The organism is Nonomuraea sp. NEAU-A123, from assembly GCF_018603905.1.
GTDB lineage: Bacteria > Actinomycetota > Actinomycetes > Streptosporangiales > Streptosporangiaceae > Nonomuraea.
This window is the reverse complement of the sequence record NZ_JAHFZZ010000026.1, coordinates 54,622-112,016: the sequence shown is the minus strand read 5'-3', so window position 1 is coordinate 112,016 and position 57,395 is coordinate 54,622. Positions and strand designations below refer to the sequence as shown.

General features: G+C 70.9%; 51 protein-coding genes (2 of these 51 only partly in view). 18 read left to right on the top strand and 33 right to left on the bottom strand.

What is annotated here, in order from left to right; translation table 11 throughout:
- A protein-coding gene (locus tag KLK06_RS49210; protein ID WP_214642674.1) for an AAA family ATPase crosses the window boundary here: on the bottom strand, positions 1–3,228 show its 5' portion. The gene continues 726 nt to the left of window position 1, outside the view; the window shows 3,228 of its 3,954 coding nt (coding positions 1–3,228); it begins with the start codon at positions 3,226–3,228; the stop codon falls past the left edge of the window.
- Entirely contained in the window at positions 3,229–4,338 is a 1,110-nt protein-coding gene (locus KLK06_RS49205; protein WP_214642673.1) for an exonuclease SbcCD subunit D, read from the bottom strand.
- Positions 4,339–4,444: 106 nt separating this feature from the next.
- Between KLK06_RS49205 and KLK06_RS49200 the strand changes: the two genes are divergently transcribed.
- A complete protein-coding gene (locus tag KLK06_RS49200; protein WP_214642672.1) occupies positions 4,445–5,938 on the top strand; it encodes a S9 family peptidase in 1,494 nt (497 codons plus the stop codon).
- On the opposite strand, the gene KLK06_RS49195 is transcribed toward KLK06_RS49200, so the two are convergent.
- Both KLK06_RS49195 and KLK06_RS49190 read right to left on the bottom strand, forming a co-directional pair.
- Positions 5,911–6,834, bottom strand: a complete 924-nt coding sequence (locus tag KLK06_RS49195) for an alpha/beta hydrolase (RefSeq protein WP_250907230.1) — start codon at positions 6,832–6,834, stop codon at positions 5,911–5,913. The genes KLK06_RS49200 and KLK06_RS49195 overlap by 28 nt on opposite strands.
- 1 nt (position 6,835) lies before the next feature.
- Positions 6,836–7,708 carry a crotonase/enoyl-CoA hydratase family protein gene (locus KLK06_RS49190; protein WP_214642670.1) on the bottom strand — a complete coding sequence of 291 codons (873 nt, stop codon included), beginning with the start codon at positions 7,706–7,708 and terminating at the stop codon, positions 6,836–6,838.
- A 120-nt stretch (positions 7,709–7,828) separates the two neighbouring features.
- Here KLK06_RS49190 and KLK06_RS49185 point away from each other — a divergent pair, with 120 nt between their 5' ends.
- Entirely contained in the window at positions 7,829–9,286 is a 1,458-nt protein-coding gene (locus tag KLK06_RS49185; protein WP_308168788.1) for an LCP family protein, read from the top strand.
- On the opposite strand, the gene KLK06_RS49180 is transcribed toward KLK06_RS49185, so the two are convergent.
- From KLK06_RS49180 to KLK06_RS49165, 4 genes are read right to left on the bottom strand one after another with little or no spacing between them, the layout of a single operon-like run.
- Entirely contained in the window at positions 9,261–10,217 is a 957-nt protein-coding gene (locus KLK06_RS49180) for an asparaginase (protein ID WP_214642669.1), read from the bottom strand. The two genes, KLK06_RS49185 and KLK06_RS49180, sit on opposite strands and share 26 nt — an antisense overlap.
- A complete protein-coding gene (locus KLK06_RS49175) occupies positions 10,210–11,037 on the bottom strand; it encodes an amino acid ABC transporter permease (protein WP_214642668.1) in 828 nt (275 codons plus the stop codon). The genes KLK06_RS49180 and KLK06_RS49175 overlap by 8 nt, the downstream gene beginning before the upstream one ends.
- A complete protein-coding gene (locus tag KLK06_RS49170; RefSeq protein ID WP_214642667.1) occupies positions 11,034–11,678 on the bottom strand; it encodes an amino acid ABC transporter permease in 645 nt (214 codons plus the stop codon). The genes KLK06_RS49175 and KLK06_RS49170 overlap by 4 nt, the downstream gene beginning before the upstream one ends.
- Positions 11,678–12,595, bottom strand: coding sequence for a glutamate ABC transporter substrate-binding protein (locus tag KLK06_RS49165; protein WP_250907229.1), 918 nt, complete (start codon positions 12,593–12,595; stop codon positions 11,678–11,680). The genes KLK06_RS49170 and KLK06_RS49165 overlap by 1 nt, the downstream gene beginning before the upstream one ends.
- Before the next feature lie 106 nt (positions 12,596–12,701).
- Between KLK06_RS49165 and KLK06_RS49160 the strand changes: the two genes are divergently transcribed.
- Positions 12,702–13,838, top strand: coding sequence for an ROK family protein (locus tag KLK06_RS49160; protein ID WP_250907228.1), 1,137 nt, complete (start codon positions 12,702–12,704; stop codon positions 13,836–13,838).
- Positions 13,839–13,925: 87 nt separating this feature from the next.
- Positions 13,926–14,744, top strand: coding sequence for a hypothetical protein (locus KLK06_RS49155; protein ID WP_214642665.1), 819 nt, complete (start codon positions 13,926–13,928; stop codon positions 14,742–14,744).
- Between the two features lie 15 nt (positions 14,745–14,759).
- Here KLK06_RS49155 and KLK06_RS49150 read toward each other — a convergent pair whose 3' ends face one another.
- The 7 genes from KLK06_RS49150 to KLK06_RS49120 all read right to left on the bottom strand — a co-directional run bounded on the left by KLK06_RS49150 (position 14,760) and on the right by KLK06_RS49120 (position 21,003).
- Positions 14,760–15,650: an SDR family NAD(P)-dependent oxidoreductase gene (locus tag KLK06_RS49150; protein WP_214642664.1), complete on the bottom strand. Its 891-nt coding sequence runs from the start codon at positions 15,648–15,650 to the stop codon at positions 14,760–14,762.
- Between the two features lie 5 nt (positions 15,651–15,655).
- The gene (locus KLK06_RS49145; protein WP_250907227.1) at positions 15,656–17,197 is read right to left on the bottom strand and encodes an AMP-binding protein; all 1,542 of its coding nucleotides are present in this window, start codon (positions 17,195–17,197) and stop codon (positions 15,656–15,658) included.
- Between the two features lie 104 nt (positions 17,198–17,301).
- Positions 17,302–17,937, bottom strand: a complete 636-nt coding sequence (locus KLK06_RS49140) for a TetR/AcrR family transcriptional regulator (RefSeq protein ID WP_214642663.1) — start codon at positions 17,935–17,937, stop codon at positions 17,302–17,304.
- A gap of 26 nt (positions 17,938–17,963) precedes the next feature.
- Positions 17,964–19,124: a thiolase gene (locus KLK06_RS49135; protein WP_308168787.1), complete on the bottom strand. Its 1,161-nt coding sequence runs from the start codon at positions 19,122–19,124 to the stop codon at positions 17,964–17,966.
- Positions 19,121–19,519, bottom strand: coding sequence for an OB-fold domain-containing protein (locus KLK06_RS49130; protein ID WP_308168786.1), 399 nt, complete (start codon positions 19,517–19,519; stop codon positions 19,121–19,123). Before KLK06_RS49130 ends, KLK06_RS49135 begins: the two co-directional genes overlap by 4 nt.
- On the bottom strand, positions 19,516–20,364 hold the full coding sequence (locus KLK06_RS49125; protein ID WP_214642662.1) for a MaoC/PaaZ C-terminal domain-containing protein: 849 nt from the start codon (positions 20,362–20,364) through the stop codon (positions 19,516–19,518). The genes KLK06_RS49130 and KLK06_RS49125 overlap by 4 nt, the downstream gene beginning before the upstream one ends.
- 54 nt (positions 20,365–20,418) lie before the next feature.
- Entirely contained in the window at positions 20,419–21,003 is a 585-nt protein-coding gene (locus KLK06_RS49120; protein ID WP_214642661.1) for a cysteine hydrolase family protein, read from the bottom strand.
- A 146-nt stretch (positions 21,004–21,149) separates the two neighbouring features.
- On the opposite strand from KLK06_RS49120, the gene KLK06_RS49115 reads away from it, so the two are divergent.
- Positions 21,150–21,776 (top strand): TetR/AcrR family transcriptional regulator, encoded by a 627-nt coding sequence (locus tag KLK06_RS49115; RefSeq protein ID WP_214642660.1) that lies wholly within the window; start codon positions 21,150–21,152, stop codon positions 21,774–21,776.
- A gap of 212 nt (positions 21,777–21,988) precedes the next feature.
- Here the strand turns inward: KLK06_RS49115 and KLK06_RS62735 are convergent, their stop codons facing one another.
- The 4 genes from KLK06_RS62735 to KLK06_RS49095 form a co-directional block, all read right to left on the bottom strand.
- Positions 21,989–23,998 (bottom strand): methyltransferase domain-containing protein, encoded by a 2,010-nt coding sequence (locus KLK06_RS62735; protein WP_214642659.1) that lies wholly within the window; start codon positions 23,996–23,998, stop codon positions 21,989–21,991.
- A 114-nt stretch (positions 23,999–24,112) separates the two neighbouring features.
- Positions 24,113–25,117 carry an enolase C-terminal domain-like protein gene (locus tag KLK06_RS49105; RefSeq protein ID WP_214642658.1) on the bottom strand — a complete coding sequence of 335 codons (1,005 nt, stop codon included), beginning with the start codon at positions 25,115–25,117 and terminating at the stop codon, positions 24,113–24,115.
- A 21-nt stretch (positions 25,118–25,138) separates the two neighbouring features.
- Complete coding sequence (locus KLK06_RS49100) at positions 25,139–26,512, bottom strand: MFS transporter (RefSeq protein ID WP_250907226.1); 1,374 nt, start codon at positions 26,510–26,512, stop codon at positions 25,139–25,141.
- A gap of 63 nt (positions 26,513–26,575) precedes the next feature.
- Entirely contained in the window at positions 26,576–27,298 is a 723-nt protein-coding gene (locus KLK06_RS49095) for a TetR/AcrR family transcriptional regulator (RefSeq protein ID WP_214642657.1), read from the bottom strand.
- Between the two features lie 100 nt (positions 27,299–27,398).
- On the opposite strand from KLK06_RS49095, the gene KLK06_RS49090 reads away from it, so the two are divergent.
- On the top strand, positions 27,399–28,844 hold the full coding sequence (locus KLK06_RS49090; RefSeq protein ID WP_214642656.1) for an MFS transporter: 1,446 nt from the start codon (positions 27,399–27,401) through the stop codon (positions 28,842–28,844).
- A 56-nt stretch (positions 28,845–28,900) separates the two neighbouring features.
- Here the strand turns inward: KLK06_RS49090 and KLK06_RS49085 are convergent, their stop codons facing one another.
- From KLK06_RS49085 to KLK06_RS60865, 5 genes are read right to left on the bottom strand one after another with little or no spacing between them, the layout of a single operon-like run.
- Positions 28,901–30,052: a VWA domain-containing protein gene (locus tag KLK06_RS49085; protein ID WP_250907225.1), complete on the bottom strand. Its 1,152-nt coding sequence runs from the start codon at positions 30,050–30,052 to the stop codon at positions 28,901–28,903.
- A complete protein-coding gene (locus KLK06_RS49080) occupies positions 30,045–32,570 on the bottom strand; it encodes a DUF5682 family protein (RefSeq protein ID WP_214642655.1) in 2,526 nt (841 codons plus the stop codon). Before KLK06_RS49080 ends, KLK06_RS49085 begins: the two co-directional genes overlap by 8 nt.
- 46 nt (positions 32,571–32,616) lie before the next feature.
- On the bottom strand, positions 32,617–33,681 hold the full coding sequence (locus KLK06_RS49075; protein WP_214642654.1) for an AAA family ATPase: 1,065 nt from the start codon (positions 33,679–33,681) through the stop codon (positions 32,617–32,619).
- Positions 33,678–35,015: a DUF5691 domain-containing protein gene (locus KLK06_RS49070; protein WP_308168785.1), complete on the bottom strand. Its 1,338-nt coding sequence runs from the start codon at positions 35,013–35,015 to the stop codon at positions 33,678–33,680. Before KLK06_RS49070 ends, KLK06_RS49075 begins: the two co-directional genes overlap by 4 nt.
- Positions 35,012–36,652 (bottom strand): SWIM zinc finger family protein, encoded by a 1,641-nt coding sequence (locus KLK06_RS60865; protein WP_308168784.1) that lies wholly within the window; start codon positions 36,650–36,652, stop codon positions 35,012–35,014. The genes KLK06_RS49070 and KLK06_RS60865 overlap by 4 nt, the downstream gene beginning before the upstream one ends.
- Before the next feature lie 140 nt (positions 36,653–36,792).
- Here KLK06_RS60865 and KLK06_RS49060 point away from each other — a divergent pair, with 140 nt between their 5' ends.
- The 3 genes from KLK06_RS49060 to KLK06_RS49050 all read left to right on the top strand — a co-directional run bounded on the left by KLK06_RS49060 (position 36,793) and on the right by KLK06_RS49050 (position 38,735).
- Entirely contained in the window at positions 36,793–37,347 is a 555-nt protein-coding gene (locus KLK06_RS49060; RefSeq protein ID WP_308168783.1) for a cupin domain-containing protein, read from the top strand.
- A gap of 5 nt (positions 37,348–37,352) precedes the next feature.
- The gene (locus tag KLK06_RS49055) at positions 37,353–37,910 is read left to right on the top strand and encodes an NUDIX hydrolase (protein ID WP_214642653.1); all 558 of its coding nucleotides are present in this window, start codon (positions 37,353–37,355) and stop codon (positions 37,908–37,910) included.
- A 174-nt stretch (positions 37,911–38,084) separates the two neighbouring features.
- A complete protein-coding gene (locus tag KLK06_RS49050; protein ID WP_214642652.1) occupies positions 38,085–38,735 on the top strand; it encodes a response regulator transcription factor in 651 nt (216 codons plus the stop codon).
- Here the strand turns inward: KLK06_RS49050 and KLK06_RS49045 are convergent.
- From KLK06_RS49045 to KLK06_RS49025, 5 genes are all read right to left on the bottom strand, one after another.
- Positions 38,727–39,866 (bottom strand): MFS transporter, encoded by a 1,140-nt coding sequence (locus KLK06_RS49045; RefSeq protein ID WP_214642651.1) that lies wholly within the window; start codon positions 39,864–39,866, stop codon positions 38,727–38,729. The two genes, KLK06_RS49050 and KLK06_RS49045, sit on opposite strands and share 9 nt — an antisense overlap.
- On the bottom strand, positions 39,863–40,627 hold the full coding sequence (locus tag KLK06_RS49040) for an SDR family NAD(P)-dependent oxidoreductase (RefSeq protein WP_214642650.1): 765 nt from the start codon (positions 40,625–40,627) through the stop codon (positions 39,863–39,865). Before KLK06_RS49040 ends, KLK06_RS49045 begins: the two co-directional genes overlap by 4 nt.
- A 13-nt stretch (positions 40,628–40,640) precedes the next feature.
- Complete coding sequence (locus tag KLK06_RS49035) at positions 40,641–41,438, bottom strand: family 3 encapsulin nanocompartment shell protein (RefSeq protein WP_214642649.1); 798 nt, start codon at positions 41,436–41,438, stop codon at positions 40,641–40,643.
- A gap of 27 nt (positions 41,439–41,465) precedes the next feature.
- A complete protein-coding gene (locus tag KLK06_RS49030; protein WP_214642648.1) occupies positions 41,466–43,250 on the bottom strand; it encodes a carbamoyltransferase C-terminal domain-containing protein in 1,785 nt (594 codons plus the stop codon).
- Positions 43,251–43,367: 117 nt separating this feature from the next.
- The gene (locus tag KLK06_RS49025; RefSeq protein ID WP_214642647.1) at positions 43,368–44,723 is read right to left on the bottom strand and encodes an FAD-binding oxidoreductase; all 1,356 of its coding nucleotides are present in this window, start codon (positions 44,721–44,723) and stop codon (positions 43,368–43,370) included.
- Positions 44,724–44,882: 159 nt separating this feature from the next.
- Here KLK06_RS49025 and KLK06_RS49020 point away from each other — a divergent pair, with 159 nt between their 5' ends.
- The 4 genes from KLK06_RS49020 to KLK06_RS49005 are packed head-to-tail and all read left to right on the top strand — an operon-like array spanning position 44,883 to position 49,805.
- A complete protein-coding gene (locus KLK06_RS49020) occupies positions 44,883–46,187 on the top strand; it encodes a DegT/DnrJ/EryC1/StrS aminotransferase family protein (RefSeq protein ID WP_214642646.1) in 1,305 nt (434 codons plus the stop codon).
- 8 nt (positions 46,188–46,195) lie between these two features.
- A complete protein-coding gene (locus KLK06_RS49015; protein ID WP_308168782.1) occupies positions 46,196–47,092 on the top strand; it encodes a sulfotransferase in 897 nt (298 codons plus the stop codon).
- 8 nt (positions 47,093–47,100) lie between these two features.
- On the top strand, positions 47,101–48,663 hold the full coding sequence (locus tag KLK06_RS49010; RefSeq protein WP_214642644.1) for an AMP-binding protein: 1,563 nt from the start codon (positions 47,101–47,103) through the stop codon (positions 48,661–48,663).
- A 2-nt stretch (positions 48,664–48,665) separates the two neighbouring features.
- Positions 48,666–49,805 (top strand): acyl-CoA dehydrogenase family protein, encoded by a 1,140-nt coding sequence (locus KLK06_RS49005; protein WP_214642643.1) that lies wholly within the window; start codon positions 48,666–48,668, stop codon positions 49,803–49,805.
- On the opposite strand, the gene KLK06_RS49000 is transcribed toward KLK06_RS49005, so the two are convergent.
- Positions 49,779–50,471 (bottom strand): nucleoside monophosphate kinase, encoded by a 693-nt coding sequence (locus KLK06_RS49000; RefSeq protein ID WP_214642642.1) that lies wholly within the window; start codon positions 50,469–50,471, stop codon positions 49,779–49,781. The genes KLK06_RS49005 and KLK06_RS49000 overlap by 27 nt on opposite strands.
- Positions 50,472–50,474: 3 nt before the next feature.
- Complete coding sequence (locus KLK06_RS48995; protein ID WP_214642641.1) at positions 50,475–51,719, bottom strand: ROK family protein; 1,245 nt, start codon at positions 51,717–51,719, stop codon at positions 50,475–50,477.
- 131 nt (positions 51,720–51,850) lie between these two features.
- Between KLK06_RS48995 and KLK06_RS48990 the strand changes: the two genes are divergently transcribed.
- Genes KLK06_RS48990 through KLK06_RS48970 form a run of 5 tightly spaced genes read left to right on the top strand, consistent with a single transcriptional unit; the run spans position 51,851 to position 56,193 of the window.
- Positions 51,851–52,897 (top strand): substrate-binding domain-containing protein, encoded by a 1,047-nt coding sequence (locus KLK06_RS48990; protein WP_214642640.1) that lies wholly within the window; start codon positions 51,851–51,853, stop codon positions 52,895–52,897.
- 8 nt (positions 52,898–52,905) lie between these two features.
- Complete coding sequence (locus KLK06_RS48985) at positions 52,906–53,880, top strand: ABC transporter permease (RefSeq protein WP_214642639.1); 975 nt, start codon at positions 52,906–52,908, stop codon at positions 53,878–53,880.
- A complete protein-coding gene (locus KLK06_RS48980) occupies positions 53,877–54,623 on the top strand; it encodes an ATP-binding cassette domain-containing protein (RefSeq protein WP_214642638.1) in 747 nt (248 codons plus the stop codon). Before KLK06_RS48985 ends, KLK06_RS48980 begins: the two co-directional genes overlap by 4 nt.
- A gap of 32 nt (positions 54,624–54,655) precedes the next feature.
- On the top strand, positions 54,656–55,540 hold the full coding sequence (locus KLK06_RS48975; RefSeq protein WP_214642637.1) for a sugar phosphate isomerase/epimerase: 885 nt from the start codon (positions 54,656–54,658) through the stop codon (positions 55,538–55,540).
- The gene (locus tag KLK06_RS48970; protein WP_214642636.1) at positions 55,537–56,193 is read left to right on the top strand and encodes a nucleoside/nucleotide kinase family protein; all 657 of its coding nucleotides are present in this window, start codon (positions 55,537–55,539) and stop codon (positions 56,191–56,193) included. The genes KLK06_RS48975 and KLK06_RS48970 overlap by 4 nt, the downstream gene beginning before the upstream one ends.
- On the opposite strand, the gene KLK06_RS48965 is transcribed toward KLK06_RS48970, so the two are convergent.
- Positions 56,190–57,182: a phosphotransferase gene (locus KLK06_RS48965; RefSeq protein ID WP_214642635.1), complete on the bottom strand. Its 993-nt coding sequence runs from the start codon at positions 57,180–57,182 to the stop codon at positions 56,190–56,192. The genes KLK06_RS48970 and KLK06_RS48965 overlap by 4 nt on opposite strands.
- Positions 57,183–57,219: 37 nt before the next feature.
- Positions 57,220–57,395: the 3' portion of a DinB family protein gene (locus tag KLK06_RS48960; RefSeq protein WP_250907223.1), read on the bottom strand. Its footprint extends 310 nt past the window's final position; the window shows 176 of its 486 coding nt (coding positions 311–486); the start codon falls outside the window, past its right edge; its stop codon occupies positions 57,220–57,222.

Below are 57,395 nucleotides of genomic sequence, written 5' to 3'. Positions count from 1 at the left end.
TATGTCCTGCTGCGCGGCGGCGACCAGCTCGGGATCGGCCAGCGTGCTGGTCACGGCCGCGTGCTGCGCGTCGAGCCGCCGCAGCAGCTCCGCCTTGCCCTCCCGCTCGTACTCGCTCCTGGCGGCGGCCTCCACGTCGGCGACGTCGTCGAACCCCGCCTCCAGAGCCGCCCGCCCGGCCGCCTCCACCGCCCTGACCCGCTCAGCCTCGGCGGCGACGGCCGCCAGCGTGGCTTCAAGGGCCTCCCGCAGCAGCTCGGCCTCGTCGTTCAGCCTGGACAGGCGGGCTGTGAGGGTCGAGTCGTCGCCGCGCGCGCTGTCGAGCCGCGCGGTCAGTCGTCCGGCGTCACCGCTGAGCTCCTCTTGTCTGGTACGCCCGGCCGCCAGACGGGCGCTCACGCGGCGCACCCGCTCTTCCAGCGCCACCCGCTCCTGACTGAGCCCGGCGGCCTCCTTTGCCAGCCCAGCCTCCAACCCGGCCGACACCCGGAGCCTCTCCAACTCCTCCTCGGCCACCGCCAGAACAGCGGGCGCCAGCTCAGGACCGATCTCCACTCCCCCACCATCGGCCACCTCGCCAGAGGTCACGCCCCGCTCGGCCCGACCCTGCGCTGAGCCGTCAGCTCCGTCCTCTGCCCGGAGGTCGGCTTGGGAGTCGGACTGGGCGGACCCCGTGGAGCGGCCGGTGTCGGTGGCGGAGACGTTTGTGTCGGTGGCGGGGAGGTGGGTGTCGAGGAGGCCGCTTTGGAGGAGGCGGGTGACGAGGCGGGTGCGTTCGGCCTGGAAGTGGGTGCGGTGGGTGCGGTGGGCCGTGAGGAGTTCGCCGAGTTCGCGGGATTGGTCCCGGACGCGTTCGCGTTCCGTTTCGATGTGGTCCAGCTCGGCGGCCAGGGCGGGCTCGCGTTCGGCGATCGACTCCAGGCGGGCCAGTTGCTCCTGTGCTTGGAGCGCTGCGGACTCCGCTGTGCCGGTGTCGAGGGCGCCTGCGGCTGACACGGCGTCGGCGTGGCGGGATTCGAGGGAGGCGAGTGCGCGTTCGGCCGCCTCTCGTTCGGACAGGGCCGCTTCGTGGGCGCTCTCCGCCGCCTGCTCGTCGTCGGCGGACGGGGCGCTGGGGGCGGGTGAGGCCGGGTGGGGGTGGTGGTCGGAGCCGCACACGGCGCACGGGCTGCCGTCGGACAGGTCGCGTGCCAGCTCGGCGGCCATGCCGTCGATGCGTGCCTGCCGTACGTCCAGCCAGTGTTCGCGCAGGCCCTGGGCTCGGTCCACGAGCGACTGGTGGGCGGCGGCGGCCGACTCCAGCTCGGCGGCGAGGGTCTCACCGCGGTGGGCGGCATCCCGTACGGCCCTGGCGGCTTCCAGCGTCGCGACGGCGGCGGGGATGGCGGCTGCCTCGGCCCGTACCTCGGCGAGGCGGGTGTTGACGTCGGCCAGCCGGGCGGGCAGCTCCGCGTCGGCGGCGGCCACCTCGGCCTCCCGCTGGGTCAGCTCGCCGAACTCCGTGGCCAGCCTGGCCAGCTCCCGGTCGACGCCGATCAGCTCGGCCGCCGCGGTCCGTACGGCCTCGGCCGCCGGGATTCGGGCGGCGTCCAGCCGGGCCTGGGCCAGCTTCCGTTCGGCCTCATCTACGAGTGCGGGCAGGGCGGCGAGCCGGGCGGCGGCGGTCTCGTCCTCGGCGACCAGCCCGGTCAGCTCCTCCTCGACGCGCTGGAGGTCTCGCCGGACCACCAGCAGTCTGGCCTCCTCGGTGAGCAGCTCGGACAGGCGGGCTATTTCCGCCTGCCGGTCCCGCTCCATGGCGCGAAGCCGCTCGGGCTCGACCCATCCGACCAGGTTCGCACCCCGAGGCAGCGCCAGAGCGCCGTCGTGGGACACGCCCTCCTCGTCTGAGGGCGTGTGGGAGGGGTCGGCGAGCGGCCAGTCAACGGGGTAGGCCGCGGGCGCGTCTACGGCGGGCGCGTGAGCGGATGCGCGCGTGAAGGTGGTTTTCAGGAGGGGGTGGGCGCGGGCGACGGCGTCGGTGGCCAGGGCGTGGGACTTGGCGGCGGCTTCGGCGCGCTGGCGGGCGGCTCGGATGAGCGGGAGTACGCGGTCCGCGCGGGCGGCGTCGTCGAGGATGGCCTGGAGTTCGGCGCGTTCTTCGGCTCGCTCGTCGAGGGTGCGGCGCAGAGTCAGAGCCTCGGCGTGGCGGCGCTGGCGGTCGGCCAGCGACGTCGCCTGCTCGAAGCGGGAACGCGCCGAACGCAGCGCGTGCCCCGCCGACTCGTGTTGCTCGGTCGTACGGACGACGACAGCACGGGCGGCAGCGAGCAGCGCTCCGGCCCACCCGATCGGGTCGGTGTCCGCATCGGGCGGCTCCGTGTCGGAACCGGGCGGGACGGTGCCGGAACCGGGCGAGGCGGCTGCCTCCTGCGCTGACCGGCGGCTGCCGGAAGTGTCCGGGCCAGCGGAGGTGTCTGCGGGCAGATCGAAAAGGGCACCAGCAGACGGCAAAGCGGCGTCCGGGGTGGGATTGTCCGCAACGACAGTGTCCGGCGCGGTGATGGCGGTCGGCGTGAGGTCGCCTGCTGCCTCCTCCAGTCGCTGGATCGCGAAGTCCACCTGCTGTCGCAGCTCCTGCTGCTCCCGCCAGGACGTCTTGCGGTGTTCGGCCAGCCAGGACTCCGTCTGGGTGAACACCTTCACGGTGAACAACCGCTCCAGCAGCCGCCGCCGGTCATCCCCATCGGCGCGCAGGAACCTGGCGAAATCGCCCTGCGGCAGCATCGCGACCTGGCAGAACTGGTCGGCGTTCATGCCGAGCAGCCCGCCCACCAGGTCCCCTGCCTCGTCGGCGCGGGTCGTCAGGCCGTGCCAGGAGGAGCCGACCCGTTCCTCGACGATGACCTTGGCCTTCTCCTCGGTGAACCCGGACCCGCGCAGCTTGGGCCGCTGCCACACCGGAGAACGCTGGATGCGCAGTAAGCGGCCACGCACTGACACCTCGAGCGAGACCGAAGGCCCGACGGACGGCGGGGCGTGGTCGCAGCGCAGCGCGCGGGCGCTGTTGCGCTGGCCCGGGACCTGGCCGTAGAGGGCGAAGCACAGGGCGTCGAGGATCGTGGTCTTGCCCGCGCCCGTGGGTCCGTGGACGAGGAAGAGACCCGCCTCCGTCAGCGCGTCGAAGTCGACCGTCTCCGAACCGGGGAAGGACCCGAAGGCCGTGAGCGAGAGCCGGTGCGGCCGCATCTACGCCATCGTCTCCTTCACCCGGGATGCCTCGATGGCCTGTCTTAGCAGGTCTTCCTCGTCAGGTGCGGCAGGCTCGCCGCGTACCTCCCGGACGAAATCGAGTGCCACCTCCGCCTCGGGCCGCCCGCTGAGCCGTGCGGGCTGGGCGGCGGGACCGCCGCCTGAGGGCTCGAACGAGAGGGCGAGGGTGTGGGGGAAGCGGGCGCGCAGCCGGTCCATGGCGGATTTGGGGCGGATCGGGTCGGTCAGGATGACCTGGAGCCAGTGGTCTTCCATAGGGGCGTATTCCGGGAATGTCAGGAGGTCCTCCAGCAGGCCGCGCAGGCGGCCGACCGGGCGGGGCACGGGCGCGGGTACGAAGTCGACGGTTGAGCCGAGCGTGACCAGCCACGACCCCTTCTTCTGGTTGACCTCCGAGAAGGAGTAGGCCAGGGGCGAGCCGGAGTAGCGGACCGTCTCCGACATCCGCTGGCGGCCGTGCAGGTGGCCGAGCGCGACATAGTCGACCCCGTCGAACGCCGACAGCGGCACGTGCGCCACCCCGCCCACGCTGATGTCGCGCTCGCTGTCGCTGGCCTCTCCCCCGGTGACGAAGGCGTGGGCCAGGACGACGGAGTGGCGGTGTCGTACGGCATCGGCACGTACGTGTGCCATGGCATGGGACAGTGCGGCGGTGTGGCTGCGGTCGGGCAGCTCCCACGGACCGCGGACCAGCTCGGGCTCCAGGTAGGGGATGCCGTAGAAGGCGACGTCGTCCACGAGGATCGGCTCCCAGGCGCGGGACGGGTCGGTGCGCAGGTGGACCCCGGCGGCGTCGATCAGGTCGGCGCCGAACCCGAGCCGCCGCGCCGAGTCGTGGTTGCCGCTGATGAGCACGGTGCGGGCGCCGGTGCCCATCAGGCGGCGCAGCGCGTCGCCGCACAGCGCGACCGCGTCGACCGGCGGCAGGGCCCGGTCGTAGACGTCGCCCGACACCACCACCACGTCGACCCGCTCGGCGCGCACCGTCTCGATCAGGTGATCGATGAACGCGGCCTGGCCCTCGAGCAGGCTCTCGCGATGGAACGATCGCCCCAGGTGCCAGTCGGAGGTGTGCAGGATCCGCATTCGCAGGAAGCTAACAGTTCCCACCGACAAATGTGGTCCCCTGGGTCACAGAACGCGGGAGTAGGCTGAAAGATCAGCGGGCAAATCAACCCACATGGGGAGGCCGATGCGCACTGGCCGTGGCACCTTGAGCGTCGCCGCCGGTTTGGTCCTGGTGGTCCTTGCCTCGGTCGGCTACGTTCTGCCACCCGCTTTCAACCCTCCGCCGCTCCAGGCGGATCATACGATGCAGGCGCTCCCGCCCCAGCCCGCCAACGAGCTGCGGCCCGTGGCCGCGGTGGATCCCGTACGGCGCCAGGAGATCTCGCTCCCGGCGGAGGGCCAGTCACTGGTCGGAACGGTCCGCGCCCCGACGACGCCGGGACGGCATCCGGCGATGGTGTTCGTGTCGGGGTCGGGCAACGGCTCGCGGACCGAGTTCACGCCGCAGGCGGAGTTCCTGGCCAAGGCGGGCGTGGTGACGCTGGCGTTCGACAAGCGGACGGTCGGCTACAACTTCCGCGACCGCGACTTCGGGCTGCTCGCCGACGACGCGCTGCGCATGGTGGAGTACCTGCGTACACGCCCCGACGTGGATCCCCTGCGTACCGGGCTGTGGGGGGTCAGCGAGGGCGGCTGGGTGGTGCCCATCGCGGCGGCCAAGAGCCTCGACGTGGGGTTCACGGTGCTGGTGTCGTCGCCGAACGTGTCCCCGCTCAGGCAGGTGGCCTGGGCGCTGAACGAGCAGTTGCAGCGCCTGCACGCGCCGATCGGCGTGCGCGACCTGCTGACCAGGGCGATGGGCGGGGTGGGCTTCGACTTCCTGCGCTATGACGCGACGCCCGCGCTGCGCCAGATCAGGCAGCCGGTGCTGGCGTTCTACGGGACGATGGACCCGTCCATCCCGTTCGTGGAGTCCAGCCAGTCCCTGATCTCCGCGCTCAAGGTGGCGGGCAACGACCGGTACACAGTCCGCTTCATGGACAAGGCCGACCACGCCATGCGGATCAACGGCGGCCCGTTCGCGCACGGCTACCTGGAGACGCTGGCGAACTGGATCCTCGGCCTGCCCGGCACCGCGCGGCCCACTGTGCACGTGGCGGGCGCGACGCCGGTGCAGCGCTTCGAGGCCAGCGACGTCCCGGCCGCTCCGTGGTACGCGGGCGGCACGATGCTGGGGCTGACGATCTGCCTGGCCGCCGTCGGCTACGTGGCCGGTCCCGTCGCCGCGATGGTGGTACGCCTGCGCGGCCGCCGGCAGACTCCGGCCGACACCAACGCCAGGCTCTGGCCGCCGATCAGGCGCCGGCTGCGCCGGATGGCGTGGACCGGGCTGGGGCTGCTGGCCTCGGTGGTGGCGTTCATCACGGTCCTGGTGCTGTTCTCGGTGAACCAGGCGGGGGCCTGGCCCGCCGTGCTGGCCGGCTGGCTGGTGGTGCGGCTGCTGGCCGTGCTCATGCTGGTGCAGGAGGTCACGGCGGTCGCGGCGGTCGTGGCGGGGCTGCGTGAGGGCATGCGGCCGAGCCGCTGGCAGCACGTGGCGATCGCGGGCGTGCTCGGCGGTACGGGGCTGCTGCTGGTGGCCGCGGCCTATTACGGGTTGTTCGCCTTCCCCTGGTAGACGAAGGCGTTCAGCCACCGGTCGATCTCGGCGAACACCTGCTCGCGCACCGGCTCGGCCGACAGCACCAGGTCGTGCATCCCGTCGGGGATGCGTACGCAGGTGACGTGCGGGCCGACAGAGGTGGCCCAGCGGGCGATATGGCGGGGATCGAGTACGGTGTCCGCCGAGCGGGCCTCGGGGACGAAGTCGCGGATCCGTAATCCCGTGGCCGAGGCGAGCACGAGGACCGGCACGTCCACGTTCAGCCCGGCGTGCAGCCGCCGCTGCGCCCTGCGGATGGCGGCCAGCCAGGTGGCGTGCACGGAGAAGCCGCCGAGCGGCTTGAGCTCCAGGTCGTAGTCCCATTCGCCCTGTTCGGTGCGGTGCAGGCTCTGGCCGTACGCGACGCTGACGCCCAGCGGCAGCGCCCGGCTGAAGTACGACAGCGGCGTCTTGAGCAGGTCGGCGGCGAGGCGGAGCGGAGCGGGCACGTTCAGGTCGAAGAACGGGCTGTTGAGCACGACCCCCTGCACCAGGCCCCGGCCGCGGACGCGGTCGGCCCACAGGGAGGCGACCAGGCCGCCGGTCGAGTGCGCGTTGATCGTCAGCTCGTCGTGGTCCTGCCTGATGACGCGGACGGCCTCGTCGATCTCCGGAAAGTATTCGGTGACGCTCCTGACCAGGCCCCTGGTCTGGTGGGGCAGCAGCGACCTGCCGTACTTACGCAGGTCGAGGGCGAAGAAGTCGACGCCGCGGCCGACGTAGTGGTCGGCGAGGTGGTCCTGGAAGAAGTAGTCGGTGAAGCCGTGGAGGTAGAGCACCGCCCTGCGGGAACCGGCTCGTCTGGAGATCAGCGTCGCCACGACGTCGCCTTCGAAGTCGGGCGGCATGGGCAGAACGGTGGTGTCGTACATGCTAGCCACCATAAGGATTTACCGGCCAAGTCGGCACACCGCCTGGCAGGTCCTCACTGACCTTCATCGGGAACTCGGCCGGCCGCTTCTCCAGGAACGCCGTCACCCCTTCCACGGTGTCGGGCGCGGACCCGAGCTCGGCCATCAGCCGGGAGTCGGCCGCGTGCGCCTCCCACGGCGACGAGGCCGACAGCCCCGACCACATCAGGCGGCGGATCGCGGCGACTGACACGGCGGAGGTGTTGTCGGCGATCTCCCGGCCGAGCGCGTAGGCGGCGGGCAGCAGCTCCTCGGCGGGCACCACGCGGGACACGAGACCTCCCGCCAGCGCCTCGGAGGCGGGGAACACCCGCCCGGTGGCGGCCCACTCCATGGCCTGCGCGATGCCGACGAGCCTGGGCAGGAACCAGCTCGACGCGGCCTCGGTGACGATCCCCCGGCGGGCGAAGACGAAGCCGAACTTGGCGGTGTCGGCGGCGAGCCTGATGTCCATCGGCAGTGTCATCGTGACGCCCACGCCCACGGCGGGGCCGTTGATGGCGCCGATGACCGGCTTGAGCGACCGGGCGATGCGCAGCGCGACCGTGCCGCCGCCGTCGCGCGGTGCGCCCGCCACGAGCTCGCCGGGCTCGCCGTGGAAATCTCGGTGGCTGAAGGTGTCACCGCCGCCGCTCAGATCGGCCCCGGCGCAGAAGGCCCGGCCCGCGCCGGTCACCACGACGGCGCGCACCTCGTCATCGTCATCCGCGAGGTCAAAAGCCTTTACCAACTCTCCGCGCATCGTAAAGGTGAACGCGTTGAGCCGTTCGGGACGCTTCAATGTGATCGTGGCGATCCGGTCCGTCACGCCGTACTCGATCTGGGAGAAGGACATGCACCGAATCTTATTCGGCGACTAATGTTCACTCTCCCCTCGAGACATATTTCGCATTCTGTCCATAGGCTGCCGCCTCGATTCGGCCTACGGTGAAGTTCGCGGGGAAACGGGGATGGCGTGAGGCAGGCAATTAAACCGGTGCGGGCGTGGGCGGTTCTCGGCTGGCTGGCGCTCGCCGTGGTCGCGCCGGGAGCGGCGCATCTGCGCGCCGGATGGCGCAAGACGGGGCTGATACTGCTCAGCTGTTACGCGGCCGGCCTGCTCGGGTTGCTCGCCGTCCGGCTGAGCACCGACAACCTGCTGGGCGAGCTGCAGGAGAACAGCTGGCTGACGGGCGTGGCCGCCGGCGCCGCCGCGCTCGGGGTGGCGTGGTTCGCCCTGATCGTCCACTCGTTCATCGTGCTGCGGCCCGGCAGCCTGCCGCAGGGCGGGCAGATCCTGGCGGGCACCTTCGCGGGACTGCTCGCCGTCGTGGTCGTGCTGCCGTTCGGGATGGGCGCGAACATCGCCTGGACGTATCGCCAGACGCTCAACAACATCTTCGTGAACGACGGCAACCCCGACCCGCAGGCCGAGGAGAAGATCCGGCCCGAGGACCCATGGGCGGGCCGCACCAGGGTGAACATCCTGCTGCTCGGCGGCGACGCCGACGACAACAGGATCGGCGTGCGCACCGACAGCATGAACCTGGCCACCATCGACGTGAAGACCGGCAACACCGTGCTGATCAGCCTGCCGCGCAACCTGGAGAACGTCCGGTTCCGGCCGGGCACGCCGATGGCCCAGCACTTCCCGAGCGGTTTCCGGCTGCCGCCCGATCCGGGCGGTGGCCGCAGCGACCTGCTCAACAGCGTCTGGGAGTACGCCGACGCGCATCCGGAGATCTTCGGCGGCAAGCAGCACCAGGGCCCCAGGGTGCTGATGGACACGATCGGCTACACCCTCGGGCTCAAGGTCGACTGGTACGCGCTGGTCAACATGTGGGGGTTCGCCCGGCTGATCGACGCGATCGGCGGAGTCAGGATCTCGGTCGAGCAGGACGTGGTGTTCGGCAAGTACAACGAGGGCCTGGTCAAGGCGGGCACGCGCAAGCTGAAGGGCGCCGACGCGATGTGGTACGCCCGCTCGCGCACCTTCAGCGACGACTACACGCGGATGCGCCGTCAGCGCTGCGTGATCGGCGCGCTGCTCGACCAGGCCGATCCGGCGACGGTGCTGACCCGGTTCAACAAGATCGCGTTCGCCACCAAGGAGCTGATCAAGACCGACATCCCGCGGCCGATGCTCAAGCACCTGGTGCCGCTGGCGCTGACGGTCAAGAACGCCAAGGTGACGAGCGTCCAGTTCGTACCGCCGCTGATCAGCACCGCCTACCCCGACTGGGCGAAGATCCGCACCATCACCGAGAAGGCCGTCCACGACTCCGCGGCCAGCCGTCCCGTCGCGGCCACGGCCTCCGCGGCGCCGTCGTCGTCCTCGTCGCCGTCCTCGTCACCGTCGCCGTCGAAGTCGCCCAAGAAGCAGAAAGAGAGCGACCCCACCAAGACCCTTACCGAGGGCTGCGGCTCGGCGTGACGATCTGGCCGACCGGCGCGCCGCCGCCGAGCACGGCCACGCTCTCGAACGCGGCGGCCGAGGACACCTCGCAGCCCATCTCGCGGAGGACGGCCAGGGCGATGACGGTGGTGGCGCGCGGGCTGCCGTCGATGACCTTCACCGCGACCGAGTGCCCGGAGTCCATCGCCACGACCAGCACCCCTTCCGCGCCGCCCTTGGCCAGGGCGCCGGGCAGGGCGCGCATGAGCTCGGTGTTCTGGTGGCCGGTCCCGCCGACGTACTCGGGGTGCTCGCGCATCGCGTCGGCGACCTGGCGGGGCGCGCTGCCCGGCGTGGCGAGCACGAGCGCCTGCACGGCCCGCGCCAGGCCGGTCAGCGAGAGCCCGAACACCGGCGCCCCGCAGCCGTCCACGGCCACGTGGGCGGCCTTCTCCCCCGCCAGCTCCTCGGTGATCGAGAGCACCTTGCGCTGCACCGGGTGCTCCGCGGACAGGTAGGAGTCCACGTCCCAGTCGTTGGCCACGGCGGCGGCCAGCATCGCGGCGTGCTTGCCGGAGCAGTTCATCCGCTCGCGGGAGACGCCCTGGCCCTGCCTGATCAGCGCGTGCATGGTGGCCTGGTCCTCCGGCCAGCTCGCCGGGCAGCCGAGCGCCCCGAAGTCCAGCCCGTAGTCGGCCAGCAGCTCGCCGACCAGCCGTACGTGGAAGTCCTCGCCCGTGTGGCTGCCCGCGGCGATCGCCAGGCGCGGTCCGCTCAGGGCGGCGCCCGCGACGAGGCAGGCGAGCGCCTGGAACGGCTTGCCTGACGAGCGGGGCAGGATCGGCGTCTCCACCCGGCCGAGCGCGACCTCGGGCCGGCCCGACGGGTCGAGGCCGACGGCGCTGCCGTAGTGGACGCTCTCGACGAACCCGGAGCGCACGACCTCGGCGAGGAGGGCGAGTTCAGGCACGGGTGGATCTCCTTCGGGGGATGCCGGGGCCCGCGCGCCGGCGGGCCTCCAGCGTACGGGCCAGTTTGGACAGCGACGCGTTGACCACCAGGTAGACCAGCGCGACGACGAGGTAGGTCTGGATGAGGTAGCCGTTGTAGGCGGCCAGGACCTTGCCGCTGTAGAGCAGCTCGGCGTAGCTGACGACGTATCCGAGCGCGGTGTCCTTGAGCAGCCCGACCGACTGGCTGACGATCGAGGGCAGCACCCGGCGGGCGGCCTGCGGCAGCACGATCAGGCGCATGGCCTGGCCGTGGGTGAGGCCGATCGCCAGGCCCGCCTCACCCTGGCCGCGCTCGATGGAGCGGATCCCGGCGCGGAAGATCTCGGCGAACGCCGCCGCGTTCGACACCGACAGCGGCACCACGAGCTTCCAGAACAGCGGCAGGTCCAGCCCGTACTTCGGCAGCGCGAACAGCACCACGTACACCAGCAGCAGGGCCGGGATGGTCCTGACCACCTCGACGTACACGGCGGCGGGGACGCGCAGGAAGCGGTGGCGCGACACCCGGCCCAGGGCCAGCACCAGCCCGAACGCCATCGCCAGTGCGGCCGAGACGACCGCGGCCAGCGCGGTGGACCACAGTCCGGTCAGGAGATAGCGCCACATGGGCCAGGTGGCGTACGGCTGCCAGCGCGCGGCGTCGAGCTGCCCGTTGGCGGCGAACTGCCGGACGGCCAGTGCGAGCAGCGCCAGGGCGGCGAGCGTGCCGATGACGGTCGCGATCCGGATGCGCCGCCGCGCCCTGGGGCCCGGCTCGTCGAACAGAGCGGTACTCATCGCAGGATCACCAGTCGTCGTTCGAGCCGCCCGGTCACGAAACCGGCGCAGGCGGCGATCAGCGCGTACGCCGCGCCCGCGCCGACGAAGATCGGGATGGGCTGGGCTTCGAGAAGGTTCACCCGGTTCGCCGCCGCGGTCAGGTCGACGACGCCGACGGCCGCCGCGAGCGCGGTGTTCATGGTGAGCGCGATGAAGATGTTGCCGATCGGCTGCACCACCGTACGCAGCGCCTGCGGCAGGATGACGTGCCGCAGGGACTGGGTGAACGTCAGCCCGATCGCGCGGGCCGCCTCGCCCTGCCCCTTGGCCACCGAGTTCACGCCGGACCGCAGCGCCTCGCCGATGTAGGCGGCCTCGTACACGGAGATCACCGCGATGGCCGTCACCTTCAGGTCGGCCTGGACGCCGATCTCCGGCAGGCCGAAGAACGCCAGGACGAGCAGGACCAGCAGCGGCAGGTTCTGGAAGGTCTCCACGTAAGCGGTGCCGAGGGCGCGCAGCACCCGTACCGGGCTCACCCGCAGGGCGGTGACCAGCACGCCCAGCACCGCCGCGCCGAGGAACGACGCGGCGGTGAGCTGGAACGTCACGAGCAGTCCCTGCCACAGTTCGGGCAGGTGATCGAGGAGGACGGACATCAGGACCCCGGCACGGAACCGATCTGGGGCGGCTGCGGAGCATCGCCCACGACGACCGTGCCGATGGAGTTCTTCCAGATCTGCTGCCAGACCCCGGCGTCCTGCATCTTCTTCAGCCAGGCATTGGTGAACGTCTTGAACTGGTCGTCACCGTGCTCGAGCCCGATGCCGTACGGGTCGACGGTGAAGGGCTTGGTGACGATCTGGATCGACGGGTCCTTCTTGGCATCGGCGATCAGCAGCGTCTCGTCCTGGACGTAGGCGACGCCGCGGTCCTGCTTGAGCGCCTGGAGGCATTCCGGGTCGCTGCCGAACGTGATGATCTCGGCCTGCGGCGCGAGCTTCTTGATCGCCGGAATGGCCGGCGTGTTCGCCCCCGCGAGGACCTTCTTGCCGTTCAGGTCCTCGGGCTTGGCGATGCCCGTCGCACCCTTCTTCACCGCGATGGTCAGACCGGAGGTGTAGTACGGCCCGGCGAACGCGACCTGCTTCGCCCTTTCCGGCGTGATCGTGTACGTCTGGAAGACGACGTCCACGGTGCCGTTGGCGAGCAGCGCCTCACGGGTCTCCGAGGCCGAGTTGACGATCTTCACCTTGGGCTGGCCGATGATGTACTTCGCCAGTGCCTTGCCCAGATCGGCGTCGAAGCCCTCGACCTCGCCGGTGGCGGGGTTCTGCTGGGAGAGCAGCGGCGCGTCCAGCGAGCCGCCGACGATCAGCTCGCCGCGCTGCTTGATCTTCTCCATGGTGGAGCCGGGCAGGATGTCCGCGGCGGCGGCGACAGGTGCCTGCGCGAGCACGTCGTCCTTCGCCTTGGCCTGCTCCGGTACGGCTCCCGGTACGGCGGGGCTGCTCGTCTCGCCGCAGGCCGCCAGGCCTAACAGGGATACGGCGACGGCAGCGACCAGTCTCTTCATGAGCATCCACTTCCTTCGAAATCGAAGATGAAGCGGAACGTAGTGGGAGATTTCGTACTAAGTCAATACGTTGTCGCAGGAAGTCTGGACATGGTATTCCTCTCACATGGATCAGCGGCTGCCCGTGAGCGGGGCACAGGGGGACCTGCTGCGGCTCGTGGCCACCGGCAAGGCCGAGTCCCGGGCCGACCTCGCCCGCTTATCGGGCCTGGCCGCCTCCAGCGTGTCGCTCCGGGTCGAGGAGCTGATCTCGCTGGGGCTGCTCGGCGAGGAGGGCTCGGGCACGTCGCGGGGCGGGCGGCGGCCCAGGCGGCTGCGCCTGTCGCCGTCGGCGGGGGTGCTGGCGGTCGCCGACCTCGGCGCGCACCACGCCCGGCTCGGGCTGCTCGACCTCAGCGGTGTCCCGCTCGTGATCGAGGAACGCCCCTGCGAGATCGCCCGGGGCCCGGCGGCCACGCTCGACCTCCTGTCGGACGCCTTCGACGAGCTGCTGGCCGTACATGTGCCCGGTGACGTGCCATTACGCGGGGTGGGCACCGGCATCCCCGGCCCGGTGGACCCGGCGACGCGCCGGGTGGTCACGCCGTCGCGCATGCCGGGCTGGAACAACTTCCCCGTCGCCGAGCATCTGGGGCTCCGCTACGACCTGCCGATCCTCGTCGAGAACGACGCCAACCTCATGGCCGCCGGCGAGGCCAAGCACTGGCCCGGCTGCGACAACCTCATGGTGCTCAAGGCCGGGACCGGCATCGGCTGCGGCGTGATCGTCAACGGCCACCTGCACCGGGGCCGGGGCGCGGCGGGCGACATCAGCCACGTACGGGTACGTTCGGACTCGTCCGTCCTGTGCGCCTGCGGCCATCCCGACTGCCTGGAGGCGTACGCCAGCGGTGCCGCCCTCATGTCGGCCCTGGCGGACTCCGGGATCACGGTGGCCCGGCCGGCGGACATCGTGGGCCTGGTGAACGACGCGATCCCCGAGGCCACCAGCCTGGTACGGGGCGCGGGGCGGCGGATCGGCGAGGTCCTCACGGTGTTGGTCAACTTCTTCAACCCGGACGTGATCGCGGTGGGCGGCAGCCTGTCGGCCGCGGAACCGCTGATCACCGCCATCAGGGCGGCGGTGTACGAGCGCTGCCTGCCACTGGCCACCCGCGACCTGGAGATCGCCCCGGCCCGCGCCGGCCGAGACGCCGCCCTCCTGGGCGCCGGAGCGCTTTTGCTGGAGGCGGCGCTGGCTTAAGGCGGGACAGGTGGGGGTGGCGTTAATGTACATCGAGAAATGGAAAGCGCTCCCGACCCACCATCTCGTCTCAGACAGTGAGGTTCTTTGCCGCCGACCGCGTTACGACTCGTTTTCCTCTTCACCGCCGCGCTCCTGATCGCCGGATGCACCACCACAACGACACCGGTCGATACCGAGACCGCGAATCCGGTCGCCGAACAACCGGTGCCGCAGAATTCGACGGAAGAAGACGAAGAAGAAACGGGCTACATCGAGATCTGCGTCAAGAAGAAGACACGCGTGCGGGTCAACTATCGACCCTGCGACGATGCGGAGCCCGGCATCGCCTGGTATTTTTTCCCGCTGACCGCCCGGATCCCCGCCACCGGCTCGAAGGCGAAGCGCGGCTCGTTCAAAGAGCCGCGGGGCTCGGGCTACCGGGCTCCCGCGAAGGGCGGCCTCGGCTCGGACGTGATGCTCACCGACGTCGACGACCGCGTCAAGGTCTGCGTGCGGAAAGCCACCCGGATCCGCTTCGCGAACATCAGGTGCGACGACGGCGAGAAAGGCTACGGCTGGTACTACATCCGCATCGACGGCTCCGTTCCGGCGATGGCCAAGAAAGCCGACGACGGCTCTTTCCGTGAGCCGTACGCCGAGGCCTACAGCGCTCGCCGCAGCGGCGGTGACGCCGCCAAGGCGGCCATCGGTTACCAGGATCCGGACGCGCCCGAGCCCGAGGAAGAGGAGAGCGATGAGGAGTACTGCACCACGACCATCAATAACGAGTGCGTCGCCACCAACGAGTGCACGGAAACGGTGAATGGCGTCTGCACCAAGACCGAGGACGGTTACCTAAGTACGCCGTCCAGCAAAAAATGCCGCAATGTCTGGGTGCGCAAGCGCTGGACCCGCCGCTGCTGAGGAAACGGACGCGGCTCAGCCGCGTGGGACGAAGACGCTGGGCGGCGGTCCGTCGGCGACCGGACGGAAGTTGCTCTCCACCACCCGTGCCAGGTGCTCGAACTCCCACGGCCCGGTGCCGTTGACCTGGCGGATCACCTCGGGGTTGCTGTAGAGGCCGACCTCATAGCCCATCGCGGCGACCGTACGGCCGCTCAGCCAGCCCGATCGCTCGCTGGCCAGGTAGAGCGCGATCGGCGCGATGTTGTCGGGGGCCAGCTCGCCGGGGTCGCCCTCAGCGGGGAGCACACCGGTGAGGCGGGTGGCGGCGCCGGGGGCGATCGCGTTGGCCGTCACCCCGTAGCGGCCCAGTGCCTGCGCCAGGGAGTACGTCAGGCCGACGACGCCCATCTTGGCGGCGGCGTAGTTGGGCTGTCCGGGCGAGCCCTGCAGGCCGGAGACGGACGTGAAATTGATGATCCGGTAGTTGCCGTCGGGGTTGCGTTGCCCGCGGAAGTACGCCGACGCGGGCCGGATCGTGCTGTAGTGGCCCTTGAGATGCACCCGGATGACCGCGTCCCAGTCCTCCTCCGGCAGGTTGAAGATCATGCGGTCGCGGAGGATGCCCGCCACGTTCACCAGGACGTCCAGCTTGCCGTAGCGCTCGACGGCGGTCGCGACCAGCCGCTCACCGGTCGCCAGGTCGGCCACGTCGCCGTCGTCGGCGACGGCCTGCCCGCCGGAGCCGTTGATCTCCTCGACGACCTGGTGCACCGGGGCCTTGTCGCCGCCGACCCCGTCAGGTGCGGAGCCGAGATCGTTGACGACGAGTGAGGCGCCTTCACGGGCGAAGGCGCGGGCGAGCGCGGCGCCGATGCCGCGGCCTCCGCCCGTGATGACGGCGACACGGCCGTCGAGTACTCCCATGACACTCACCTTTCGTTGACGTAGTGGTCGCGCAGGCGGCGGCGTTGCAGCTTGCCGCTGGCGGTGCGGGGGAAGTCGGCGCGGAATTCGATGCGCCGGGGCCGCTTGTAGGAGGCCAGCCCGTCCGCGCAGTACGCCGCCAGCTCGCCGGCCAGCGCCTCCCCTGGCACGGCGTCCGGCGAGGGCTGGACCACGGCCAGCACGCTCTGGCCCCATTCAGGGTCGGGTACGCCGATGACGGCCACGTCGGCGACCGCCGGATGCGCGATGAGGTGCTGCTCGATCTCGGCCGGGTAGATGTTCACCCCGCCGGACAGGATGAGGTCGTCGCGGCGGTCGAGCAGGTACAGGTAGCCGTCCTGGTCGAACCAGCCGATGTCCCCCACGGTGGCCAGGCCGCCGACCCGGCCGGCGGCCGTCTTGGCCGGGTCGTTGTGGTACTCGAATCCGATCCGGCCGGTGCCGAAGTAGATGGTGCCCGGCTCCCCCTGCGGCACCTCGGCGCCATTCTCGTCCAGGAGCCGCACCGTGACGCCCGGCGCCGGCCTGCCCACCGTTCCGGGCTTGGCCAGCCATTCCTGCGGGCTGACCAGGCTCACGATCCCCTCGGTCGCCCCCAGGTACTCCCAGACGATCGGGCCCACCCAGTCGATCATCTGCCGCTTGACCGTGACCGGGCACGGCGCGCCCGCGTGGACCAGCCTGCGCAGGCTGGACAGGTCGTAGCGGTCGCGTACCTCGGAGGGCAGGCGCAGCATCCGGTGGAAGTGGGTGGGCACCAGGTGGCTGGTGGTCACCTGGAACCTCTCGATGTCGCGCAGCACCGCCTCGGGGTCGAACTTCCGGTGACACACCACCGTGTGACCCAGATGCAGCGCGCCGATCGCGAACCCGCCCGGAGCCGCGTGGTACAGCGGTGAGCAGACCAGGTGGGCCTCTCCGTCGTCGGCGGTGAAGCCCAGCGTCCGCAGGAACGCGGCGTGTCCCGCCGCCACCTGTTCGGGGCTCACTTCCATGAGCCTGCCTCTGACGCCTTTGGGCCGCCCCGTGGTGCCGGAGGTGTACGGCATCAGCGAGCCCGCGGTGCGTCCATCCGGTTCGGCGGGTGATCCGGCGAGTTCCTCGTACGGGCGCCACCCCGCCACGTCGCCTCCGGCGGCGAAGCGTGCCGCGGGCAGGCCGGCCGACTCACCGGCGAGGCTGCCGGCCAGGTCGGCGTGGGCGACGAGCACCTTGGCGCCGCTGTCGCGCACGATGAAGGCGACCTCGGCGGGCTCCAGGTGGGTGTTGATGGGCACCAGGTACATGCCGACCTGCGCGACGGCGAGGACCAGCTCGAAGTAGACGGCGTCGTTGTGCACCATCATCGCGACGACGTCTCCCTTGGCCAGCCCGAGGGATCGCAGCCCGTTGGATCGGCGGTTGACGTTCCGCAGCAGGTCGCCGAAGGTGAGCCGCTCACCGTCCGGGCCGATCAGGGCGGTCCGGTCGGGATGGGAGGCGGCGATGCGGTAGAAGCCCACCGCCGTCGTGTCGATCATTGTCATGCCCACGCCCTTTCGCGCCACGATGATTCGTGAGGGCCTAGTGGTTTCGGACGGAAAACGTCCGTATTTTGACGCTAGAACGGTGCCTCGCGGCGTGTCAAGGATCAATCTTCGAGGTCGCCGGGGCGGTGGCCGAGGGCCGACAGGACAAAATCGACCACCTGCTCGGCGTACTCGGCCGCGCGCGCCTCCAGCGCGGACATCCTGCTCGCCGGTGTCGTCAGCACGTGGTTGGTCACGATGCCGGCGACGGCGTCCAGCAGCAGCGCCGGAGAGGTGCCGACGGGCAGCTCGCCGCGCTCGATGGCGCGCAGCACGACGGAGCGGCCGATCCGGGTGCGCTCGCGCTGCAGCTCGTCCATCGCCTGGCCGAACAGCTCGGGATAGACCTTGGCCTCGACCTGCGCGCGGAGCACGACCAGGCCCCGGCGGCCCACGTAGCCCTCGATCATGGCCGTGGCCATCCTGATCAGGTCAGGGCGCAGCGATCCCGACTCCTCGAACGAGGGGGCCTGCGAGCTCCAGGAGGCCAGCGCCGCCCCGATGAGCTTCTCCTTGCTCCCCCACCTGCCGTACAGGGCGGCCTTGCCCACCCGCGCCCGGCGTGCCACCACGTCGAGGCTGAAACCGGCCCAGCCCACCTCGGCGTACAGCTCGAGCGTCGCGTCGAACACCCGCGCCTCCAGATCCGGGTCGGGAGTCCGGCCCCGGCCGGACGATCTCAGCGACGGGCTCGGCATACCGTCAGTGTGCCAGGCGCCGCCCACTACGGCTCGCGGCCCGCCAGCACCAGACTCGCGCCCGCCGCGAAGAAGATTCCCACTCCCTGGACGAAGCTGAGCTGGGCGCCGGGCACCTGGGCGTCGGCTTCGCCCCGCAACTGCCGCACGGCCTCCTGGATGGCGAACATCCCGTACATTCCGGTGTGGGTGTAACACAGGCCGCCTCCGTTGGTGTTCATGGGCAGGGCGCCGCCCGGCCGGGTGTGGCCCTCGGCGATGAACGCGCCCGACTCCCCATAGCCGGTGAACCCCAGGTCCTCCAGCATGTACAGCGGCAGGTGGGCGAAGGCGTCGTAGCACATCAGGTGGTCGATGTCGCCGTGGCCGACCCCGGCGGTGGCGAACGCCTCCGCCCCGGCGCGCCGGAACGCCGCGCTGGTGCCGAGGTCGTCCATCTGAGAGACCGCCGGCGTCTCCGACGATTCGCCGGAGCCGAGCAGGTACACCGCCCGCGAGCCGGCGGGCAGGTCCGCGGCCCGTTCCCGGCTGGTCAGGACGAGTGCGCCGCCGCCGTCGGTGACCACGCAGCACATGTCCTTGGTGAACGGATAGGCGATCATCGAGGCGTCCAGCACCTCCTCCACCGTCACGGTGTCGCGGCGCATGGCGCGCGGGTTCTTGGCCGCCCACTCGCGCTGGGCCACCACGACCTGGGCCAGATCCTCCCGGCCCATGCCGCGATCGTGCAGGAACCGCAGCGCCGGAACGGTGAACGTCGAGTAGGGCATGATCGCGCCGTACGGCATCTCGAACTGGCCGGACGGCGAGGAGGCGCCCATGCTGTAGCCCGGCGCGCCCACCCGGGACCGGCCCGACTCTCCGTGGGTGATGAGCACGACGTCCGCGGCGCCGGCCGCGATCGCCGCGGCGGCGTGCCGTACGTGGATCAGGAAGCTGCAGCCCCCGACATTGGTCCCGTCCAGCCAGCGTGGCGCGATGCCCAGATGGTGGGCGACCTCGATGGGCGACGGTCCCGCCGTGGCCACCCCGTCCACGTCGGCCAAGGTCAGGCCCGCGTCCTTCAGCGCGCGGCGCGCGGCCTGCGCGTGCAGCTCGATCATCGACGTGCTCGGGAGTACGCCGATCTCCTCGGTCTCGGCCGCGCCCACGATCGCGACGCCGCCTCCGTGCATCCCGCCACTCACGTGGCCGCCTCCTCCGGCTCGAACACGGGCAACACCGCGCCGGAGCGCTCCTCGAAGGCCACGGTCAGGCGCATGTCCAGCGGCAGGTTCTCCGGGATCGGCTCGATCCCGACGATGTTGGTCATGAGCCGGGGTCCCTCGTCCAGCTCCACCACCGCGATCACGGGCGACACGCTCTCGAACCCCGGGAACGGGCGGTGGTTGATCACGTACGAGACCAGGCGGGCCCGTCCCGACACGCCGGTCCACTCGACGTTCTCGGATGCGCAGAAGCGGCAGGCGGGCCTGGGATAGAAGTAGTGACGCCCGCAGTCCAGGCAGCGCTGAACCCGCAGCTCACCCGCCCGGGCGGCCTCCCAGTACGGGGCCGTCTCGGGCGTCGGCTGCGGCTTCACCGCGACACCCTGGCGAACCGGCCCCGGTCGAGCACCACCGTCTCGCCCACCTTGGTCACGAAACGAGAGGTCTCCCCGTCGTCCCAGATGTGCACGGCGAGCTCCTGACCGGGCAGCACCGGGGCGGCGAAACGAGCCGACATCATCCCGAACCCCGCCGGATCCGAGCCGCACAACGTGTGCAGCAGCGCCCGGCCGGTGAACCCGTAGCTGCACAGGCCATGCAGGATCGGCCGCTCGAACCCCGCCCGCCCGGCCAGCCACGGATCGGAGTGCAGCGGATTGCGGTCCCCGCTCAGCCGGTACAGCAGCGCCTGGTCGGGCCGCGTCGGATAGACCACGACGTGGTCGGCGGGCCGATCCGGCGCGGCCCACGGAGCCGACGTGCCCCGCTCACCTCCGAACCCGCCCTCTCCCCGGATGAAGACGCCGGTGCCGACCTCGGCGATGAGCCGGCCGGTGTCGGCGTCGAACAGCGACGACTCCATGACGATCAGGGCGCCCGACCCCTTGTCGTAGATCCCGGTCACGCGGGCGGAGGTCCGCGAACGGCCGTGCGTCGGGATCGGCCCTCGCACGCTGATCGTCTGCTCGGCGTGCAGCAACTGCGCGAGATCGAAGTCACCCAGTTTGGGGCCGGCTCCCGTGCCACCGAGCATGACGGCGAACGTGGGGAGCACCTGCTGGATGACCCCGTGCGAGTTCTCGGTGGTGAACGACAGCTCGGCCAGCGGGTCCTGCGCGCCCGCGCCCACCCCGAGTGCGTACAGGATCGCGTCCGTCGAGGTCCAGGCGCGGCCCTCCGACTCCCAGGTCTGCCCCACCAGGTCGAGGTTCAACGACATGTGAGCTCCTTCCCAAGGGACAAACTAATACAGACGATAATCGTCCGTAAAGAGCTACCCTTCGCTCAGCTGGTCGAACAGCTCACGCCATTTGCCGACCGTGGCGAACACGACGTCCATCGCGGCCAGCGCCGTGTCCCGCGACTCTCCGTAGGCGGTCGTGCAGTCACTGGCCACGTAGGGATCGAAGTCGCGCTGGTCGGCGGATCGCACCGTGGTCTCCAGGCAGACGTTGGTGAGGATGCCGGCGAAGAGCAGGCGGCTGACCCCCAGGCCGCGGAGCAGGACTTCGAGATCGGTGTACAGGAAGGCGTCGTAGCGGTTCTTGTCGATGACGTGGTCGCAGGCGGCGGGGGCGAGCTCGTCGATGATCTCGGCGTCCCAGGAGCCCCGTACGAGCGGCTCCGGATCGCGTGGCCACAGCTTCGTCGAACGTACCGGCATGTCGATCAGGCCGGGACGGAAGACATGCCGCGTGTAGATCACCGGCAGGCCGGCCGCCCGCGCGGCCGTGAGCAGTTCCACGTGCGCGGCGACGACCGCGGGCAGGTCGGGCAGCTCGGCTCCCAGGGACGCGATGGAGCCCTGGGGATGGCAGAACGCGTTCTGCATGTCGATGACGAGGACGGCGGCGTTCATCGGCGCTTCCTTCGCAATGGTCGGGCCCTCACAAGAAACAGAATCCACTCTCAGATATCAACCCTCGCGAGCCCCGTCAACGCCGCACCCGGCACGAAGCTATGGTTGAGGGCGCATCAGTGGACTCGAGCACCGGGGACTCCGCTATGACGACCACGCCGGCCCGGCCGGCCACCGAGGCGCAGCGCGCACGTTTCCTCCGCATCCTCGACGTGGCGACGATGCTGGTCACGACCGGCGGCGAAGAGGCCCTTCAGATGAGCGACCTGCCGTCGCTCGCTCATGTGTCGCTGGCGGCGCTGTACCGGTATTTCCCGTCCAAGCAGCATCTGCTTTTCGCGCTGGTGGAGCACCATCTGGAGTCCGTGCTCGCCAAGACCCAGCCCAACCGGCGCGCGGGGCAGCCGGTTCGCGAGCGTGCCGCGGACCACATGCTCCGGCTCTTCCGCGTCGACCAGCGCGTGCCGAAGCTGGGTGCCGTGGTGCGGCGTCTCAGCTCCCTGACCGACCCCCACTTCAGCGCCGAGCGCGACCGCCTGACCCGCCTGCACATGGAGATCGTCCAGCGGGCGGTCGGCCCTATGTCCGACCATCAGCGACAGGTCATCTGGGTGGTGATCGGCACGGCCGACGCCGCGATCCAGCACTGGATGGCCGGCATCCTGACGCCCGGCGAGGTGCGCTTCCAGATCCTCACGGCGTGCCGCCTGCTGGACCTTCCCGCCGACCAGATCGCGGCGGACCGCCGGCTCGCGGACCGCGAGCCCGCCTGATCGACCGGCGGGCGCCCACCCCCATTTCCAGAATTGCTTCTGGTTTTCGCCCGGCCGACGCTTCGCTCCGCCGCCGCGACGGGAGCGCCTTGAGGTCGTCGATCGCCGCATGCCCCGGCTCACGATCCAGAAGGCCGGAGACTGGGCAAGGCGGGTCCAGGGTCACGGGAGAGGGCAGGCCGAGGTCTGGGTGCGGCGGGACCGGCGTCAGATCACCGCAATGCGGCGGGGCGGCGGAAGGTGGCGCGGCAGCGGTGGCGTTCCGGGTCGCGGAGGTCCTCGATGCGGTCCTCTACCAGGCCATCGGATGCGAAGGACGCGATCTCGGACGGGGTGAGGGGCCAGGGCGGGGCGAACACCGGGCCGCCCTCCTCGCGGGCCGAGGCGATGACCAGGAGCGAGCCGCCCGGCCGGACGAAGCCGGCGACCGAGGCGATGGCCGGTGCGTGGAGGTGTTCCGGCAGGGCTTGGACGGTCATGACCTCCACCACCAGGTCGAACGCCTGGCGCCACTCGGCGGGCGGGGCGAGCAGGTCGGCGGCGCGGTAGTCCACCGTGGAGCCCGGGAAGCGCTCCTTGGCCAGGCGTACGGCCGACTCGCTGACGTCGAAGGCGACCGTGTCGTAGCCGAACCGCGACAGGTACTCGGCGTCGTCACCCAACCCGCATCCCACCACCAGCGCTCGGCGGCCCACACCGACCTCCGAGCCCGAACCCGGTCTCATAGGGAGCCACTCGACGAGCAGCGGGTGGGGGCTCTGCGAATCCCACGGGACGATCGCCTCGCCCGTCTCCGACTCCGCGTACAGGCGCTCGAACCAGCCCGTCGGATCGCCGGCCGCCAGCGACTCCGCCGCCAGCCGCCGGGAGTCCGCGTCCCGGTCCCTCTCTGTCACAGGTCCTCCAAGTTCGAGTCCGTACGGCAGTCCCTGCCCTGCTTTATCAGCCAGTGCCACCACATCGACCGTATCGCCCAGGGGTCCGACGAGGCTGCGTTGCCGGAGAACGTCGGCGACGTAGCCCATCCGCCGCAACGCGCCGTCGAAGAACGGGATCAGCACGCAGACGGCCGGGCTGGGGTGAGGGCACGGCTCAGCGTGCTCCCAGGAGAGCTCGCCCGCCCGGCCGTCGACGGCCAGTTGGACGACGTCGCGAGCGGTGGCCTCCCGCCCCAGCAGCGTGCTCGCGGCGGCGATCACCATGGCCCGGCCGTGCTCGTGAATCGAGCCCCACGCGTCCCAGGGCACGTCATGCAGGGAGTGGGACGGGATGCGCGAGTTGGCGGCCTTGGTGCGCTCCCACAGGACGACCTGCCCGAGCCTGCGTTCCAGCTTCTCCGCGACACCGAGGACGACCGGGTAGGCCGCCACCTCGACAGGCTCACCGGCGTTCCAGCCGAGCTCCTGGAACAGCCTCGCCTCGTGGCGGTACAACTTCTCCGCCAGGTAGACGTCGACGTTCGGCTGCATCCGCGCGAGCAGGCCGTCTTCTCTGATCTTCCACAGGAAGCTCTGGTAGATGTCGGAAACGTAACCCCATTCAGGCGACATCGCCGGGAACGCGTATCGGTCGAGGTGCCAGAAGAAGGCGGAGTCGACCATGTAGGCGCGCCGCGTGGCGTGTGCCAGGAGGTCGCGTCCTACGACTTCGGCGGTCGTCGACCAGAGATCGCTGCGGATCCGGTAAGCGTGTTCGCGCAGCCACTCCCGTTGTGGCAGCGACTTGCCCTCCGCCTCTCGGCCGCCGTCCATGAAATTGAGGCGGAGGATCCAGCGCATGCACCAGGACGCCGATGGTATGAGGTTGATCTCCCTGACGACCAGAGCACGCAGATCGTCCTCGTCCAGCCCCATCAGCAGCGGCAGGCCCAGGTAGAAGAGGCATCCGTCGCGGCGGACGCGCCATGCCGCCATGCGAGGCCAGGCACTCAGCCTGACCTTGACCGAGGTGGGCCGCCAGCCCGCCTCCTCAAACGCCGAGTCGAGGACGCGACGCAGCCGCGGATGATCGTCCAACGGCAGGCGCGGGTATCTCCAGCGGCCCCGAGGCCACCAGGCCATGGCTCCGGAGATCAGGCAGGTGGCGAGGACCGCTGGCGGCAACAGCGACACCGGGAATTCGAGCGGTGGCACCACATACAGGAAACCGACCCCCACAGCACCGACAGCGGCCAGGCGAACGAGCAGTTGCAGCCACTCCGGCCCCAAGCTCCCGGGGGTCACACGCAGGATGACAACAAGCGTCCGCCACTTGGTTAACGCCGGTACATCCTTCACTGCGAGCCCCTTTATCGCGAAATTTCGGGATAAAGGTAGAAGAGCTAGATCACGTAGCCGTCACGCACGAAAGGAGTCCTTGGCCATCCGGCGTACCCGGACCTCGTCGATGACGTGTCCCAGACCCGCCTGCGTCAGCGGCACCGCCACCACCCCGCCGTTCGCCCCCACGATCGGTGTCACGATCTGGTTGGTGCGCGGTGGCTGCGTCACGTCGCACGGCAGTGTGCACCCCGGCAGGCTGGCCACCGCCACCGTGGCCGCCCGCGCCAGCCCGGCGCCCTGGCCGCCCGCGCACTGGATGTCCCAGCCGGCCGCGGCGGCCCGGTCGTGCGTCCGGCGGACCTCGCTGAGCGAGCGGAAGGCGGTGGGCCGCAGCAGCAGCACCCGCCCGGCCCGCAGCGTCAGGTAGTCGTCGAGCTCCGCCGGCGAGCGCACCTCGACCGCCACCGACGCCGTCACCTGGTCCTGCAGCGCGGCGTGCGCATAGGCGTCGCCGATGGGGAAGGGCCGTTCGATGACCTCGACGCCATAGGAGTCGAGGGCCGCGAGCTGGCCGCCCTCGGAGTAGGCGCACCCGCCGTCGACGGCCAGCGTCAGGGCCGGATAGGCGAGTCGTACGGCCCGCACCGGCTCGACGTCCCAGCCGGGACGGACGTCGAGCGTCACATGGCCGTAGCCCGCGCAGACCTGCTGGTTGACCCGGGAGACCAGGCTCTCCAGGGACGGGTCCGGTTCGAGCCGGACGGTCGCCATCAGGGAGGTGCGGGTGCCGCCGATCGCCTCGGCGAGCGGGACACCGCGCATCCTGGTCCACAGGTCCCAGCAGGCCATGTCGACGGCCGGGTCGCCGGTCGGGACGGCGTCGGGGTGCTCCCAGTCGACGCCGATGAGCTGGGCGCCCAGCGACTCCTCCAACTGGGCCCAGGTTTTCGGCTGGGGGGCCAGCGCCTCACCCCAGCCGGTCATGCCGGCGTAGTCGGTGAGCTTGACGAGCAGGCTCTCCGACCGCCTGCCGAACGGCAGGACAAGCCGGAAGACCTCTAGCTCCCGCACTCGCGGCATGTACCCCCCTCTGCGACGAAGCTATGAAATGGCTTCTCCCAGTGTGCCTGCCTTCGTGTGCTGGGCAAAACGCGGAGCCACGGCCGCGGCGAGCACGGCGAGGGCGAACGTGAAGCCCAGGCCCACCAAATAGGTCTCGCCGGTGGCCGTGAACAGGGCTCCGGTGACCGCGACGGCGACGACGGTGAACACGGACTCGCCGACGCCGAGGGCCGCGGTGTTCTGGCCCTCCTCCCCCGACGCGGACATCTCCAGCACCAGTACGGACACCGTGGGGTGCAGCGCGCCGATGCCGAGCCCGGAGATGGCCATGGCCACGTACGCCAGAGCGATCGGCACGGAGTCGATCAGCACGAGCGAGATCAGCGCGATGCCGGCGGCGATCATGAGGGAGCCGCCGCGCAGGGCGGTCAGGTGGCTGATGACGCCGCGGCCCTTGATCCAGGACCCGGTGGACCAGCCGAGCGCGCCGACGGTCAGGACGATGCCCGCGCCAGTGGGCGTCAGGTCACGCTCGTTGATCAGCATGAGCGGGATGAGGACCTGGGCCGCCATCAGCGAGCCGTAGGCCAGGCCGCGGAGCACGGGGGCGGTCGGCAGCCCGCGGGCGGCCCTGAGCGAGCCGCGGGGAAGCAGCCTGGGCAGGGACACGGCCAGCAGGACGATCCCGGCCGCGAGCAGGGGCAGGCCGCGGAGCTGGAGCGCGCTGCCGTACTGGATCAACGCGGCGGCCACGGCGGTCAGCGTGGCCCAGATCAGCTTGCGCCCGAGGCCGGGGGCGGGCTCGGCGTTGCCGCCGCTCAGGCCCGTGCCCGCGGTGCCGCGCCAGAGCAGCAGCGCGCTGGGCACGACGATCAGGGAGACGCCGAGGAAGATCCACCGCCAGTCGGCGTTCTCCACCACGAACCCCGCGATGGCCGGGCCGACCATGGAGGGCACCACCCAGGCGGCCGAGAACAGCGCGAACACCTTGGGATGCATCTCACCCGGATAGACCCTGGCCACGAGCACGTACAGGGCCACCTGGATCAGGCCCGCGCCGAGCCCCTGAACAAACCGCCCGGCGACGAACACCTCCATGTTCGGCGCGAGCCCGGCCACCAGCAGCCCCGCCACGAAGGCCGCCACCCCGGTCCCGACCGGGGCCAGCGGGCCCTTCACGTCGCTCCATCTGCCGCCGAGCACGGTGGCGATCACGCTGGCGGCGAGGGTGGCGCTGAAGGCCAGGTTGTACAGGTGCATGCCGCCGAGCTCGCGCGCCACGACGGGCATCGCCGTCGCCACCGCCATCGCCTCGAACGCCACCAGCATGACGAGCGCCACCAGCCCCACGCTGAGCGCCCGATATTTCGCCGACACCACGCTGACAGGAGGTGCTTCAAGAGTTGTGGTCATGCCCGGCACGCTATGGCGACCACCCTGGTCGGCACATCGGGCGACAGCCCTAGGCCATTGGGCCTAAGGCATCCGGGCCTCGAGGCCGTCGAGGAGCAGATCGAGGCCGTACTCGAAGCGCATGGTGCCGTCGTCGGCGATCAGTTCGTCGATGTGCTTGGTGATGTGCGGGAACCGCTCGGGAGGCAGTGAGCGGTAGTAGCTCTCGATGTTGCCGACGAACGTCGTGAAGTATTCCTCCAGGCTGAGGCCCGCGGCCCGGATCTTGCCGAAGTGCAGCGAGCCCTCGAAGGCGTCACTGGAGACATAGAGGGCGAGCCGGTCGACGGCGAGTGCGGCGTCCCGGGGCGGCATGCCCGCGTCGAGGAGCAGGCCGAAGATGTGTTCGCTGATCCGCAGCGCGTTCGGGCCGGTGGGGACGCTGGCCAGCGCGGCCCTGGCCACGTCGGCATGGCTGCCCAGCACCCGGTGGCACTCCATCGCGAACTCGCGCAGTTGCTCCTTCCAGCGGGCCGGGTCGGGCTCGGCGAGCTGGATCTCGCCGAGCACCCGGTCGTAGATGAGCTCCAGGAGCTCTTCCTTGTTGGCGACGTGCGCGTAGAGCGAGGCGGGCCCGGTGTCGAGCTCCTGCGCGACGCGGCGCATGCTCAGCCCGTCGAGGCCCTCGGCGTCCAGGATCCGCAGCCCCGTCTCGACGATCAGATCCTGACTCAGCTGCGGCTTGAGCTGGACCGGCTTACGCGCCTTGCGCCACGGCGGGGTCGGGACGTCTTCGTTGCTTCCCATGACGAACACTGTACTTGACACGAACGCTGTTCGCCACTAAAACAGTGTTCGTAGCGAACGGTGTTCGTCGTAAGAACGGTGTTCTAACCAAGGAGTCCACATGACCGTCATCGCCCCCCATGCGGCCTCGGAGGTCCAGCCTTACCGCTGGCGCTGGGTCGCGCTGTTCGTCATCTTGGCCGCCGAGGTCATGGACCTGCTGGACGCGCTGGTCACCTCCATCGCCGCACCGACCATCCAGAAGGATCTGGGCGGCTCCTCGAGCATGGTGCAGTGGCTGGTGGCCGGTTACACGCTGGCCATGGCCGTCGGCCTGATCACCGGCGGCCGGCTCGGCGACCTCTACGGCCGCAAGCGCATGTTCGTGATCGGCGCCTTGGGCTTCACCGCCGCCTCGCTGCTGTGCGGGGTCGCCGCCAACCCGGAGATGCTGATCGCCAGCCGGGTCGTGCAGGGCCTGTTCGGCGCCGTGATGCTGCCGCAGGGGCTCGGCCTGATCAAGGAGATGTTCCCGCCCAAGGAGATGGGCAAGGCGTTCGGCATGTTCGGCCCGGTCATGACGATCTCGTCCGTCGGCGGCCCGATCCTGGCCGGCTGGCTGGTGGACGCCGACCTGTTCGGCACCGGGTGGCGCATGATCTTCCTGATCAACCTGCCTCTCGGGCTGGCCGCCGCGCTGGCCGGGATGCGGTACCTGCCGGAGTTCAGGCTCTCCAACGCCACCCGGCTCGACCTGGTCGGCATGCTGCTGGTGTCGGCCGCCGCGTTCCTGCTGATCTTCCCGCTCATCCAGGGCCGCGATCTGGACTGGCCCGCCTGGACGTTCGTGTCGATGGCCGCCTCTCTCGTGGTGTTCGCCGTGTTCGGCCGGTACGAGAGCCGCCGCGCGGGGTCCGGAAAGGACCCGCTGATCACGCCGAGCCTGTTCCGCAAGCGCGCCTTCACCGGCGGGCTGGTGGCCGGGCTGGCCTTCTTCACCGGCATGATCGGCCTCAGCCTCGTCTTCACCCTCTACACCCAGGTCGGGCTCGGCTACAGCCCGCTCAAGGCCGGCCTCACCGGCCTGCCGCAGGCCATCGGCGGCGTGGTCGGCTTCGGTCTGGCCATGTCGGGCCTGCAGGAGAAGCTCGGTCGCGGCCTGCTGCAGATCGGCACCGCGGTCATGGCGGTGGGGGCGGCCGTGCTGGGCCTGACCATCCACCTGGCCGGGACCGACATCAGCCCCTGGCAGCTTGCTCCCGGCCTGGCCTTCGTGGGCATCGGGATGGGCCTGACCATGGCGCCGTTCTTCGACATCGTGCTCTCGGGGGTCGAGCCGCACGAGTCGGGCTCGGCGTCGGGCACGCTGACCGCGACCCAGCAGCTCGGCGGCGCGCTCGGCAGCGCCCTGCTGGGCACGCTCTTCTTCGACCTGCTCAAGAGCCAGTGGAGCTTCGGCTCGGCGATGCAGGTCACCGTCTGGGTGGAGATCGGGCTGCTGGCGCTGACCTTCGTCCTGTCGTACCTGCTGCCCCGTAAGGCCAACGCGGAGCAGACCGGGCACTGACCGCGTAACCCGCTCGAAAGGGCCGCGACCTCGCGTCGCGGCCCTTTCGCTTGGCTTCAGGAACCCAGGCCGACGTGCCGTTCGGCCCACTGGGCGATGTCGCGGCGCTCGATCGCGGCGGCCATCAGGTCCGGGAACGCGTCGGGCGTACACGCGAAGGCGGGCACCCCCATCGCGGCCAGCGCGGCGGCGTTCTCGTGGTCGTAGAAGGGCGCGCCCTCGTCCGAGAGCGCCAGCAACACGATCACCTGGACGCCCGCCTGGGTCATCGCGGCGACCCTGCGCAGCATCTCCTGCCTCACCCCGCCCTCATAGAGGTCGCTGATGAGGATGAAGATCGAATTGGCGGGGCGGGTGATGAGGCCCTGACTGTAGGCGATGGCCCGGTTGATGTCCGTACCACCGCCGAGCTGCGTGCCGAACAGCAGCTCGACCGGGTCATGCAGCTGATCCGTCAGATCGACCACAGCCGTGTCGAACACCACGAGCGACGTCTTGAGCGACCGCATCGAGGCCAGCACGGCGCCGAACACGCTCGAATACACCACCGAGGCGGCCATCGACCCGCTCTGGTCGATCGCCAGCACCACCTCACGCTGCACGGACCGCTGCCGGCGCGCGTAGCCGATGAGCCGCGAGGGCACGACCGTGTTCTTCTCGGGCAGGTAGTTCTTGAGGTTCGCCCTGATCGTCCGGTCCCAGTCGATGTCGGACACTCGCTTGGGCCGGTGGGTCCTGGCCGAGCGGTCGAGCGCGCCGGTGACGGCGGCCCTGGTCTTCTGGGCGAGCCTGCGTTCGAGCTCCTGTACGACCTTGCGCACCACGGCCCTGGCCGACTCGCGGGCCTGCTGGGGCATGACCCGGTTGAGCGCGAGCAGTGTGCCGACCAGGTGTACGTCGGGCTCGACGGCCTCCAGCATCTCGGGTTCGAGCAGCAGCCTGGTGAGGTTGAGCCGCTGGATCGCATCCTTCTGCATGACCTGGACGACGGTCGACGGGAAGTAGGTCCTGATGTCGCCCAGCCACCGCGCCACCCGGGGCGCCGACGCGCCCAGCCCGCCGTCGCGGTCGTACACGGCGGCCAGCGCCCGGTCCATGTCCGCGTCGGCCCCCTGGAGAGCGCCGCTCTGGTTTCCTATGCCGTCGGCGTCGCCACCGCCCAGCACCAGCCGCCACCTGCGCAGGCGCTCATCCATCGGCTCAGCCATGGTCTCTCCCGTCGATCCGCGCTCTCCCCAAGATCGCCAGTACGGTCCGGGCGGCCGTCTCCGCCCGCTGTTCGTCCACGTCCTGCTCCCCCGCCCGCTCGGACCGCTCCGCCGATCGGACGCGCTCGCCGATCGCCCGGCGTTCGGGCGCGGCGAAGCTCCCGAACGTACGGCGGAGCAGCGGCAGCACGTCGATGAACTGTGTGCCGTCAAGCCCGGTGAGCCAGGTGTCGACCAGGTCGAGCAGGCGCGGATCGTGCACCAGCAGCAGCCCGCCGCCACCCAGGAAGCCCTCGATCCACGAGGCGGCCCTGGTGGGCGCGTGCCCTCGGGACATCGCCCGCGACATCCGGGCGTCGGCGTCGTCGAGCTCCCCCGCGTCGAGCAGGATCCTGGTCAGCCGTCCCTCGATCAGCCCGTGCAGGTCGGGCCGGTCACTCATCCCACGCAACGTGACCAGCCACCGACTACGCGGCGACGCCTGCCGGACAACGGGCGCCTCCCGCCCGACGACCTGCTCCGGCTCCTCCGGCGGTGACCCGGCGGGCCCTTCGAGCGACGTCACGGCGCCTTGCTCCGGCCGTGACTCGGCGGCCTCCGCTGGCGTCTCTTGTCCAGCGGCCTCCGCTGGCGGTGACCCCGTGGGCTTCTGCGGTGCCGACTTGGCGGACGCCTCTCGGGGCGATGTGGGATCCTCCGGCGAGGGCCCGGTGGATTCCTCTGACATCAGGGCGACGGCCGTGTGGACGGCGTCGACGCCGCTGAGGAGTGCGGCCGCCGCCTCGTCGTCCAGGCCGCTGACCGCGACGGGCAGGCCGACGCAGATGCGGTCGAGCATGGACCGTACGATCACCGCCAGCCCCTCGGCCGAGGTGCCACGCACGTCGCCGTAGCGGTGGGCGCGGACCATCGCGGGCAGCGCCGCCATCAGGTGGGTGACATCGGTGTCGAGCGCCGCCTTGGCCGAGAGGGCGGCCAGCACCTCGGGCAGCGCCTCCGGCAGGTCGGCCAGCAGGCAGCGTTCGACCAGCCCGGTCAGGTCGGCCAGCGTCACCGACTCCGCCGAGGCGTGGTCACGGGCCCGCTGGGCGGCGGCCGAGGCGACCGTGACGCCGAGAGCCGCCGCCTCGACGAGCGCCAGATCGAACTCGGGCCGCCACTGCAACGTCCACGTCTCCCTGAACGTCCCCTTGCCCCTGGCCTGCCCCAGCACCCCCCACTCGACGCCGAGCAGCCGCAGCCGGTGCAGCAGGCGGCTGCGATCGAGGTCGAGCGGCTTACGCAGGTCCAGGCCGAACTCGCGGTCGAGCGCCTCCGGCTTCAGCTTGAGCCGCCGCTGCTGCTCACGCAGATCGCGCTGGAGCGGCACCATGGGCGTGCCGTCGGAGACGTGACCGAGCCGATCGCCGACCACCATCCGCCGCTGGATCAGCTCCACCGCCAGGTCGTCGCCCTCGCACAGCACCGCCCTGGCCGCCTCGGTGACCTCGCCGAGCCCGGCCAGCGGGCGTCCGCGCAGGGTCGCCAGGCTGTGCGCGAGCCGTACGGACTCGATGACGTGCGCGGACGAGACCGGCAGTCCCTCGTCACGGAGCACCGCCGCCGCCCCGGCCAGCCAGCGTTCGACGGGACGGTCGGGGGCGGTGAACAGGTGGTGGTACCAGCCCGGCGAGGAGATGCCCGCGCCGTAACCGCTCCACGAGGCCAGCCGCCCGTACGTCCACGGCACCCACGTCAACTGGGCCTTCACCTTGGGCAGGCCGCGCAGGAGCGCGTCGTCGGCCTTGGCCGGGGGCAAGGGGGCGGTCAGCGCGGGGACGTGCCAGGCGCCGCAGACCACCGCGATGCGGTCGTAGCCCTGCCTGATGGCGGTGCGGAGGGTCTTGCGCATGTACGCCTCGCGCCTGGCCTCTCGCTCGTCGGGCTCGTGCCCCTCACGAACGGCGGCCATGGCCTCGGCGATCACCTCGAACGGGGTGTCGCCCCGATGCTCGACGACGTCCTCCCACCAACGCTCGGGATCGTCGTACCCGGCCGCCTTGGCAAGCGCGCCAATCGGATCAACCCGCAGTCCCTCGGCATCGGGCCCGGGCCCGGGGCTAAGGCTGGGGCTGAGCTCGGGTCCCACCTCGGGACCGGAGCCGGGCTCGGGACCGGAGCCGGAGGCGGGGTCGGGACCGGGGACGGGCTCAGGCTCAGGCTCAGGCTCGGCCAGGCTGTGGGATGCCGGGAGGTCGCAGAAGCGGATCGGGATGCCGGCCGCCGTACCGTACAAGATCGCCTGCCATTCGGGCGAGAACCCGGCGAACGGCCAGAAGGCCGCGCTGGACGCCTTGCCGGGCACGTGCGCGAGCAGCGCGACCGGTGGTTCCAGCTCGGGCGCGAGCGCGACCAGCGCGTCGGCCTCCGGTGGTCCCTCGATGAGGATCACGTCGGGACGGAGGCGTTCGAGCTCGGCCCGCACGGCGCGCGCCGAGCCGGGGCCGTGGTGCCGGACGCCGAGGATCGAGACGCTCACTGGTGCACCATCCCCTTGTCGGCAGTCGAGAGACCGCTGATGCACCTCATGACACCTCACGGCAGGCGCGGTAGAAGTCGCGCCAGTCGGAGCGCTCGCGGACGACCGTTTCGAGGTATTCGCGCCACACCACCCGATCGGACACGGGCTCCTGCACCACCGCGCCCACGATCCCGGCGGCCACGTCGGAGGGCCGCAACACACCGTCACCGAAGTGGGCCGCCAGCGCGATGCCGCTGGTCAGCACCGAGATCGCCTCGGCCGTGGACAGAGTGCCGCTGGGCGATTTGACCTTGGTCCTGCCGTCCTCCGTCACCCCCGTGCGCAGCTCCCGGAACACCGTCACCACGCGCCGGATCTCCGCCAGCCCCGTGCTGGTCTCGGGCAGCTCCAGCGAGCGGCCGAGCTGGGTGACGCGGCGCGAGACGATGTCGACCTCCTCCTCGGCGGTAGCGGGCACCGGCAGCACGACCGTGTTGAAGCGACGGCGCAGGGCGCTGGACAGCTCGTTGACGCCCCGGTCGCGGTCGTTGGCGGTGGCGATCACGTTGAAGCCGCGTTCGGCCTGGACCTCGCGGTTGAGTTCGGGGATCGGCAGCGTCTTCTCCGACAGCACGGTGATCAGGGCGTCCTGAACGTCGGAGGGCATGCGCGTGAGCTCCTCGACGCGGGCGATCCGGCCCTCGGCCATGGCCCGCATGACGGGCGACGGGGTCATCGCCTCCATGGACGGGCCCTCGGCCAGCAGCCTCGCGTAGTTCCAGCCGTAGCGGATGGCCTCTTCGGCCGTGCCCGCCGTGCCCTGTACCAAAAGGGTCGAGTCGCCGCTGATCGCGGCGGCCAGGTGTTCGGACAGCCAGGTCTTCGCCGTGCCGGGCACGCCGAGCAGCAGCAGCGCGCGGTCGGTGGCCAGGGTGGCGACGGCGACCTCGACGATGCGGCGGGCGCCCACGTACTTCGGGGTGATCTGGCGGCCGTCGCCCAGGATGTACGTGGTCACGGCCCACGGCGACAGTTTCCAGCCGGGCGGCCTGGTCCGGTCGTCGTCCTTGGCGAGGACCGCCAGCTCCTCGGCGTACTGGTCTTCAGCATGGGGCCGCAAAACGGTCATGAGAGCTCCTTCAACATGTCGGCACGGAAGCGCAGCAGGGCGGCGACCTGCTGAATGGGCGGCACGGGCGAGTAGTTTTCGGCCAGCTCGGCGAGCGACGGGTCGATGCGCTCGCCGGCCAGTTTGATCAGCTCGCCGAGGTTCCACGGCTGGGTGGTGGCCACCTTGATGATCTTGCGGAGGACGGCCGTCGCCAGGCCCTCCCGCCAGTGCGAGGACACGCCGCCCAGCACCATGATCAATTGGCTGTCCAGGTCATGCTCTTTCACGAAATCAGCGGCGAGCCGCTGCTGCTCGTCCGGCCCCAGCGCCTCCAGCAGATCCGCGATCGGGTCCCACGCGAACATCGCCCGCGCCCACTCCGGATCCCGCTGCAGCACGGCCGCGCGCACCCAGGCGGCCTTCACCTCGGCGTCCCAGTCGGGGATCTTCATCTTGAGCAGCCTGGCGGGCCTGCCCCAGAGCCCGAGCGGCGCGCGGGCGACGACCTGCTGGAGCCACCAGGCCCGCTCGCCGATCCCCCTCGGGGGCTTGGCCCGGATGCCATCGCGCTCCATCGCCGGGTCGCACGCTTTGGGCGCCTCGACGGTGATCGTGCCCCTGGTGAAGGTCAGGCAGCTTCGAGCGCGTACGGCCATGCGCTGGGCCAGCCGCGACTCGGGCAGGCGGGTGAGGAGGTTGGCGGCCTGCTGGCGTACCTCTCGCCTGCGGTCGTCGAGGGTCTGCTCCAGGAACGGCTCATCGTCCATGGACAGGCCGTCGGCCAGCACCTCGACGAACGCCGCCCGATCGTCGGGCTCCTCGCGCTCCCAGCCCGTCTCCAGCAACTCCCTGGCCCGCTTGGGCTCCTGCCTCCTGAGGTGGCTCAGGTAGGCGCGGCGGTCGGCCGGGCTGCCCAGCTCCCACGTCTCGCCGGTCGGCTCTTCGAGCAGGTACGCCCAGGCCGGGTTCAGGGCGGCCAGCCACCTGCCGCGCTGCCCGGCGACCAGGCCGAGGTGGGACCTGATCGACTGGTCGCGCCTGCCCCGGTCCAGCAACTCGGGCAGAACGTACGGAGGCACCATGCGGCCTGCCGAGGACGCGGCGGCCAGCCATTCGGGGAGCAGGCGGTCGTACTCGCCGCCCAAGATCCTGGCCAGACGCTCGGCCGCCCGCGCGGTCACGGCGGGCAACTCCTCATCGTGAGCCTGGTGCTCCTGCTCGGTCGTCCCGCCGAGTTGCTGACCGGCGCGACGGCGCACCACCTCCACGGCGGCGCTTTCGAGCAGCTCTCCCTCGTACGGTCTGCGGTCGGTGCCCACCAGCGCCGTCGAAGCCAGATCCTCCCAGGTCACAGGATCACCGCCGTTCCGTCGTCGGCCCAGGTGGTCAGCGGGCGCAGGCCCAGCGGCGTCCACTCGGCGGCCACCGTCACCGGACGCCCACCGGATACGGCGATCAGCCGCCACGGATCGCGGGACCTCGGGTGCAACGGGAACCCGCCCACGGACGTACGGCCGGGAACCACGCCCGCCAGCACGACAGGCCAGGAATCGGTCCACGGATCGGCGGCGACGGCGGCGGCGATCTCACCAAGCGCCTCCTCCGGCGACACCCCCGGCGGGACCCGGCCACCGAAATCACCCCGGCCAGCGGCTTCCCTCTGACCGGCAAGCACCCTCGGGTCGGTGGCGTCGCTCTGACCGGTAAGGGCGCTCCGGTCAGCGGGGACACCCCGAGGGGTGGGGTGGCGGGTGGCTACCAGGGCGCGGAGGGGTGCGGCGCCTGGGTAGAAGGCGACGTCGGCGTCGATCGTGGTGCCGGTGACCAGCGAGGCGTCGAGCGGCTGGCCGGAGGCGGCGAACGAGAGGACCAGCGCCGCCCGGCCCGTGTCGTGGCCCCGGAGCCAGACCCGGCGGGCGATCAGCCGGTCGTGCTCCTCGTCGCGCCTGCCCACCACGTGCCAACGGTCGCGCACCACCGGCCGGGCCAGCACGTCCTCCCGTGCGACGGGGAAGCCCGCACGGATCAGGACGGTCTGGCGCAACGGCCCCGGCAGCTCGGCCCGCCGCCGGTAGGCGACCGCCAGCAGGTTGATCAGCGAGTATTCGGCCAGCAACCGGCTCGGCCAGTCGTCGGCCATGCGCACCTCCCGTAGCCGGGAGAGGGCGTTGGCGACACCCGGCGCCTGAGCGTCGACGAGGCGCTTGGCCAGCTCGTCCCACTCGTCGGCGTCGGTCCCCGCCAAACCCTGCCGCACCTGGTCGGCCAGCCACCGTTCGAGCTCGGCAAGCCCGGCGGCCACCCGCGCATGCCGTACGGACTCGGCCCCCGCACCCCGCCCACCACCCGACGTACCTGTGGCCGACGCCCCCAGACCGGAGCCACCGCCAGCCGCCACGCCCACCCCACCACCCGAGCCCCCGCCCGAGGCAGAGCCCTCGCCCAACCCGGAGGCCGCACCCGCACCCGACCCCAAGCCCGGCCCACCACCCGAGTCCGAACCGGAGGCCGTACCCGAGCCCAGATCAGCGCCCGAGCCCAGCCCAGCATCCGGCGCCGAGTCCCATGCCTGCCCGTCCGCCAACTCCGGGTCGCCAGCGGCTTCTGCGGCGGCTCGGGCGCGGGCGGCCTCGAGCTTGGCCGCCGCCTTCGCGGCGCGTTCGGTGCGCTGGGCGACCCACTCCGCCGCCCACGGGGGCAGCGCGTCGGCGGCGGGCACCCCGTCCGCCGACCACATGAGCAGCAGCCCGAGCGCGTGCTTGCACGGGAACTTCCGGCTGGGGCAACTGCACCGATATGCGGGCTCGGAGAGATCGACACACGCCATGTAGGGCGTGGCCCCGCTCCCCTTGCACGCGCCGAACAGCACGTCGTCAGTCATGCCGCGCAACGTCCATTTGCCGGGTGCCGCCACACCCTGCGCCGCCTTCTGGGACGAGGCGTCGGGGGCGAGAGCGAGCACCTGATCACGGCTCCACCGTTCGATCACTTGCCGCAGACTAGCCAGGCCGACCGACAATTACCGCCGCTCCACCGGATCCGCGAAGAAGATCCATATCGTGGACGACCCGACGTTCCGCCCGCCACGCCTCACCACGGCCGGAATACCGACCGCATAGGATCACCCCCGTGGAGCTGACGATCTATCCCAGTGGCCCGTCCGTCGAGGTCGCCGACGAGGCTGCGGCCCTGGCCAGCGAGCTGGACGGCCAACTGGTCCTCGACGGCACCCGCTTCCTGCGCCGGGACGTCACCGGCGCGGCCATCGCGTTCGTGGACCGTCCGCCCATCGCCCAGGCCCTGGACCTGCTGCCCCACCCCGAGGGCGGCTGGTTCCGTGAGACCTGGCGGGCGCCCGTCTCCTTCCTGCCCGCCGGCTACCCCGGCGCCCGGGCCTCCGCCACCGGCATCTACTTCCTGCTGGGGCCAGGCGAGGAGTCGGTCCCGCACGTGGTCCGGTCCGACGAGGTGTGGCTGTGGCACCGGGGCGGCCCGCTGAGCCTGACCGTCGGCGACGAGACCGTCATCCTCGGCCCGCTGGTCGAGGACGGCCAGGTGCCGCAGGCCGTGGTCCCGGGCGGGGTGTGGCAGTCGGCCAGACCGGCCGCCGGCGAGGAGGTCCTGGTGAGCTGCGTCGTCTCGCCGGGATTCGACTTCGCCGACTTCACCGCGCGAGCCCAGTAGGGATCATGGACGGACGACCGGACAGCGAACACCCCATCAGGCGCCTCTCGACCCAGGTCGTCTACGAGAGCCCGTATCTACGCATGCGCGAGGACCGCATCCGCCGCCTGGACGGTTCCGAAGGCATCTACTCCTATGTGGAGAAGCCCGATTACGCGCTGGTCATCCCGATCGAGAACGACGGGCTGCATCTGGTGGAGCAGTACCGCTATCCGATCCGCGCCCGCTCGTGGGAGTTCCCGCAGGGCGCGTTCCCGCACATGGCGACCGGCGACCCCGAGCACCTGGCGCACGAGGAGCTGCGTCAGGAGACGGGACTGACGGCGGCGCACATGCGGCACCTGGGCCGCCTGAACTCCGCCAAGGGCATGTCGTCCCAGGTCTTCGACGTGTTCGTGGCCACAGGGCTGGAGCCGGGGCCCAACGAGCTGGAGGTCGAGGAGCAGGACCTGCTGCACCGGTGGTTCAGGCGCGGCGACTTCGAGGCCATGATCCGCACCGGCGAGATCGCGGACGCCGCGTCGCTGGCGGTCTACACGCTGTTCCTGCTGTCCGAGCAGTAAACAGGCGTCACCCTCTACCCGTATGACAGGCCGTCTTACGCACCACTCCAGCTCAGAGTCGAAAAAAGGTCCAAACCCTGATTTTTGGCTTCGTGCCACGGCATAACCGAACAGATGTGACATGCTGCCCAGAAATCACGGAAAAGAGTTCGCATGTACAATGCGTCACTAAGAGTGATTATCTGTGATAAATACGCGATCACCCGGTTCGGCCTATTGACGATCTTGGCGTCCCGGCACGACGTCAACGTGGTCGAGACCACCGACAGCGGAGTCCATGCGATCATGCTCGCCCGCAAGCATCACCCCGAGGTGGTCGTCACCGGACTGACACTGGGCGGGCTGTCCGGACTGGAGCTGATCCAGCGATTACGGGCCGAGAAGCTGGACCCCGAGCCTCGTGTGGTCGTGTTCACCGTCGACCACACCGATCAGACGGTCACCGACGTGCTGCGCGCCGGAGCGAACGGGCTGCTGACCCAGGATTCCACCCAGGACGAGGTCGTCGCCGTCATCAGGGCGGCGGGCCGGGGGCAGACCATGCTCTCCCCCGTGGTGACGCAGCGGCTGGTCGACTGGTTCAGGCAGCGGGAGCCCCCTCCCGCCGAGCTGGACCAGCCCACGCTGGCCGGGCTGACGCCGCGCGAGCAGCAGGTTCTGCTCCTGGTCGCGCAGGGCCGGTCGACCGAGGAGGTGGCGGGTGAGTTGTACATCGGGGTCAGTACGGTACGCACCCATCTGCACCGGCTCCGCGCGAAGTTGAAGGCCAAGGACCGGGCCCAGTTGGTCTCCTTCGCCTACCGCTCCGGCCTCATGTCAACCTGACCGGTCCGGCCGTACAGAGACCGGACGTGTCGCCAGCGGGCCGAGGGCCAGGGAGCCGAGCACCACGACCGCGGCCAACGCGAACGTCCCCGGATAGCTGATGTCCGCGACCACCCCGCCGACCAGCCCCGCGAGCCCGAAGAAGATGTCGTACAGCGAGCTCAGCGCCCCCAGCGCCGCCCCCCGCTCCGGCTCCGGCGCCCGGCTGATCGTGATCATCGCGAGCGACGGGTAGAGCAGGGTGAACCCGGCCCCCGACAGCACCGCCCCCGCCGCCGCCACCCACCAGCCGGGCGCGAATCCGATCATGGCCAGGCCGACGGCCTCCGCGAGGCTCGACACGACGATGACCGGCATCGGGCCGAGCCGGTCGGGCAGGCGCCCGGCCACGAGCCGCGTCGCGATGTACGCGGCGCTGAAGACGCTCAGCAGCACCGGCCCGTTCGAGATCCCCCTGGCAGCCAGGGCCAGCGCGCCGAAGCCGACCAGCACGCCGTACCCAAAGGCCCCCGCCCCCAGCGCCAGCCCCGGCAGCACCGCCGCGCCCGGGATGAGCTTGCGCGACACGACGGGCAGCCGCGCGCCGGCCGGCAGCCGGCTCAGTACCGCGACGGCGAGGAGCGGCAGGACCACGGCGGCGGCCCATACCGCCGGGTAGGAGCCGAGGCGGTACAGCGACTCGCCCAGGGCGGGACCGGCCATGAAGCCGCCCCACATGGCCAGGCCGTACCAGCCGACGATCTGGCCCCGGCGGCTCTCGGGCGCGAGTTGCACCGTCCACACCGAGCCCGCGGTGAAGAGCAGCGCCTCGGCGATGCCCATGATCAGCCGGGTGGCGATGAGGCCCGGCAGGCCCCACGGGAGCGCGTACATGGCGCCGATGACGGCGGCCAGCGCCGACCCGGCCAGCATCAACCGGCGGCTGCCGAACCGCTGCGCGAGCTGCCCGCCGTAGGGGCGCAGCGCCAGCGTCACCGCCGCGGTCGAGGTGAAGGCTGCGCCGACGGCGAAGGGGGTGCCGCCCAGTTCCTCCGTCACCAGCCGCGGGATCACCGGCACCGCCGCGCCGAACGCCGTGAACGTGGCGAACAGCGCGGCCACCAGCCCGGCGAACGTCCGCGCCCAGGTCATAGGCCGCGGGTGTTGCCGCCGTCCACCAGCAGCACCACGCCCGTGATGAAGGAGGTGTGCTCACTGGCCAGGAACGCGGCGATCGCCCCGAAGTCGCCGGGCCGCCCGATCCTGCGCATCGGCAGGCCCTCCGCCACCCGCGCCAGCGCCGCGTCCGCCTCGTCGCCGAACTGGTGGTCGAGGGCGGGGGTGCGGTGGAAGCCCTGGGCGAGGACGTTCACGGTGATGCCGCGCGGGCCGAGGCTCGGCACCAGCCCCTTGGCGAAGCCCAGCACGCCCAGCCGCGCCACGGCCGACAGGCCGGTCAGGGGCAGCGGCTGGCGTACCGCCTCGGAGGTGAGCATCAGCACCCTGCCCCAGCCGGTGTCCAGGTGGGGCAGGGCGGCCAGCACGACGCTCACGTGCGGGATCGTGTTGTCCTCCAGGGCCCGCCGGTACACGGACACGTCGAACTCCTCCAGCGACCCGTGCGGCACCCCGCCCGAGCTGCTGACCACGATGTGCAGCGAGCCGAACTCGTCGGCGGTGCGCCGCACCCACTTGGCGACGGCCGCCTCGTCGCGCACGTCCACGCTGGTGCTGAGCACCCGTCCCGGTCCGGCGGCGTCGATCTCGGCGTGCGCCCGCGCCAGCCGTACGGGTTCGCGGGCGCAGATGGAGACGTGCGCGCCCTCGGCCGCCAGCGTGCGGGCCACGGCCAGCCCGAGCCCGCTGCTGGCCGCCGCCACGAGCGCGACCCGTCCGTTCAGCCCAAGGTCCATGGTCGGACACCTCTCACGAGACCAGCAGGAAGTGCTGCGGCAGGTGTACTGCCAGCCCGACGCGCGTGCTCGCCTCGATGACCTCGGCGTCCCTGCGCAGCCGCAGCGTGGACTGCGCGGGGTCGAGCAGCGTCACGGCGGCGCGGAAGTCGCCGAGCAGCGCGTCCCCCGTGCCGATCATGCGGGTGCGCGAGACGCGGATGCCGGCCGTCGCCAGCCGGTCGAGCGCCCCGTCGCGGACGAGCTTCCAGTACAGGCCGGGATGGGTCACGATGCCGTCGCACGAGCCGCCGGTCTCCTCGACCTCGGCCGCCGCCGCCGTCAGCACGTCCTCGGGATCTCCGTCGAACGGCGCGTGCCGCGACTCCGCCAGGTGCAGCAGCCCGTCGATCGCGCCGTCGCCCGAGCCGTGCAGCAGGATCTCGTTCTCGACCGTGGACAGCCGGACGAGCACGCGGTAGTCGACGAAGGCGGCGAGCAGGCCGGGCTCGTCGAGCACGCCCTTCGGCACGGGCACGCCGACCTTGACCTCGGTTAGGTCGGCCACGCGGACGCTGGAGGCGAAGACGGACTCGGGCGTCTCGGCGTACGACGTCCCCGAGGGCTCCAGCCGGGGCGGCGGCGCCTCATGGACGTAGGGCACCTGCGCGCCGCCCACCTTCGCGCTCTTCAGCAGGTGCCGGACCGTGTAGCGGGGCCGGGTCTTGAACAGCGGGAACGCCTCGGTCAGCGCCAGCCGGTACGGTACCTCGACGTCGCCGCCGTTCCGCGAGCCGGCCACCGCCCACGCGAACTCCTCGCCAGGAGACATGCCTGTCCCTCCCCGTTGAAATGGTTGTCAACGCTGAGCTGATTTGGTGGCTACAAACCGTCCGAGCACGAGGTAATCCATCTCGGTCTTCAGGAAGCAGTCCATGGCGTCGGCCGGTGAGCACACGATGGGTTCGCCGGCCACGTTGAAGGAGGTGTTGATGAGGCAGGGCACCCCGGTCAGCTCGGTAAAGGCGCGTAGCAACTCCGCCAGCAGCGGGTTGTCGTCCTCGCGGATCGTCTGAATCCTGGACGTGCCGTCGACATGCGTGGCTCCGGGAATCAGGTCGCGGTAGCCGGGCCGTACGGGGAAGACGAACGTCATGTACGGCGAGGCGCGCTTCTTTCCCAGCTCGAACACCTCGGGAGCCACGTCTTCGAGGACGACCGGCGCGAACGGCCGGAAGGGCTCCCGGTGCTTGATCCGGTCGTTGATGATGTCCTTGATATCGCCGAACCGCGGATTGGCCAGGATGCTGCGGTTGCCCAGCGCGCGCGGCCCGTACTCCGTCCGCCCCTGGAACCAGCCGACCACGCACTTCTCCCGCAGCAGCGCCGCCGTTTCCCGCGCGACGTCGCCCGGAGCGAGCTCTCGCCATTCGACGCGCCCCGCGTGGGCGTCGAGCGTGGCGAGGATCTCCTCGTCGCCGTAGGCGGGCCCCAGGTACGGAGAGCCGCTGACCCGCGGCGTGTCGCCCGCCTCCTGACTGGCGTAGAAGGCGGCGCCGATGGCCACGCCGGGATCGCTGGCGCCGAAGCTCACGTCCATCTCGGCGAACCTGGAGCCTTCGAGCAGCTTGGTGTTGTTGACGCAGTTCAGCGCCAGCCCGCCCTCGAACAGCAGCCGCGGCAGCCCGCTGCGCTCCTCCAGCGCGCGTAGTTGGTGGGCCGTCACCGCCTCGACCATCTCCTGGGCGGCCCCGGCGACCCGGACCCGCACGTCGAAGTCCTCCCGGCCGTCCGGGTCCGTGTCGAAGATCCGGTCGAACAGCGCGTAGTAGGCGCGTACGGCCCGCGGCGCGTAGGGAATGGTGTAGCGGCCGTCGCCCGTCAGCTCCACCACGTGCTTGAGCAGCGGGTTGGGCTCCGGCGGCGGGCCGTAGCCGGCCAGGCCCATGACCTTGTACTCGTCATTGTTGGGGACGAAGCCGAGATACCTGGTCAGCACCGCGAACAGCAGGGCGAGCGAGTTGTCCCCGTCGACGGTCGCGTCGTCGAACACCCGCACCTTGCCGTCGCGCACCTCGCCGAGGATCGCCGACAGCCACTCCGCCCGGCCGTCGCTGACCACGAATGCCGCGTCCCCGCCTCCGGACAGGTGGTATCCCGTCATCAGGTGGGCGATGTGATGCGGCACCGTGACCAGCTTCTCGGCCGTCAGCGGGTATCCGGTGTGCTCGTGGAAGTCGGCGAGAATGGCCTGCCCGCTGAATATCCGGGTGTAGGTGTCGTCGAGCCGCCGCAGCCTGGCGAATTTCTTGTCCACCGGCGCGTCGGCGTCCACGATCTCGGCGATCATGTTGTTCATGACGTCCTGGGAGAAACGCCAGGAATGCGCGAAGACATCGACCTCGTCGAATGACTTACCGGCCTCCCTTAAAACCCATGCGATGGCGTTGACCGGAAACCTGGCGGTCTTCTTCTCGCGATTGAGCCGCTCCTCCTCGACGGCCGCGACCAATTCACCGTCCACCATGAGGGCCGCTGAGGAATCGTGACCGTAGAGCATGTGACGGTCGATTCCCGTCGACCCGTAATAACGCGCGAAGAGTTCGGCGACCTTACCGAACCCGTTGTATCCGAGGACGATCACGAGAACTCCTTGGCGGTGAAGGACCCGAGTGCCACCAGTGAAGGTCATGGCGCCCTGGACGGCGTCCACTTGGCGATGACCCGGGAGGCGACGCATCGTTGAGCCGGTGGACGCGGCTCAGCGGACGGCCGAGGGCGCGACGTTGTAGTTGCCGCGGAAGAAATTGTCCGGATCCAGCCGCCGTTTGACCGAGGTCAGCCGGTCGAAGGCCGCCTCGCCGAAGGTCTTCCTGGCCCGCTCGCCGGTGGACGCATAGTTGATGTATCCGTCACCCCAGCGGCCGTACGGCTCGGCGACCTCCGCGACGGACCGCGCCCACGCGATCTGCTCCGCGTCGGCGGCCGGGTCGGCCCAGATCGCCGTGCCCGTGACGTTGAAGCCCGCGTCGCGGAAGGGCACGGCCGTGGCCTCGGCGGGCACCCGCCGCACCGCGCCGTGCAGCGCCTCGACGAGGATCCCGTCCCTGAAGGGGCCCAGCCACCGGCCGGCCAGGAACCGTTCGACCAGCGCGTCGGCCAGCTCGTCCGGCAAGGCGTCGGCGAAGCGGGCGCTCCAGTAGTGCCTGAGCCCGAACGCCAGGCGGCCGAGCGTGGCCTGCAGCGAGAGGTACGACCTGGGCATGAGCTGCCAGTCGAGGAGCTCCGGCCCGCGTAGCCGCTTCTCCAGCGCCGCCCGGTATCCCTCGTCCTCACCGCTGTAGGCCACGCAGATCACCGCCGCCGGAACGTGCGTGGGACCGTACCTCTTCAGCAGCAGCGTGCAGGTGAGCTCGTCGGGCGCGTCGAGCATGAGGTCGCGGAACAGGCGCACGGCCGGCCCGAGCTCGGCGCGCGGATAGGCGACGCAGCCCCCGTACAGCAGGCCCACCGGGTACGTCCGGAAGCGGAACGCCGCCACCACGCCGAAGTTGTGACCCGCGCCGCGCAGCGCCCAGTCGAGCTCGGGATCGCGCTCCGCGTCCACCTCGACCACCTCCCCGGCGGCCGTGACGAGCTGATAGGAGAGCACGTTGTCGCAGGTCAGGCCATATCTGCCCATCAGGTGGCCGAGGCCGCCGCCCAGGGTCAGGCCGCCGACGCCGGTGGTGTCGAAGGTGCCGCCCGTGGTGGCCAGCCCGTACGCCGTGGTCGCCAGGTCCAGTTGGCTCCAGGTGGCGCCGCCGCCCACCGTGGCGGTGCGTTCTCGCGGATCGACCGTCACCGCGCTCATCAGCCGCAGGTCGATGACCAGCCCGTCATCGACGGAGGCGTAGCCGGCGACGTTGTGCCCGCCGCCGCGCACCGCCGTGACCAGGCCGGCCTCGCGGGCAGTGCGGATCACCGCGCGCAGCTCCGCGACGTCGCGCGGCAGGCAGATCAGCCGGGGCCGCAGATCGTGCATGCCGTTGAAGAGCAGCCGCAACTCGTCATAAGCGGAGTGGCCGGGACCGACCACCCGATCGGGACACGCGGCGTTCAGTGCGGAGACCGTCACAGGCTTGTTCCTTTCTCGGGCCTAGGTTCTTCGACGGCTTATCACGCATTTGTGACACACGCGAGGGGGGTTGCCTTTCCCGGGATCTGCGGCGATAGTCGGCTCTTAGCTCCATCGCGCAATTCACTACGTTATTTGCACAACAGATTCGAGGGACCGGTGAATCCACCCCTGACCACCTGGCCCACTTATGACAAGGGTGATGTCTTCCTCAGCCCGGAGGACATCGCCGCAGCCATGGAGGCGCTCCGCGCCCAGTTGTTCTTCCGTTACGATTTCCGACCGCATGAGGAGACATTTACCGGGCGCTTCGAACGACGGCTGTGCGAGGTGTTCGGCGCCCGGCACGCGCTGGCCTGCGCCAGCGGCACCACCGCGATCACGCTGAGCCTGCTCGCACTCCAACTGCCCGCCGGCTCGCCGATCGCCTGCCCCGCGTTCACCTTCGCGGCCACGCCGAGCGCGATCCTGCTGGCCGGGCACCGGCCGGTGCTCGTGGAGTGCGACGAGAACCTGCACCTTGACGTGCGCGACCTGCGCCGGGTGCTGGACGAGGGCGCCAAGGCGGTCGTCGTGGTGCACATGCGCGGCTTCGCCAGCGACATGCCGGAAATATGCCGACTGGCCGAGGAGTACGGCGCCTTCGTGGTCGAGGACGCGGTGCCCGCGCTCGGCGCGCGGCTCGATGGCCGCTACCTGGGCACGTTCGGCCACTTCGGTGCCTTCAGCACCCAGTCCGACAAGTCGCTCAACACCGGAGAAGGCGGGTTTCTGCTCACCGACGACCCCGAAGCGTACGCCCGCGCGGTGGTCTACAGCGGCGCGTACGAAGGCCGGATGGCCCGCCACTTCCCGGGAAAGGTCCCGGACGTCGACGACCGGGCGTTCCCCATCTTCAGCTTCCGCATGGACGAGATCAGGGCGGCGCTCGCCGGAGCCCTGCTCCAGCGGCTGCCCGACCGGCTGGCCGCCCATCACCGCAACTACGACTACGTGGCCGAACGGCTCGCGGACCTCGACGGGATCGCGCTGCGGCAGCCGGTGGCGCCCGGCGCGTACCTCGGCGAGGCGCTGGTGTTCCGGCTGCCGGGGGCCACGCCGCGGGAGTGCGCGGCGTTCGCCGGGGCCGTCGCGGCCGAGGGGGTCGACGCCCGCGCGCTCGGCGACCGCGACGACGTCAACGTCCGCGCCTTCTGGAACTGGCGGTTCCTGCTCGGCGACGACCCGGACGCCGCGCGGAGCCGCTTCCCGGCCTCGGCGCGCTACGTCAGCGAGGCGATCGACATCCCGCTCTCGGCCAACCTGGACCTCGCCGCCTGCGACCGCCTGGTGACCGCCGTCAGAAAGGCCGCCGCCGGAAGGCCCGCCGCCGAGAACGCCACCGTCAGGGAGCCTGCCGCCGAGAACACCGCCGGGAAGGCCGTCGTCGAGACCGCCGCCGCCGGACGGGCCGCGAGCCGATGACGCCGAGGGTGCTCTATGTCACGGGCTGGTGCAGGTCGGGCAGCACGCTCCTCGGCAACCTGCTCAACGAGCTGCCGGGCGTCGCGCACGTGGGCGAGCTCAACTACCTGTGGTCCAACGGCGTGCTCGGCACCGGCACCAACAGCACCTGCGGCTGCGGCAAGGACCTTCTGGACTGCGACGTGTGGCGGCAGGTCCTGCTCGAGCTGGACGGCCCCGCCATCGCGACGGAGATGATCGGGCTGCACAACGCCTGCCTGCGCACCCGCTTCACCCACGAGCGCCTGCGCGAGGCCCGCGGCCTGGCCCGGCCGCCGCGCGACGTGCGGCGCATCAGCGAGGTCAAGCGGCGGCTCTACACCGCGATCGGCGAGGTGCTCGGCGCCGAGCTGATCGTCGACACCTCCAAGTTCCCCGCCGAGGCGGCCCACCTCATGGGCCTGCCCGACCTGAGCCCCCAGGTCCTGCACATGGTGCGCGACCCCAGGGCGACCGCCTACTCGTGGCACCGCGCCAAGGGCTACATCCCGGCCATGAGCCCCCTGCGCAGCAGCACGTACTGGACCGGCTTCAACGCGGCGTCGGAGTGGATCGCGAGCGCCTTCCCCGTCAGGTGCCTCAGGCTCAGGTACGAGGACTTCGCCGCCCGGCCCGCCGAGACGATCGGCCAGGTCATGGCGTGGGCGGGTCTCGCGCCGCCCGGCCCGGTGATCGACGGGGGCACCGCCCGGCTCGGCGTCAACCACACCGTGACGGGCAACCCCGACCGGTTGCGTACCGGGCCCGTGACCATCAGGCCCGACGACGCCTGGCGTACCGCCCTGCCGGCCTCGAGCCTCGCGCTGAGCACCCTCGCCGCACTGCCGCTCATGGGCAGGTACGGCTACCACCTGGACAACCGGTAGGAGGACGCATGGAGTGGCGGAGCGACGCCGAGCACTGCTACCGGGAGGGCTGGTGGCGGGACGCCACGCCCCTGGACGATCTCCGGCGGGCGGTGGAGCGCTCCCCCGGGCGCGTGGCGATCACGGCGCACCAGGCGGGCGCCGACGAGCTGGTCAAACTGACGTACGCGGATCTGTCCCGCCTGGTGGAACGGTTCGCCGGGGCCCTGACCGAGCTGGGCGTCGGCCCGGGCGACGTGGTCGCGCTCCAACTGCCGAACTGGTGGCAGTTCCCGCCGCTCGCGCTCGCCTGCATGCGGGTCGGCGCGGCGGTCAACCCCATCATCCCGATCCTCCGCAGACGCGAGGTCGGCTTCATGCTGGAACGTACGGAAGCGAAGGTCTGCGTCGCGCCCGCGTCGTTCCGCGGCTTCGACCACGCCGGGATGCTCGCGGAGATCGCCAAGGAGGTGCCGACGCTGCGGCACGCGGTGACCATCGGCGGCGGCCCGCTCGACTTCGACGACGTCTTCATGGCCGGCCGCGACGTCCGGCACGGGCAACTGGCAGCGAGCCCGGACGACCTGGCCCAGGTGATGTTCACCTCGGGCACGACGGGCGAGCCCAAGGGCGTCATGCACACCCACAACACGCTGTACGCCGGCATCCGCACCGAGGCCGAGGCCCTCGGGCTGGACGAGGATCTGGTCGTCCACATGGGATCGCCGCTCACCCACCAGGCCGGGTACCTCTACTGCTTCCTGATGCCGCTCCAGCTCGGCGGCCGGGCGGTGTTCCAGGACGTGTGGGACCCGGACGTCATGCTCGGCCTGGTCGAGTCGGAAGGCGTCAACTTCGGCATGGGCGCCACCACGTTCGTGGTCGACGCCATCGCCGCGCAGCGGGCCCGCCCCCGGGACCTGAAGACCCTCGGCTCCTTCGCCTGCGGCGGGTCGCCCATCCCGCCGAAGGTGGTGGAGGAGGCGGGCGAGGTGCTCGGTGTGCGCATGTACGCGCTGTGGGGCATGACGGAGAACGCCACGGTCACCATCACCCGCCCCGAGGACCCGCCGGATCTCGCCGCGCGCTCCGACGGCCGGCCCGCGCCGTGGATGCGGGTCCGGATCGACGGCGACCGGCTTCAGGTACGCGGCGCGAACCAGTGCGTCGGCTACTGGAAGCGCCCGGACCTGTACGGCGAGGCCCTCACCCCCGACGGCTGGTTCGACACGGGCGACCTCGCCAGGGACGACGGCCACGACGGCATCCGGATCACCGGCCGGGCCAAGGACCTGATCGTCAGGGGCGGGGAGAAGATCCCCGTGGTCGAGGTGGAGGCCGCGTTGTGGCGGCACCCGCGGATCAAGGAGGCCGCGCTGGTGGCCTATCCCGACGAGCGGCTCGGCGAGCGGGCGTGCGCCTTCGTCGTCCCGGCTGGCGAGCCGCCGTCGCTGGCCGACGTACAGCGGCATCTGGAGCGGCTCGGCATGGCCCGGCAGTTCTGGCCAGAACGCCTGACGGTCGTGGCCGAGCTGCCGAAGACGGCGTCGGGCAAGGTGCAGAAGTTCGAGCTGCGGGAACGGATGGGCTGAGTATGGACTTCGCGTTCGACGACGAGCAGGAGCGGCTGCGCGCCCGGGTGCGCGACTTCGCGGCCGAGCGCCTCGCCCCGCACTACCAGTCCGACGACCGCGCCGCGGCCATGCGCCCCGAGCTGCCCGGCGAGCTGGCCCGCATGGGCCTGCTCGGCCTGCGCGTCCACCGGGAGTACGGCGGTTCGGGCGCCGACGCCGTGACCACGGGCCTGGTGCTCGAAGAGCTGGCCCGCGCCGACGTGAACAGCTGCTACCTGGTGCTCAACGCCGCGCTCGTGGCCGACATCCTGCAGGCCAACGCCTCGCCGGAGCAGCGGGCCGACTGGCTGCCCGCCCTGGCCTCGGGGGACCTGATCCCGGCCATCTGCCTGACGGAGCCCGAGCACGGATCGGACGCCGCCGCCATCGAGTTCCGCGCCACCCCCCAGGACAGCGCCTGGCTGCTGGACGGCGAGAAGACCTCGATCATGCTCGGCATGACCGCCACGCACGGCCTGGTCTTCGCCAGGACGGGCGGTCCGGGGGCGCGCGGCGTCACCGCCTTCCTCGCCGATCTGGCGTCCGCCAAGCGGGAGGCGTTCACCGACCTCGGCAACCGCGCCGCGGGCCGCGCCCACCTGACCTTCGACGGCCTGTCCGCCGGGCCCGAGACGATCGTGGGCGGCGAGGGCCTCGGGTTCGTCCAGGTCATGCGGGGTTTCGACTATTCGCGGGCGCTGATCGCGTTGATGGCGACGGGCACCGCGCAGGCGGCGATCGACGACGCGCTGGAGCGGGCGCGCACGCGCATCGCCTTCGGCCGCCCGCTCGGCGCCTTCCAGGGGCTCAGTTTCCCCCTGGTCGAGTACGCCACGCAGCTTCGCGCGGGCCGGGCGCTCTGCTACGAGGCGCTGTGGCGCAAAGACCAGGGGCTCCCCCACACGACCGAGGCGAACATGGTCAAGTGGTGGGTGCCGAGGATGGCCGCGGACGCCGTCCAGCAGGCGCTGCTCACGTTCGGGCAGGCCGGCTACTCGGAGGAGCTGCGGCAGGCGCAGCGGCTGCGGGACGTGATCGCGCTGCAGATCGCCGACGGCACCGCCCAGATCACCAAGCTGGTCGTCGCCCGGCAGCTACTCGGCCGCGACTTCGCGCCCTGAATCCGCCTTTTCCGACTTCTCCGGGACGTACGGCGGGAGGTTGAGGCGGGCGCGGATGCTCCGCTGGACGGTCACCTTGTCGTCGCGGGCGTCGACCGTCGTGACGTACTCCTTGCCGCGGAACAGCTCCACGACCGGGTCGATCTTGTCGTGGTATTCGCGCAGCCGCGTGGCGAGCGCGTCCGGGGCGTCGTCCTCGCGGGTGACGAGCTCGCCGCCGCACACGTCGCATCTGCCCTCGGTCGCGGGCCGGTGGGCGATCAGGTTGTAGTCCATGCCGCAGCGTGAGCACAGCCGCCTGGCCAGGACCCGCCGCCGCACCTCGTCGTCGGGCAGGTCGAGGTGGATGACGCCGTCGATGTCGTAGCTCTCCAGGAAGAACTCCGCCTGCCGCCGGCTGCGTGGGAAGCCGTCGATGATGAAGCCGAAGTTCCAGTCGTGCTGCTGGAGGCGCTCCCTGACCACGTCCTCGACCAGGTCGTCGCCCACGAGCTCGCCGGCCGCGACCAGCCGGCGGACCTGGGCGCCGAGCTTGGTGTGGCTCTTGACGTGCCAGCGGAAGATGTCGCCGACGCTGATGTGCACCAGGTCGAGATCGGTGGCCAGCAAGGTGCTCTGGGTGCCCTTGCCGCTGCCCTGCACGCCCAAGATCACGTATTTCCGCATGTCTCATTCTCCGTCGGGGACGGGGAGCATGATCTTACTGCCCGCGCCACCGCGATCGACGAGTTCCTGGACCCGCTGGGGAGAGTAGATCCCGTCCACGAGGAGCTGCGCGAGCCCGAGTATGCCCGCGTTGGGGTCGAGGTCGCTGCGGACGATCTGCAGATTGCGGGTGGCCAGCGGCAGGGACCGCCGGTAGACGATCTCGCGGATGCCGGCGAACAACTGCTCGTCGGTGTGCGCGAGCTGGCCGCCGATCGCGATGATGCGCGGGTTGAACAGGTTGACGGTGTCGGCGATGGCGCCGCCGAGTATGCGGGCCGCGCGCCGCGCGAGCCGTACCGCGACCAGGTCGCCGGAGCGGATCAGCCGCACAGCGTCGTCGACGCTGGCGATGTCGCGGCCCGCCGCCTGGAGATCGCGGACAAGCGCCCAGCCCCCCGTGTACGCCTCCACGCAGCCGACGTTGCCGCACCGGCAGAGCGGCGGCTCGGCCACGTCGTCGACCACGACCTGGATGTGGCCGATGTCGCCGGCCGCGCCGTCGGCCCCCCGGTGCACCTGGCCGCCGGCGATGAGGCCGGTGCCGATGCCGGTGCCGATCTTGACCATGAGCAGGTGCGGGACCTCGGGGTAGCGCAGGCGCTGCTCGCCGAAGGCCATCGCGTTGACGTCCTTGTCGACCAGCACCGGGCAGTTGTAGTGGGCGGTGAACCAGCCCGGGATGTCGAAGCGGTCCCAGCCGGTCATGATCGGCGGGCTGACCACCCGCCCGCTCGCGAAGTCGACCGGACCGGGCACGTCGATGCCGATGCCGAGCACGTCGCCGGGTGCGTGGCCGCGCTCGTCGAGCAGCTCGGCGAACAGCTTGGACACGATCGTGAGGATCGCCGTCGGGCCGCTCGTCACGTCGGCGCGGACGTCGCGTTCGGCCCGCACCTCCCCGCCCAGGTCGCACACGGCGGTGCGCAGGCCGGTGGCGCCCACGTCGGCCACCAGCAGCACGCCCCGGCCGCGGTTGACGACGAACTGGCCGGCGGGCCGGCCGCCCGTGCGCGCCTCCGTGGGCGCGGGCATGAGCAGTCCGGCGGCCAGCAGCCCGTCGAGGCGCTGGTTGACCGTCGTGCGTGACAGGCCGGTATGCCGCATGACGTCGGCTTTCGTGAGCCCATCGGGGATGTCGCGGAACAAGCTGAGGATCTCCCCTGAGCTGACTCCCATCCGCAGGGTGGACACGCCTGTTATGGCCATTCGTCCACTCTATCGGCGACCGCGAGTACTCGTAAGTCAAGAAAGTTTCGTCTTAAAAAGTCGAAAGAAGGGTTGTCAGTCTTCAGAAGTAGCACATACGGTCATCCCATCGACGCCGAAAGGGGCATCCGATGCATATGACCTCGCATCGCAGGCGAGGGGCAGCGGTCACCGCCGTCCTGGCGGCCGGAACGCTGGCTCTGGGAGCGTGCGGCTCCAGCGTGTCCGCCGGTTCGACCGAGGCGAGCTCCAGCACCGCGGTTCCGAACGTCGCCGCGGTGATCAAGGGGCTGGACAACCCGTTCTTCCAGACGATGAAGCAGGGCATGGACGAGCAGGCCAAGGCGGGCGGCGTGGCCCTCACGGTCCAGGCGGCCACCTCCATCACCGACACCACCGGGCAGGCGGACAAGCTCAACGGCCTGGCCGGGCAGCCCTTCTCGTGCTTCGTGGTCAACCCGATCACGGGCACCAACCTGATCCAGGGCCTGGCCAAGATCGGCGCGCAGAACAAGCCCATCGTCAACATCGACAGCCCGATCGACCCCGGTGCGGCCAACAGCGCCAACGTCAAGCTGGCCACCTACATCGGCACCGACAACGGCGAGGCGGGCACGATGGCCGGGCAGCGGATGAGCCAGCTCGTGCCCTCCGGCGGTGACGTCGCGATCGTCGGCGGCATATCGGGCGACGTCACCAGCGGCGCCAGGGTCGAGGGGTTCCAGCAGGGCATCGGCAACAAGTTCAAGGTCGTCCAGACGGTCGCCGCCAACTGGGATCGCCAGACCGCGCTCACCGCCGCGACCGACCTCCTGCGCGCGCACCCGGACCTGAAGGGCTTCTTCGTCGCCAACGACGACATGGGGCTCGGTGTGTCGCGGGCCATCGCCAACGCCGGCCAGACGGGGAAGGTGAAGGTCATCAGCGTCGACGGCATCAAGGACGCCCTCGAAGCGGTCAAGGCCGGCACGCTGGACGGCACCGTCGCCCAGTACCCGTACGCCATGGGCCTGATGGGCATCGAGGCGTGCCAGGCCGCCACGGCGGGCAAGACGCTGCCGGGCACGGTGAAGTCCCCGGTCGAGCTGGTCACCAAGGACAACGCGGACAAGGCGCTGGCGGCCACGCCCAAGCCGTTCGGCGCCTACGTCGACCCGTTCAAGAGCCTCATCCCGTAGGGACAGAGATGGCAAACACTGCAATCGCCGCACCCGAGCACGGAGCCTGGACCGCGCGTCTGAAGGACGTCGGCTTCTGGGCCGAGTGGGCGGCCCTCGTCGGGCTGATCGTCCTGGTGATCGTCTTCCAGGCGCTGAACCCGACGTTCCTCAGCGCGGGCAACATCGCGTCGATGCTGGTCGCCGCCGCCATCCTGATCATCCTGAGCGTGGGCCAGACGTTCGTCATCGCCACGGCGGGCATCGACCTGTCGATCGCCTCCACGATGACCTTGGGCGCGGTGGCCTTCGGCCAGGTCTACTCGATGGGCATGGGCCTGGCGCTGTCGTGCCTGGCGGCCATCGTCGCCTCTGGCCTGGTCGGCGTGCTCAACGGAGTGATCGTCGCCCGTGGCAAGATCACCGACTTCATCGTCACGCTCGGCACCCTTTCGGCGGCCTCCGGGCTGGCGCTGATCCTCTCCGACGGCAAGCCTGTGACGATCATCGACGCGACGCTGCTCGGGCTGTCGACCGGCGGGCTCGGGATCTTCGGCTGGTCGTTCGTCATCGCGGCGGTCGTCGCGGTGCTGGCGCACGTCCTGCTGTTCCACACCCGGTTCGGCACGCACCTGCTGGCCACGGGCGGCGCTGCGGAGTCCGCGACGGCCATGGGGATCAGCACCCAGCGCGTGAAGATCGCCGTCTACACGATCTCCGGCGTGCTCGCCGGGCTCGGGGCCATCCTGCTGGTCGCCCGGATCGGCGCGGCCGAGCCGGCCGCCAACACCGCCTTCCTGCTCAACTCCGTGGCCGCGGTCGTGCTCGGCGGGGTGAGCCTGTTCGGCGGGCGCGGCAGCATCATCGGCCCGGTCATCGGCGCGCTCCTGCTCATCGCGCTGGTCAACGGGCTGACGCTGCTCGGCGTCTCGCAGTTCTACCAGCCCCTCGCCGTCGGCATCGTCGTGGTGCTGGCCGCGCTCCTGACAAGGTTCCAGCGATGACGAACACCCTGCTCGAATGCCGGAACGTGTCCCTGTCGTTCGGCAACGTCCGCGCCCTCGCCGACGTCTCGCTCTCCCTGCGCCAAGGCGAGATCACCGCCCTGGTCGGCGACAACGGCGCGGGCAAGTCCACGCTGGTCCGCTGCGTCTCCGGCATCCACCGGCCGGACAACGGCCACATCATCTTCGACGGGGAAGAGACCGACTTCCACTCCCCCGACGAAGCCCGCAAGGCCGGCATCGAGACCGTCCACCAGAACCTGGCCCTCGTCGAGGACCTCACCGTGTGGCAGAACCTCTTCCTCAACCGCGAACTCGTCCGCGGGTTCGGTCCCATCGCGTTCCTGGACCGGCGGGCGATGCAGGCCCGCGCGCGGGAGATGGTCTCCACGCTCGCGGTCAACGTCCCCGCGGTGAAGTCCCGCGTCCGGCGGCTGTCCGGCGGGCAGCGCCAGGCCGTCGCCATCTGCCGCGCGGCGGGCTTCAGCTCCCGGCTCGTCATCATGGACGAGCCGACGGCCGCGCTCGGCGTCCAGGAGACGGCCCGGGTCGAGGAGCTCATCCTGCGCCTGCGCGACGAGGGGCACACGGTGCTCCTCATCAGCCACAACTTCGCGCAGGTCATGAAGCTGAGCGACCACGTCTGGGTGATGCGCGCCGGCCGCTGCGTCGGTGGGCGCCGTACGTCCGAGACGAGCGGCGAGGAGATCGTCTCTCTCGTCACCGGGGCCGTCAGCCAGTGAGCCCCTTCCAACGATCAACAGAAAGCACCACGATGACCCTCACCGCCACCACGACCAACCCCATCGGCGTGCACGCCCTCGTCTGGGCCGGCGACACCACGCCCGCGTCGGTGGAGCACGCGATCCGCAAGACCAAGGAGACCGGCTTCGACCTGCTCGAACTGTCCCTGCACGACTCCGCCAACCTCGACGTCCCGGCCGCGCGCGACGCCCTGCGCTCCGCCGGCCTCGGCGTGGCGTGCTCGCGCGGACTCGCCTTCGACGCCGACGTCTCCAGCGACGACGCCGACGTGGTGGCGCGTGGCGAGAAACTGCTGCAGGACTCGCTCGCCATCACCGACGAGCTCGGCGGCACGCACTTCACCGGCGCCCTCTACAGCGCCCTGGGCAAGTACGACCGCCCGCTCACCGACGCCGGGCGCCACCACGTGGTGTCGGTGCTGCGCGGCCTGGCGCAGGAGGCGCGGCGGCGCGGCATGACGCTCGGCCTGGAGATCTGCAACCGCTACGAGACCAACGTCATCAACACCGCGCGCGACGCGCTCCGGCTCGCCGACGACATCGGGGAGGACAATGTCCTCATTCACCTCGACACTTACCATATGAACATCGAAGAGGACGATCTCGTACGGCCGGTGCGCGAGGTCGGAGACCGGCTCGGCTACGTCCACATCGGCGAGAACCACCGCGGCTACCTCGGCTCCGGGCACCTGGACTTCACCTCGTTCTTCCACGCGCTGGCCGACATCGGCTACCGGGGCCCGATCACCTTCGAGTCCTTCTCCTCGGCCGTGGTGGCGCGCGGCCTGTCGAACGACCTGGCCGTCTGGCGCAACCTGTGGTCCGACGGCGAGGACCTGGCCCGCCAGGCCCACGGCTTCATCACCGGCCAACTCCACGCGAGCCAGACTCGATGACGACCCTCACCGACCTGGCCGCCCGGGCCCGCTCCCTCGTACACGACGGCCGCCGCGCGGTGCTGGGCATCACGGGCAGCCCCGGAGCCGGCAAGTCGACGCTCGCCGAGCACCTGGTCCGGCTGCTGCGGCAGGACCAGCCCGCGCTCGACTGGGTGGCGCACGTGCCGATGGACGGCTTCCACCTCGCCGACGTGGAACTCGACCGGCTCGGCCGCCGCGACCGCAAGGGCGCCCCTGACACCTTCGACGCCGCCGGCTACGCCGCGCTGCTCCGCCGCCTGCGCGAGGACGAGGACGACGTGATCTACGCCCCCGCGTTCGAACGCGACCTGGAACAGCCGATCGCGGGCAGCATCCCGATCCCGCGGACCGCCCGCCTCATCGTCACCGAGGGCAACTACCTGCTGTTCGACCAGGGCGACTGGGCGCGGGTCCGGCCCGTGCTCGACGAGGTCTGGTACTGCGATCTCGACGAGGCCGAACGGGTGCGGCGGCTCGTCGCCCGCCACGAACAGTTCGGCAAGGAGCACGACGCGGCCGTGGCCTGGGTGATGGGGACCGACCAGCGGAACGCGACCCTGGTCAGCGGCACCCGCCCGCGCGCCGACCTGGTGATCTCCGACCCGACCCTCCGCCTGCTGGAGGCCTAGCCGCCCTTCCGCGCCTCGGCCACCTGCTCGACGAGCCCGCGCACGGTGTCTGTGAGCGCCTCCCACGCCTGGCGGCTGTCGGCGCCGCTCTCATGGGGCCTGCGGAAGTCGTCCACGTAGAGGGCCACGTCCTCGATGGCCCATCGCAGCCGGTAGAGGTCCATGATCTCCGGGTCGGGCCGCCGCCCGGTGATGTCCGCGTACCGCGCCAGGTCATCCGGCCCATCGGCGACCAGCCACAGATCCCGCTCGGGCAGCGCCAGCCCCACCGTGTCCCAGTCCACCAGCAGTGGCCCGCCGTCGGCCAGCACGAGGTTGCCGGGATGCGGCTCGCCGTGGGTCACCACGAGCTGCTCGCCGCGCACCTCGTCGGCTCGCCGATCGAACTCGTCCAGCCGCTCCCGTAACCTCCCGGCGCAGCCGGCCACCAGCGCTCGGGCAGGTTCGGCGTACGGCCCGCCCTGCCAGCCCCCGCCCGACGCCTGGATGGCATCCTCCAGCCGATCCCGCGCCGGAATGCGCAGCGGCCGAACGGGAGTCGACGCCGGCGCCCCCGTACGGTGCAACTCGGCGAGCATCTCCACGACCGCAGCACGCTCGCCGGCCGCCAGGCTCTCGCCGAAATCCCCCGTGCGCCCGTGCACCAGCGGAAACACGCTCACCGCATGCCGTTCGCCGAGCAGCCGGAGCGATTCGCCTCGGCCGGTCGCCAAGGGCGCGACGACGAAGTCCAGCCCCTGCTCGCGCAGGGCGACGGCGGTGTCCATGGCCTGCCGCAGCCCGCTCTCCGCGGAGCCTTCCTCGACCGGGCCCTTCTGCGTCAGATCCGCGACCGTGACGAACCACCGCGGCCCATCGGCATCGGCCGCGACCCAGTGGTAGTCCCCGAACCCGACCGGCGCGTAGTCCAGCGAAACCGCCCCGATCCCCCACGCGCCCAGGATGTCGCGCAACGCCCGCTCATCAAGCCCCGCCGGTCGATCTTTCACGCCCGCCACCTTATCTGGACGGACCGGATGGGCGCGGCTACGTCAGGACCAGCCAGGTTCTGCCGTCGGTCAGCTCGCGGGCGGCGTCGAGGTGCCCGGCGTGACACGCGGTCTCGGTGATCACATGCAGGATGACCGTACGCAGGTCGCGGGGCGGCGAGTCGCCGAAGAGGTCGGCGGGCCACCAGAGCGGTGGGGCATCGAGAGGGGTGG

Coding starts and splice junctions, on each gene's coding strand:
- KLK06_RS49205 (WP_214642673.1), bottom strand. CDS start 4,338: ATGCGGATCCTGCACACCTCCGACTGGCACCTGGGGCGATCGTTCCAT.
- KLK06_RS49200 (WP_214642672.1), top strand. CDS start 4,445: ATGCGCACTGGCCGTGGCACCTTGAGCGTCGCCGCCGGTTTGGTCCTG.
- KLK06_RS49195 (WP_250907230.1), bottom strand. CDS start 6,834: ATGTACGACACCACCGTTCTGCCCATGCCGCCCGACTTCGAAGGCGAC.
- KLK06_RS49190 (WP_214642670.1), bottom strand. CDS start 7,708: ATGTCCTTCTCCCAGATCGAGTACGGCGTGACGGACCGGATCGCCACG.
- KLK06_RS49175 (WP_214642668.1), bottom strand. CDS start 11,037: ATGAGTACCGCTCTGTTCGACGAGCCGGGCCCCAGGGCGCGGCGGCGC.
- KLK06_RS49170 (WP_214642667.1), bottom strand. CDS start 11,678: ATGTCCGTCCTCCTCGATCACCTGCCCGAACTGTGGCAGGGACTGCTC.
- KLK06_RS49165 (WP_250907229.1), bottom strand. CDS start 12,595: ATGAAGAGACTGGTCGCTGCCGTCGCCGTATCCCTGTTAGGCCTGGCG.
- KLK06_RS49160 (WP_250907228.1), top strand. CDS start 12,702: ATGGATCAGCGGCTGCCCGTGAGCGGGGCACAGGGGGACCTGCTGCGG.
- KLK06_RS49150 (WP_214642664.1), bottom strand. CDS start 15,650: ATGGGAGTACTCGACGGCCGTGTCGCCGTCATCACGGGCGGAGGCCGC.
- KLK06_RS49145 (WP_250907227.1), bottom strand. CDS start 17,197: ATGACAATGATCGACACGACGGCGGTGGGCTTCTACCGCATCGCCGCC.
- KLK06_RS49140 (WP_214642663.1), bottom strand. CDS start 17,937: ATGCCGAGCCCGTCGCTGAGATCGTCCGGCCGGGGCCGGACTCCCGAC.
- KLK06_RS49125 (WP_214642662.1), bottom strand. CDS start 20,364: ATGTCGTTGAACCTCGACCTGGTGGGGCAGACCTGGGAGTCGGAGGGC.
- KLK06_RS49120 (WP_214642661.1), bottom strand. CDS start 21,003: ATGAACGCCGCCGTCCTCGTCATCGACATGCAGAACGCGTTCTGCCAT.
- KLK06_RS49115 (WP_214642660.1), top strand. CDS start 21,150: ATGACGACCACGCCGGCCCGGCCGGCCACCGAGGCGCAGCGCGCACGT.
- KLK06_RS49105 (WP_214642658.1), bottom strand. CDS start 25,117: ATGCCGCGAGTGCGGGAGCTAGAGGTCTTCCGGCTTGTCCTGCCGTTC.
- KLK06_RS49100 (WP_250907226.1), bottom strand. CDS start 26,512: ATGACCACAACTCTTGAAGCACCTCCTGTCAGCGTGGTGTCGGCGAAA.
- KLK06_RS49095 (WP_214642657.1), bottom strand. CDS start 27,298: ATGGGAAGCAACGAAGACGTCCCGACCCCGCCGTGGCGCAAGGCGCGT.
- KLK06_RS49090 (WP_214642656.1), top strand. CDS start 27,399: ATGACCGTCATCGCCCCCCATGCGGCCTCGGAGGTCCAGCCTTACCGC.
- KLK06_RS49085 (WP_250907225.1), bottom strand. CDS start 30,052: ATGGCTGAGCCGATGGATGAGCGCCTGCGCAGGTGGCGGCTGGTGCTG.
- KLK06_RS49075 (WP_214642654.1), bottom strand. CDS start 33,681: ATGACCGTTTTGCGGCCCCATGCTGAAGACCAGTACGCCGAGGAGCTG.
- KLK06_RS49055 (WP_214642653.1), top strand. CDS start 37,353: ATGGACGGACGACCGGACAGCGAACACCCCATCAGGCGCCTCTCGACC.
- KLK06_RS49045 (WP_214642651.1), bottom strand. CDS start 39,866: ATGACCTGGGCGCGGACGTTCGCCGGGCTGGTGGCCGCGCTGTTCGCC.
- KLK06_RS49040 (WP_214642650.1), bottom strand. CDS start 40,627: ATGGACCTTGGGCTGAACGGACGGGTCGCGCTCGTGGCGGCGGCCAGC.
- KLK06_RS49035 (WP_214642649.1), bottom strand. CDS start 41,438: ATGTCTCCTGGCGAGGAGTTCGCGTGGGCGGTGGCCGGCTCGCGGAAC.
- KLK06_RS49010 (WP_214642644.1), top strand. CDS start 47,101: ATGGAGTGGCGGAGCGACGCCGAGCACTGCTACCGGGAGGGCTGGTGG.
- KLK06_RS49005 (WP_214642643.1), top strand. CDS start 48,666: ATGGACTTCGCGTTCGACGACGAGCAGGAGCGGCTGCGCGCCCGGGTG.
- KLK06_RS49000 (WP_214642642.1), bottom strand. CDS start 50,471: ATGCGGAAATACGTGATCTTGGGCGTGCAGGGCAGCGGCAAGGGCACC.
- KLK06_RS48995 (WP_214642641.1), bottom strand. CDS start 51,719: ATGGCCATAACAGGCGTGTCCACCCTGCGGATGGGAGTCAGCTCAGGG.
- KLK06_RS48990 (WP_214642640.1), top strand. CDS start 51,851: ATGCATATGACCTCGCATCGCAGGCGAGGGGCAGCGGTCACCGCCGTC.
- KLK06_RS48985 (WP_214642639.1), top strand. CDS start 52,906: ATGGCAAACACTGCAATCGCCGCACCCGAGCACGGAGCCTGGACCGCG.
- KLK06_RS48980 (WP_214642638.1), top strand. CDS start 53,877: ATGACGAACACCCTGCTCGAATGCCGGAACGTGTCCCTGTCGTTCGGC.
- KLK06_RS48975 (WP_214642637.1), top strand. CDS start 54,656: ATGACCCTCACCGCCACCACGACCAACCCCATCGGCGTGCACGCCCTC.
- KLK06_RS48970 (WP_214642636.1), top strand. CDS start 55,537: ATGACGACCCTCACCGACCTGGCCGCCCGGGCCCGCTCCCTCGTACAC.